Origin of the sequence: Gardnerella massiliensis, assembly GCF_003408845.1 — a bacterium.
Taxonomy (GTDB): domain Bacteria; phylum Actinomycetota; class Actinomycetes; order Actinomycetales; family Bifidobacteriaceae; genus Bifidobacterium; species Bifidobacterium vaginale_H.
Window position 1 is genome coordinate 355,533 of sequence record NZ_LRTV01000001.1, and the last position, 57,671, is coordinate 413,203.

At 44.4% G+C, this 57,671-nt stretch carries 47 protein-coding genes, 1 tRNA gene and 1 pseudogene (1 of these 49 only partly in view); 6 read left to right on the forward strand and 43 right to left on the reverse strand.

From position 1 onward, the window contains the following. The 14 genes from purH to AXE77_RS01435 form a co-directional block, all read right to left on the reverse strand. On the reverse strand, nt 1-1,455 hold a 1,455-nt coding region (gene purH / locus AXE77_RS01370), incomplete at its 3' end, for a bifunctional phosphoribosylaminoimidazolecarboxamide formyltransferase/IMP cyclohydrolase (protein ID WP_165846022.1). Between the two features lie 21 nt (nt 1,456-1,476). Next, nucleotides 1,477-3,588, reverse strand: a complete 2,112-nt coding sequence (locus AXE77_RS01375) for a cell division protein PerM (protein WP_240612613.1) — start codon at nt 3,586-3,588, stop codon at nt 1,477-1,479. Between the two features lie 83 nt (nt 3,589-3,671). Next, nucleotides 3,672-4,253, reverse strand: coding sequence for an adenine phosphoribosyltransferase (locus AXE77_RS01380; RefSeq protein ID WP_116712044.1), 582 nt, complete (start codon nt 4,251-4,253; stop codon nt 3,672-3,674). Between the two features lie 119 nt (nt 4,254-4,372). Further along, nucleotides 4,373-4,840: a preprotein translocase subunit YajC gene (gene yajC, locus AXE77_RS01385; RefSeq protein ID WP_116711777.1), complete on the reverse strand. Its 468-nt coding sequence runs from the start codon at nt 4,838-4,840 to the stop codon at nt 4,373-4,375. A gap of 61 nt (nt 4,841-4,901) precedes the next feature. Continuing rightward, nucleotides 4,902-5,963, reverse strand: coding sequence for a Holliday junction branch migration DNA helicase RuvB (gene ruvB, locus AXE77_RS01390; RefSeq protein WP_116711778.1), 1,062 nt, complete (start codon nt 5,961-5,963; stop codon nt 4,902-4,904). Between the two features lie 44 nt (nt 5,964-6,007). After that, complete coding sequence (ruvA, locus tag AXE77_RS01395) at nt 6,008-6,637, reverse strand: Holliday junction branch migration protein RuvA (protein ID WP_116711779.1); 630 nt, start codon at nt 6,635-6,637, stop codon at nt 6,008-6,010. A 105-nt stretch (nt 6,638-6,742) separates the two neighbouring features. Then, entirely contained in the window at nt 6,743-7,324 is a 582-nt protein-coding gene (gene ruvC, locus AXE77_RS01400) for a crossover junction endodeoxyribonuclease RuvC (RefSeq protein WP_116711780.1), read from the reverse strand. Between the two features lie 6 nt (nt 7,325-7,330). Continuing rightward, the gene (locus tag AXE77_RS01405) at nt 7,331-8,089 is read right to left on the reverse strand and encodes a YebC/PmpR family DNA-binding transcriptional regulator (protein WP_116711781.1); all 759 of its coding nucleotides are present in this window, start codon (nt 8,087-8,089) and stop codon (nt 7,331-7,333) included. A 62-nt stretch (nt 8,090-8,151) separates the two neighbouring features. Continuing rightward, the gene (locus AXE77_RS01410; protein ID WP_116711782.1) at nt 8,152-8,808 is read right to left on the reverse strand and encodes a CDP-alcohol phosphatidyltransferase family protein; all 657 of its coding nucleotides are present in this window, start codon (nt 8,806-8,808) and stop codon (nt 8,152-8,154) included. 193 nt (nt 8,809-9,001) lie between these two features. Then, nucleotides 9,002-11,032: a threonine--tRNA ligase gene (gene thrS, locus AXE77_RS01415; RefSeq protein ID WP_116711783.1), complete on the reverse strand. Its 2,031-nt coding sequence runs from the start codon at nt 11,030-11,032 to the stop codon at nt 9,002-9,004. Nucleotides 11,033-11,206: 174 nt separating this feature from the next. Next, nucleotides 11,207-12,067, reverse strand: coding sequence for a metal ABC transporter permease (locus tag AXE77_RS01420; RefSeq protein WP_116711784.1), 861 nt, complete (start codon nt 12,065-12,067; stop codon nt 11,207-11,209). Continuing rightward, the gene (locus AXE77_RS01425) at nt 12,068-13,036 is read right to left on the reverse strand and encodes a metal ABC transporter permease (RefSeq protein ID WP_116711785.1); all 969 of its coding nucleotides are present in this window, start codon (nt 13,034-13,036) and stop codon (nt 12,068-12,070) included. Next, a complete protein-coding gene (locus tag AXE77_RS01430) occupies nt 13,036-13,827 on the reverse strand; it encodes a metal ABC transporter ATP-binding protein (RefSeq protein ID WP_116712045.1) in 792 nt (263 codons plus the stop codon). The genes AXE77_RS01425 and AXE77_RS01430 overlap by 1 nt, the downstream gene beginning before the upstream one ends. Before the next feature lie 63 nt (nt 13,828-13,890). Continuing rightward, complete coding sequence (locus tag AXE77_RS01435; protein WP_116711786.1) at nt 13,891-15,072, reverse strand: metal ABC transporter substrate-binding protein; 1,182 nt, start codon at nt 15,070-15,072, stop codon at nt 13,891-13,893. A 510-nt stretch (nt 15,073-15,582) separates the two neighbouring features. On the opposite strand from AXE77_RS01435, the gene AXE77_RS01440 reads away from it, so the two are divergent. The 4 genes from AXE77_RS01440 to AXE77_RS01455 all read left to right on the forward strand — a co-directional run bounded on the left by AXE77_RS01440 (nt 15,583) and on the right by AXE77_RS01455 (nt 19,078). Then, the gene (locus AXE77_RS01440) at nt 15,583-16,626 is read left to right on the forward strand and encodes an ADP-dependent NAD(P)H-hydrate dehydratase (RefSeq protein ID WP_116711787.1); all 1,044 of its coding nucleotides are present in this window, start codon (nt 15,583-15,585) and stop codon (nt 16,624-16,626) included. A gap of 90 nt (nt 16,627-16,716) precedes the next feature. Further along, nucleotides 16,717-17,367, forward strand: a complete 651-nt coding sequence (locus AXE77_RS01445; protein ID WP_116711788.1) for an HAD family hydrolase — start codon at nt 16,717-16,719, stop codon at nt 17,365-17,367. A gap of 114 nt (nt 17,368-17,481) precedes the next feature. Then, nucleotides 17,482-18,408 carry a LysR family transcriptional regulator gene (locus AXE77_RS01450; RefSeq protein ID WP_116711789.1) on the forward strand — a complete coding sequence of 309 codons (927 nt, stop codon included), beginning with the start codon at nt 17,482-17,484 and terminating at the stop codon, nt 18,406-18,408. Between the two features lie 220 nt (nt 18,409-18,628). Further along, nucleotides 18,629-19,078 (forward strand): Panacea domain-containing protein, encoded by a 450-nt coding sequence (locus AXE77_RS01455; protein WP_116711790.1) that lies wholly within the window; start codon nt 18,629-18,631, stop codon nt 19,076-19,078. A gap of 265 nt (nt 19,079-19,343) precedes the next feature. Here AXE77_RS01455 and AXE77_RS01460 read toward each other — a convergent pair whose 3' ends face one another. The 6 genes from AXE77_RS01460 to lepA all read right to left on the reverse strand — a co-directional run bounded on the left by AXE77_RS01460 (nt 19,344) and on the right by lepA (nt 26,965). Further along, nucleotides 19,344-19,976 (reverse strand): ABC transporter ATP-binding protein, encoded by a 633-nt coding sequence (locus tag AXE77_RS01460; RefSeq protein ID WP_116711791.1) that lies wholly within the window; start codon nt 19,974-19,976, stop codon nt 19,344-19,346. Nucleotides 19,977-20,074: 98 nt separating this feature from the next. Next, complete coding sequence (locus AXE77_RS01465) at nt 20,075-21,421, reverse strand: ABC transporter permease (RefSeq protein WP_116711792.1); 1,347 nt, start codon at nt 21,419-21,421, stop codon at nt 20,075-20,077. An 84-nt stretch (nt 21,422-21,505) separates the two neighbouring features. Next, nucleotides 21,506-22,876 carry an ABC transporter permease gene (locus AXE77_RS01470; RefSeq protein WP_116711793.1) on the reverse strand — a complete coding sequence of 457 codons (1,371 nt, stop codon included), beginning with the start codon at nt 22,874-22,876 and terminating at the stop codon, nt 21,506-21,508. Nucleotides 22,877-23,264: 388 nt separating this feature from the next. Further along, complete coding sequence (locus AXE77_RS01475; RefSeq protein ID WP_116711794.1) at nt 23,265-23,720, reverse strand: tripartite tricarboxylate transporter TctB family protein; 456 nt, start codon at nt 23,718-23,720, stop codon at nt 23,265-23,267. A 45-nt stretch (nt 23,721-23,765) separates the two neighbouring features. After that, on the reverse strand, nt 23,766-25,031 hold the full coding sequence (hemW, locus tag AXE77_RS01480; protein ID WP_116712046.1) for a radical SAM family heme chaperone HemW: 1,266 nt from the start codon (nt 25,029-25,031) through the stop codon (nt 23,766-23,768). Between the two features lie 53 nt (nt 25,032-25,084). Continuing rightward, nucleotides 25,085-26,965 carry a translation elongation factor 4 gene (gene lepA / locus AXE77_RS01485; protein WP_116711795.1) on the reverse strand — a complete coding sequence of 627 codons (1,881 nt, stop codon included), beginning with the start codon at nt 26,963-26,965 and terminating at the stop codon, nt 25,085-25,087. A gap of 381 nt (nt 26,966-27,346) precedes the next feature. Between lepA and rpsT the strand changes: the two genes are divergently transcribed. Continuing rightward, complete coding sequence (rpsT, locus tag AXE77_RS01495; RefSeq protein ID WP_116711797.1) at nt 27,347-27,607, forward strand: 30S ribosomal protein S20; 261 nt, start codon at nt 27,347-27,349, stop codon at nt 27,605-27,607. A gap of 98 nt (nt 27,608-27,705) precedes the next feature. On the opposite strand, the gene AXE77_RS01500 is transcribed toward rpsT, so the two are convergent. The 3 genes from AXE77_RS01500 to AXE77_RS01510 all read right to left on the reverse strand — a co-directional run bounded on the left by AXE77_RS01500 (nt 27,706) and on the right by AXE77_RS01510 (nt 30,582). Then, nucleotides 27,706-28,419, reverse strand: coding sequence for a trimeric intracellular cation channel family protein (locus AXE77_RS01500; protein WP_116711798.1), 714 nt, complete (start codon nt 28,417-28,419; stop codon nt 27,706-27,708). Between the two features lie 135 nt (nt 28,420-28,554). Beyond that, complete coding sequence (locus tag AXE77_RS01505; protein ID WP_116711799.1) at nt 28,555-29,724, reverse strand: branched-chain amino acid aminotransferase; 1,170 nt, start codon at nt 29,722-29,724, stop codon at nt 28,555-28,557. 249 nt (nt 29,725-29,973) lie between these two features. Next, entirely contained in the window at nt 29,974-30,582 is a 609-nt protein-coding gene (locus AXE77_RS01510) for a 50S ribosomal protein L25/general stress protein Ctc (protein WP_116711800.1), read from the reverse strand. A 335-nt stretch (nt 30,583-30,917) separates the two neighbouring features. On the opposite strand from AXE77_RS01510, the gene AXE77_RS01515 reads away from it, so the two are divergent. Further along, the gene (locus AXE77_RS01515) at nt 30,918-32,969 is read left to right on the forward strand and encodes an AMP-dependent synthetase/ligase (RefSeq protein ID WP_116711801.1); all 2,052 of its coding nucleotides are present in this window, start codon (nt 30,918-30,920) and stop codon (nt 32,967-32,969) included. 212 nt (nt 32,970-33,181) lie between these two features. On the opposite strand, the gene era is transcribed toward AXE77_RS01515, so the two are convergent. The 20 genes and pseudogenes from era to pflB all read right to left on the reverse strand — a co-directional run. Further along, complete coding sequence (gene era / locus AXE77_RS01520; RefSeq protein ID WP_116711802.1) at nt 33,182-34,243, reverse strand: GTPase Era; 1,062 nt, start codon at nt 34,241-34,243, stop codon at nt 33,182-33,184. A gap of 60 nt (nt 34,244-34,303) precedes the next feature. After that, nucleotides 34,304-35,815, reverse strand: a complete 1,512-nt coding sequence (locus AXE77_RS01525) for a hemolysin family protein (protein WP_116711803.1) — start codon at nt 35,813-35,815, stop codon at nt 34,304-34,306. Continuing rightward, nucleotides 35,812-36,369 (reverse strand): rRNA maturation RNase YbeY, encoded by a 558-nt coding sequence (gene ybeY, locus AXE77_RS01530; RefSeq protein ID WP_116711804.1) that lies wholly within the window; start codon nt 36,367-36,369, stop codon nt 35,812-35,814. Before ybeY ends, AXE77_RS01525 begins: the two co-directional genes overlap by 4 nt. 40 nt (nt 36,370-36,409) lie before the next feature. Further along, nucleotides 36,410-37,597, reverse strand: coding sequence for a PhoH family protein (locus AXE77_RS01535; RefSeq protein WP_116711805.1), 1,188 nt, complete (start codon nt 37,595-37,597; stop codon nt 36,410-36,412). Beyond that, nucleotides 37,598-37,972: a histidine triad nucleotide-binding protein gene (locus tag AXE77_RS01540; RefSeq protein ID WP_116711806.1), complete on the reverse strand. Its 375-nt coding sequence runs from the start codon at nt 37,970-37,972 to the stop codon at nt 37,598-37,600. A 113-nt stretch (nt 37,973-38,085) separates the two neighbouring features. After that, nucleotides 38,086-38,883, reverse strand: coding sequence for a 16S rRNA (uracil(1498)-N(3))-methyltransferase (locus AXE77_RS01545; protein ID WP_116711807.1), 798 nt, complete (start codon nt 38,881-38,883; stop codon nt 38,086-38,088). 269 nt (nt 38,884-39,152) lie between these two features. After that, nucleotides 39,153-40,205, reverse strand: a complete 1,053-nt coding sequence (locus AXE77_RS01555; protein ID WP_116711809.1) for a succinate dehydrogenase/fumarate reductase iron-sulfur subunit — start codon at nt 40,203-40,205, stop codon at nt 39,153-39,155. 254 nt (nt 40,206-40,459) lie between these two features. Next, the gene (locus AXE77_RS01560) at nt 40,460-41,263 is read right to left on the reverse strand and encodes an LOG family protein (RefSeq protein ID WP_116711810.1); all 804 of its coding nucleotides are present in this window, start codon (nt 41,261-41,263) and stop codon (nt 40,460-40,462) included. 112 nt (nt 41,264-41,375) lie between these two features. After that, nucleotides 41,376-42,614: pseudogene (locus tag AXE77_RS01565) on the reverse strand (Na+/H+ antiporter NhaA); the annotation flags it as partial. A 384-nt stretch (nt 42,615-42,998) separates the two neighbouring features. After that, a complete protein-coding gene (locus tag AXE77_RS01570; RefSeq protein WP_116711812.1) occupies nt 42,999-44,471 on the reverse strand; it encodes a leucine-rich repeat domain-containing protein in 1,473 nt (490 codons plus the stop codon). 317 nt (nt 44,472-44,788) lie between these two features. After that, nucleotides 44,789-47,404, reverse strand: a complete 2,616-nt coding sequence (locus AXE77_RS01575) for a leucine-rich repeat domain-containing protein (protein ID WP_116711813.1) — start codon at nt 47,402-47,404, stop codon at nt 44,789-44,791. A gap of 380 nt (nt 47,405-47,784) precedes the next feature. Beyond that, nucleotides 47,785-47,858: transfer RNA gene (locus AXE77_RS01580), tRNA-Arg, on the reverse strand. 118 nt (nt 47,859-47,976) lie between these two features. Further along, nucleotides 47,977-48,651, reverse strand: a complete 675-nt coding sequence (locus AXE77_RS01585; RefSeq protein ID WP_116711814.1) for an ATP-dependent Clp protease proteolytic subunit — start codon at nt 48,649-48,651, stop codon at nt 47,977-47,979. 3 nt (nt 48,652-48,654) lie between these two features. Continuing rightward, nucleotides 48,655-49,266 carry an ATP-dependent Clp protease proteolytic subunit gene (locus AXE77_RS01590; protein WP_116711815.1) on the reverse strand — a complete coding sequence of 204 codons (612 nt, stop codon included), beginning with the start codon at nt 49,264-49,266 and terminating at the stop codon, nt 48,655-48,657. A 35-nt stretch (nt 49,267-49,301) separates the two neighbouring features. Further along, complete coding sequence (locus AXE77_RS01595; RefSeq protein ID WP_116711816.1) at nt 49,302-50,735, reverse strand: chloride channel protein; 1,434 nt, start codon at nt 50,733-50,735, stop codon at nt 49,302-49,304. A gap of 708 nt (nt 50,736-51,443) precedes the next feature. Continuing rightward, nucleotides 51,444-52,799 carry a trigger factor gene (gene tig / locus AXE77_RS01600; RefSeq protein WP_116711817.1) on the reverse strand — a complete coding sequence of 452 codons (1,356 nt, stop codon included), beginning with the start codon at nt 52,797-52,799 and terminating at the stop codon, nt 51,444-51,446. 51 nt (nt 52,800-52,850) lie between these two features. Then, a complete protein-coding gene (locus AXE77_RS01605; protein WP_116711818.1) occupies nt 52,851-54,236 on the reverse strand; it encodes an HRDC domain-containing protein in 1,386 nt (461 codons plus the stop codon). Nucleotides 54,237-54,342: 106 nt separating this feature from the next. Next, entirely contained in the window at nt 54,343-55,257 is a 915-nt protein-coding gene (locus AXE77_RS01610; RefSeq protein WP_116711819.1) for a hypothetical protein, read from the reverse strand. 156 nt (nt 55,258-55,413) lie between these two features. Further along, complete coding sequence (gene pflA / locus AXE77_RS01615; protein WP_116711820.1) at nt 55,414-56,295, reverse strand: pyruvate formate-lyase-activating protein; 882 nt, start codon at nt 56,293-56,295, stop codon at nt 55,414-55,416. Nucleotides 56,296-56,386: 91 nt separating this feature from the next. Next, a protein-coding gene (pflB, locus tag AXE77_RS01620) for a formate C-acetyltransferase (protein ID WP_116711821.1) crosses the window boundary here: on the reverse strand, nt 56,387-57,671 show its 3' portion. The gene runs 1,091 nt beyond the window's last position; only the last 1,285 of its 2,376 coding nucleotides appear in the window; the start codon falls outside the window, past its right edge — the gene reads right to left on this strand; the stop codon is at nt 56,387-56,389.

The window sequence follows — 57,671 nt, forward strand, 5'->3', positions numbered from 1 at the left end:
ATTTACCTGGCCCATACCAATGCCAACCGTAGCATTGTCGTGCGCAAGCAAAATAGCGTTAGATTTTACGCAGCGAAGCGAACGCCACGCAAACTGCAAGTCACGCAAAGTTGTTTCGTCAGCAGGATCTCCAGAAACAAGCTTCCAATTTTCAGGATTGTCACCAAAAGCGTCAATCTTATCTGCCGACTGCACTAACGCGCCGCCGTCAATAGGATGCACTTGCAAGTCCAAAACTGGCGGATTTGCAACCTTCAAAATGCGAAGATTCTTCTTCTTAGTGCGAAGCAATTCCAAAGCTTCAGGCTCATAGTCTGGAGCAACAATAACTTCGGTGAAAATTGGGCGAACACTTTCTGCCATTTCCAAAGTCACTGTAGTATTTGCAGCAATCACGCCACCATAAGCACTCACAGAATCGCAAGCATGAGCCTTTTTGTGCGCTTCGGCTGCAGTAGCTCCAATTGCCAAGCCGCAAGGATTATTATGCTTGCAAACAGCAACAGCAATTTGCGGAGCAAAATCCCACACCGCGCGCCAAGCAGCATCCGCATCCACGTAATTGTTGTAGCTCATTGGTTTGCCGCCGAGAAGCTCAGCCTGAGCTAAACCACCCTTGTGCAAAGGATCCACGTAGAGTCCGGCCTCTTGATGAGGATTTTCGCCGTAGCGAAGCTCGTGTTCCAAACGCCAAGTTCGCGTGTACTGAGAAGGAAGCAGAACCTTCTTTCTTTCGTCAGCATTAGCATCCACACTTGTAGACTCATCGACGCAAGCTGCAGAATTGCTCAGCGTCTCTGGTTTTGGCCATGCAGCACTACTCCACTGAGCAATAGCAGCATCGTAAGCAGCAGTGTGCTCAAAAGCTTTCCCTGCAAGATACTCACGCTCTTCTAAGCTAAAACCTTCTCCAGAAGTAATACGATCAGCTAACAATTGATAATCTGCAGGATCGGTAATTACGGCAACAGACTTATGGTTTTTTGCCGCAGCCCTAATCATAGAAGGCCCACCAATATCAATTTTTTCAATAATTGCGTCACTATCTGCGCCACTCATGACTGTGTCCACGAAAGGATACAGATTAACTACTACAGCGTCAAATGGGGCAATATGCAAGTCTTCCAACTGCTTAACATGGTCAGCATTATTCATATCCGCCAAAATTCCAGCATGAATATGCGGATCCAAAGTTTTTACCCTACCATCAAGGCTCTCAGGGAATCCTGTAACGCTAGAAACTTCAACAACATTCACGCCAAGCTCAGCAAGGCGCGCTGCTGTTGAACCAGTTGACACAACTTCCGTGCCAGCTTGTATAAACGCTTTTGCGAGTACCTCAAGTCCTTCCTTGTGAAAAACTGAGACGAGTACTCGGTGAATTGACCTCGTTCCTGTGGTTATCAGCACATCTGCATGTAATTCTTGGCTTTGTGTCTGTTGCACGGCGGTCATCCTTCCTTAATAGTGAGGAATTTATTTTCTTTTGGCCTTTGACGAAACCGTTCTAGGTTTACTAGCTGTTTTCTTCAAAGACAAAGGTGAGATTTTCTGCTCACTGTCACCAACAGCTTTACTTAGACTGTGAGTAGAATCATGAGCAGCGGATTTTAAGGAACGCACTGCTGTTGCAACGCGTTTGGTAGTGTGCGCTGATTTCGTATCGACATGAGATGAAGCACGTCGTACAGTAGCGTTATGCGACACTGTATCTGATTGCTTAGTTGCTTTGGTAGTGTTGGAGGCCGCAACATTTTTCACAGCTTGAACACTCGCTTTAAGGCCGTTGGTAAAGCCATGCGCAATGGTACGAGTCATCTCATTTGCCTTGCGGTAAACGCGCTTAGCCGCAGGCTTGCAATTATCAGTAAGTGTCGATAACGTTTCCAAAGCTGCAGCAGACTGTTTACGTAGCGCTTCAAATTTTTGAGTGCGCGAGTTAGGCTGCGTTGGCAAATCGTGCGAAGTTGAAGAAGCAGGCGTAGCTGAAACATGAGAATCAGTTGCTGGAATAGCCTTACTCTGGCGGGTAAGAGTTTCCTTACTATCATCGCTAGGTTGAGTAGCAACATTAGTAGCAACACTAGTAGCAATGTTAGTATCGGTAATAATTTCAGCCGTAGTTGTATTTACGGGAGAATGTGAGGCAATTGGTGGAAGTTCCTGAATTTCGTCGAGGACAGATTTCGAATGTGAGACAGATTTCGAGCGCGCGGCAGATTGATTACGCTCGATTTTTGTTCCAGCTTCCTTCGTTTCCTTCTGCAAAGTGCGTTCAGAAGATTGCTCACTTAAAGAAGACTTGTTATTCTGCGGATCTTCATCTTTGTGCGAAGATTTTCCGTACGGCAACAAACCAATAAGATAACGCACTCCGCATGCAAAAAAGCTGCCTATAATAGCCAATCCCCAGGCTATGCCAACGGCGTACAAAGTGAGATGTCCAACGGCGCGCGTGCTCTCAATAATGTCAACACCTATGTGCGCAAGCCTATATTCTCCCAAAGAACCATTAGCGAAGGAAAACACTACGGAGCATACCACCGTAATAATTGCTGCAATACCAATACAATCTCCTGCAGACTGCGCGGCATTCACCATAAACGTTTTACGATCAGTGCTGTCTTTTATGTTATGCAATTGCAGAGCACAACCGCGTTTATGCAGAATAATAATCAAAACGACTACAGCACAAACAGTAGGAATTAGCGAGTTGAAAAGAATGCGGTATACGCAATCATTAATCGACTCAGGGAAAATGCCAAAGACTGGCACAGGCGGTAATGCTTTATATTGTGCTGCACTTAAGGAAAAATAAGCAACTTTGCCAATAGCAAATCCTGCTCCACAAATCCAAGACAATGCCCAAATTGCCACGTTTGGCAACCATACTAAGCAAGCAATGGTAGTAAGTATTCGCGAACCGTTTTGCATTCCTAACTTCAAGAAAAACGAGTTAACGGATCCAATATGTGTGAAGGACCACACTACAACGGTGACGATTGCAACAACAGCATACAGAGAAAATACTATTATAGCTGCGCGAACCGTAATACGAATATTTTTCTGCGCCCATGAAGGAAATATTTGTTGATACCGCTTCTTACAAACCTCACTAAACCTGCTTTTAGGAAGCAATGCAATAGCTAATGCAATCACATATATGCAAGCACATTTGACAATAATAACAAGCAGTGAATCAACCAACGTAACATGCGTATTTTGAGAAAGAACAGCATTCGCTGCAACCCAAACAGCAAATCCCGTACTATAGGCTAAAATGCCGCCTTTAATACGACGAATCAAAGCAACAAGCACTGATAGAAGAAGCAGTGTTAAGCCTAACGGAATAATAGTGAGAACACAGTTGCCAAAAGTGATTCCAACCCCTTGAGCAAACATGAGTACAGCCCAAGTCATAGACATGGCTGAATCAGAAAGATTACCCGTGCCCTCTTCAATAGAAACCACAAGAAGCGTTAACGATAAAAACAGGCCTATGGTAAGCGAAAATGCGAAAAGCGTAATGCAAGGCGCAATAACACCCTTAAGCATGCAAAGTAAGGAAGACTTGATTTTTTCAATCATAACAGCTCCTTTCAATGCCACTAAACACGAGTAAAACGTGTTATTATTTTCAGCGCTTTACAAAGTTTCAATATTAAGCTTATTTATGCCGGCATGGTTATTAAGCTGCTGCACGAAAACTTATGCAAATCACTCATTCCACTAATGCCGTTGAGTTCAATGACGAAGCTAAAACCTGCTACGACTCCTTGTGCGCGTTCAACAAGGCGCGCAGCAGCCTTAGCAGTACCGCCAGTCGCAATCAGATCATCAACAATAAGCACATGCTGACCAGGCTTTATAGCACCACGCTCAATCTCGATGCTCGCTTGACCATATTCGAGCATATAGGACTCAGTAATCACAGGAGGAGGAAGTTTACCCGCCTTACGAACAGCAAGAAAACCTTTGCCTAAACGAGCTGCGAGTAAAGGACCAAACAAAAATCCACGCGCTTCAAGTCCAGCAATGAGGTCGATGGAATCAGCTGGCACCGGCAGTGCATCAACAAGAGCGTCGATTAAAATGCGCATACCACGCGCATCCGCAAAAATAGGAAGAAAATCACGGAAAGTGATACGAGGATTTGGGAATCCCGGAATGGTACGGATCAGCGAAGCAAAATAAGCTGCATCTTCTTCGCTTACTGTCTTCAATGATTTCACTACAATATCCGTTGTTGTCATAATCCTAACGTTCTTTTCGTTGCAACCTGTTTTTAAGAATATGAGGAAAGTATACGCATGTTCGCGTGATGTGCGAAGCATGAACCGCATCACACATCACAACTTCAAGTATTACATAATTAATTTGCAGCAGTCGTCACGAGAAGCGCTATTGCACTGTCTTCTTCAGTGGACTCGGCAGTGGACTCGGCAGTTGGCTCAGCAGTTGGCTCAGCAGTTGGCTCAGAAACATCTTGTTTATCAGTTTCTTCGATATCAGCTTTGGCTTCCATTTTTTCGTTTGCTTCAGCTTCTTCGTCACTAATAAACGCTGGTCGCACGTACACTCTGTTTACAGCGCGGAATGATACCCTAAGCAAGCTACCCTGAGAATCGAGAACAATTTCTTCATACTGAGTATCGACGCTCACAATCTTGCCGATAATCCCGCCAATGGTAATAACTTCAGTACCTGGTTCCAAAGAATCGTGGAAGGAACGCATTTCAGCCTGACGCTTCTTTGCATTACGAGATTGGAACCACATCATGGCAACCATTGCTACGATAAGCACGATAAGCATGCCATATTGCTGGAAAAATTGAGGCACAGTAAAAACTCCTTAAGTGTCCAACCCTAAGACGGTCGAAATGCCGTCCAAATCAAATATTTTAGGCTAGCTCGCTGACATTACGAGGCGGTTCTAAGCCTACATGACGCCACGCTTTTTCGGTTGCAACACGTCCTTTAGGTGTTCGTATGAGGAATCCTTCACGAACTAAATACGGTTCGCAAACTGTTTCAACAGTTTCAGATTCCTCACCAACCATTGCAGCTAAATTATTAAGACCAACCGGCCCACCATTGAATTGGCAAACCATCGCCTTCAAAACTGCCATATCAAGCCGATCGAGACCCTGCGTATCGATTTGGTATAAAGCCAACGCCTCAGTAACAGCCTGACGATTTATGTCGGATAAGTCGTGCACAATAGCCCAGTCTCGCACACGCCTCAGTAAACGATTTGCAATACGAGGAGTGCCACGCGATCGCAACGACAATTCCTTTGCAGCTTGGTCAACAAGTTTAATACCAAGCACCTGAGCTGAACGTTCAATAAGCTTTTCAAGCTCCTCCTGCGGATAAAAATCAAGATGAGCCGTAAAACCAAAACGAGCACGCAGCGGAGAAGGAAGCATGCCTTCACGAGTTGTAGCACCAACCACAGTAAAACGAGGCAATGTTAACGGTATCGACGAAGCACCAGGCCCCTTACCTACCATGACGTCAACACGAAAATCTTCCATCGCAATATAAAGCAGCTCTTCTGCAGCACGCGGCAAACGATGGATTTCGTCAATAAACAACACTTCACCAGTGTCTAAAGCGCTTAATATAGATGCAAGATCGCCTGCATGCTGAATAGCAGGACCGGAGGTGATACGAATAGGCACTTGAAGCTCATTAGCAACAATCATTGCGAGAGTGGTTTTACCCAAACCCGGAGGACCAGCCAAAAGCATGTGATCAGGAGGTACTTCGCGTTTTTTAGCAGCGTCTAAGAAGAGCTGTAGCTGCGCTTTCAACACCGGCTGACCAATAAAACCTTCCAAAGCTCGCGGTCGAAGCTCCTCATCGCTCAACTGCTCATTTGCCAAAGGTGCAGAAGAAACCATACGCAATGATGCCTCGGCAACACCCGTATTTACAGCAGTAGTATGTTCATCGCTCATCGCACACCATCCAACGATTCATCCCTACACAAATATGACACATCTCACCTGCCCCTATCGAGTGAAACCAATGCCTTACGCAGAATGTCAGACATATCTGAATCAGATAACGGCATTGAAAAATTACACTTTTCACAAACATACTCAACAGCACGCTGAGCATCAGCTTGCTTCCAACCTAACGAAACAAGACCCTCAACTACAGATTGCACACTAGTATCAGAAATCTTCTGCTGCGATTTAACAGAACTGCTATCAGTATTTGTCAATATTTCAGAATCGAGAGAACCCTTAAGTTCCAAAATAATTTTTTGAGCACCCTTCTTCCCCAATCCTGGTGCGGAAGAAAGAGTTGTTACATCACCTTCTGAAATAGCCTGCAAAAGACGATCGACGTTCAGTGTAGAAAGTAAAGAAAGGGCAACTTTAGGACCAATGCCACTAACTTTTTGAACTTGCAAAAACATTTTTTTCGCCGACTGACTGGTAAAGCCATACAGAGTTAGAGCATCTTGCGAAACTTGCATAGACGTATACACACGAACTTCCTGCCCCTCGCGTAACGTAGCTAAATCCGCAGTTGGCATATATGTTTCGTAACCAACCCCCGAAACAAGAATAAGCGCAGTGCGAGCGTCAACCGACTCCACCTGTCCAACCAACATTCCAATCATAAGCGCTTACCTCTTAGCCGTACGTAACTTGACGAAATCGTGTTCTTATACAAGCTGGCAGCAATAAACGCAACCAAGCAATAGAACAGATGTTCTATAAATATCCTACATGTCTCGAACGACAGAAGAACCACTACGCGCCACACGTTGAGCCAAAGCCCACTGTTTTTGAGCCGGCGTCAAATGTTGCTCACGCTCCCCTCCCTGCAAAGCACCGGCAGGGCGAAGAGCATGACAGATAGCTTGCGCTAAAGCGTCGGCAGCATCAGCCGGCTTTGGAAGTATATTAAGACCTAATAGGCGCGCTACCATGCGCTCAACCTGCGGTTTTTGTGCTTTACCATCCCCAGCAACCGCAAGTTTCACTTCCGTCGGCGTATGTAATGCTACAGGAATATTGCGCTGGGCAGCCGCAAGCATAGCAAGACCAGCAACCTGTGCAGTACCGAGCACAGTATTGCGATTTTCTTGAGCAAAAACACGTTCAATAGACACAGCATCCGGAGAAAAACGCTCAATTTTTTCAACTAAACCGTTATAAATCTTAAGCAATCTCAAATCTTGAGAAAGTTCAGGATCAGACCGTAACACATCGACGTGAATAAAAGAAAGCCGACGCGAAACGCCGGCTTCAATCACGCCGACCCCGCAGCGAGTAAGCCCGGGGTCAACGCCCAAAATCATCATAGGAAACTATTCTGCTTCCTCAAGCTGAGCCATAACCTCATCAGAGGCAGTCCAGTTGCTGTAAATATTCTGCACATCATCGAGGTCGTCGAGATTATCAATCAAACGAGAAACCTTCTGAGCATCTTCCAAGCTCAACTCAACTTCGTTATTTGGATGCATGATAATATCTGCAGAATCGTAGTCGAAACCAGCCTCCTGCAAAGCCTTACGAACGGTGACCAAATCGCTGGAACCAGTGTAAACAGAGTACACATCACCGTCGTCGGCCACATCCTCAGCACCAGCTTCAGCTGCAACTTCAAAGAGCTTATCGTAATCGACACCTTCGGAAGGAACCTCAATCAAGCCCTTACGCTCGAAGTTGAAGCTCACAGAACCGCTTGTTGCCAAGGAACCGTTACCCTTAGTAAGCGTGGAACGCACGTCAGCAGCAGCACGATTACGGTTATCGGTAAGGCATTCAATAATCAAACCAACACCTGCAGGAGCGTAACCTTCGTAAACAATCTCCTCATAGTTGGCACCGCCAGCTTCTTCACCAGAACCACGCTTTACAGCGCGCTTGATGTTATCGGCAGGCATAGAAGCCTTCTTAGCTTTAACGATGGCATCATACAAAGTAGGGTTACCATCAGGATCACCGCCGCCCAAACGTGCAGCAATTTCAATGTTCTTAATAAGCTTCGCAAAGAGCTTTCCACGCTTTGCGTCGATAGCGGCCTTCTTGTGCTTGGTAGTCGCCCACTTGGAATGACCTGACATGATACTCCTAAAACGTACAGTTAATCAAACGAAACGATTTTATTGCGCTTTCGCGACAAATTTTATTTAGCTTTTTGTTGAAGACCTTGCTTTACTTCAAGAATACGTTGAACAACAGTTACAATACCGCCGATTGATAGCGATATCATCGCGCAACTTAACCAGAAAAGTTGATTAGTAATTCCAGATAATCCCATAGCAATAAGTAGTAGCGCAACGCGATCCGCCCTAGTAATCAATCCACTTTTAGGATCAACCGAAACCGACTGCCCGCGAGCGCGAGTGTACGACGTTACAAAAGCAGCCATAAGCGCAATCATGCAAGTAAATAATCCAGCGTATTTCAACGACATTCCAATAAAGGACGGCATCCAAATGCACACATTTTTATTATTTGCTCGCCATAAGCAAATGAACACTGCCATAAAAAGCGACCAGTCTGCAATACGATCAAGAGTAGAATCAAGAAACGCGCCAAAGCGAGTGCCACCAGTAGTTAGTGCAGCAACTGAACCATCTAACCCATCTGCAAGTACGAAAATTGTAAGCAATATAGTTCCTGCAACAAGTTGGCCTGTAAAAGCCGTTACGAAAGCTGTAACAACTACTGCTAATGTGCCAACAATTGTTACCGCATCAGCACTTACGCCTAGTCGAACTAGCAATTTTGCAATCGGGGCAATAACGCGCTTAAAACCACTGCGTAACGATTCCAGCATCGAATCAACCTTCCTAGCGCAATCAAGCAAGTAAAACTCGGGTTCAATAACACTTTTATAGTAGCTGTGCGACTGTAAGAAGATAGTAAGAAGATAATAAAAAGCCCACACAACGTTAAGAAGTGTGGGCTTTTGTTAGTTAAGATTCAGCTTACATAGCTTAGCTTACTTAAGTTAGGTTACCTAAATTAAGTTACTTAGTGTAGCGCTCGAAATCTTCAGCAGTATTCACCTGAACGCGCTGCTTAATAATGGAAAGAATCCACTCTTTAGCTTGCTGGACAGGAACACCGTTCAACTGGCTACCGTCGCGGAAGCGGAAGCTCACAGCATTGTTGTTCACATCCTCTTCGCCAGCAATCAAAGTGAACGGCACCTTAGACTTGGAAGCGTTACGAATCTTCTTACCAAAGCGATCGTCAGAACTGTCCATTTCGCAACGAACCATGTTCTCTTCCAAATCGCTAATAATCTTTTGCAAATGCGGAGCGAATTCGTCTGCAACAGGAACGCCAGTCACCTGAACTGGAGCCAACCATGCTGGGAACGCGCCTGCGTAATGCTCAAGCAAAATAGCGAAGAAGCGCTCAATAGATCCGAAGAGTGCGCGGTGAATCATCACCGGACGCTGGTGACTACCGTCGGCTGCAATATACTCCAACTTAAAACGCTCAGGCAAGTTGAAGTCGAGCTGAATGGTAGAAACCTGCCAAGTGCGGCCGATTGCGTCGCGCGCTTGCACAGAAATCTTCGGGCCGTAGAATGCAGCTCCACCTGGATCGTCCACGAGTTCCAAGCCAGAATCTTTAGCAACCTCTGCCAAAGTGTTCGTTGCTTCTTCCCAAATCTCGTCGGAACCAACGAACTTGTGCTCATCCTTAGTGGAAAGCTCCAAGTAGAAGTCGTTCAAACCAAAATCTTTAAGAAGACCAAGCACGAAGTTAAGCAAGCTCTTCAATTCGTCGCGCATCTGCTCGCGAGTGCAGTAAATATGCGAATCGTCCTGAGTTAAGCCGCGCACACGAGTAAGACCGTGAACAACGCCAGACTTTTCGTAACGATACACGGTACCAAACTCGAACAAGCGCAAAGGAAGCTCACGATAAGAACGCTGGCGAGACTTGAAGATCAAGTTATGCATTGGGCAGTTCATTGGCTTCAAATAGTAGTCAGCACCTTGGCGAGTTACGTTACCGTTTTCGTCGCGCTCTTCGTCAAGCTTCATTGGAGGATACATGCCATCCTTGTACCACTGCAAGTGGCCGGAAGTCTCATACAATCCGCCCTTAGTGATGTGCGGAGTTTGCACGAAGCTGTAGTGATGCTTGCGATGCTGCTCGCGGGAATAATCTTCCATTGCGTTAATAATTGCAGCACCCTTTGGATGGAACACAGCCAAACCTGGTCCAATCTCGTCTGGGAAGGAGAACAAATCCATCTCTTGGCCAAGCTTGCGGTGATCTCGCTTAGCAGCTTCTTCCATGCGAGTTGTATAAGCCTTAAGCTCTTCCTTGCTAGGCCATGCAGTGCCGTAAATGCGCTGAAGCATAGGGTTCTGCTCCGAACCACGCCAGTAAGCTGCAGCAACTCGTTCAAGCTTAAAAGCCTTAATATAGCGCGTATTTGGAAGGTGAGGTCCACGGCACAAATCGCTCCAAACTTTATTGCCTTCGCGATCCACATTGTCGTACATGCTAAGCTCATGCTTGCTGATCTCGCCAGATGCAGCTGGATCAAGAGCCGCTTCTTTATCACCAATCAACTCCAACTTATAAGGTTGGTTTGCTTCCTCAGCTCGCGCTTCTTCTTCTGTTACAACGCGACGGCGGAAGGATTGCGACTCTTTAATAATGCGCTGCATATGCTTTTCGATTTGCTTCAAATCGTCCGGCGTAAACGGAGTATCAACATCAAAATCGTAGTAGAAGCCGTCTTTAATCACAGGGCCAACGCCTAACTTTGCGTCTGGTCGAATTTCTTGAACAGCCTGAGCCATCACGTGAGTAGCGGAATGACGCATGATTGCGATGCCATCTTCACTATCAAGGGCTACTGATTCCACGGTATCGCCGTCATGAAGAGGCGTGTACAAATCACGCAACTCGCCATTTAAACGCACGGCAATAATATTTTTATCTTCCGCGAAAAGTTCAACGCCAGTGAAGCTTGCATCCACCTCCTTGCGTTCCTCGTTTACGGTGATGGAGATGGTATTTTCAGCCATAATTGTCCTTTTCTATCGGGGTCTTGCGTTACTAATGTGCAGACCTGGACTTGCGTGGCGTCGATAAAACTTACGCGATTAAACAATTAATAAAAACGCGCAAAAAACGACGTCAATCGCGCGCATTTTTCACGCGCAATTCATTGATACTTTAGGACACGAGTAAGACTTCAACTATGCTGCAACAGATTTGCACTTGCGTAAATTAAAAATAAGCCACTCACTAAATTTGACGATTAAGAAGAAAGCTCCAGCACAAATAGCAATAGTGCCTCCTGCCGAAAGCTTGAGTATTACAGCAAGCGCTAATCCAGTAAGCGCTATTAAAACAGAAGATACTACGCAAGCAAGCACAAACTTATTAATGGACGCAATTCTTCCTTTTAACGCTGCTGCAGGAGCCGCGATAAGAGATACGGAAACAACGGTTCCGACTGCCGGAATAATAACCGAAACCGTAACAATAATCAGAGCCAGAACCATGCCCTGTATAAATCCAGCTTTTCCGCCGGAAGCACGGTAATTAATCGGATCAAATGAACAGTGCACTAAATTCGCTGCACCAGCAATCCAAATACCTGCAACCAGCAAGAACGCTACTGCCGCTGACGCAACGTCTGCAGGAGTGCAATTAAGCAAAGATCCGGTTAAAAATCCTTCAATACGAAGTGGCAGAGGCGCAAACCACTTATTCAAAAAGTATCCGCTAGCGAAACCTACAGTAAGCGTAATTCCTGCTGACGCCTGCGAAGAAATACCTTTAAGATGCGAAAGCGCGTACATTACGAAAGAAAGCACAACACACGCCACTGCAGCGCCTATAAACAATCCAAGCGACAGCACATTCTGGTCTATTGTGTACATAGAAGTTAAAACTACGCCAAGAACAGCTCCAGGAAAAGCTGCGTGCGTAATGGATTCTGTAAAGAATATGCGTTGATTGAGAAGAGCCAGGGAGCCTACAAAACCGCATAATGCGCCGACTACAATCGCTTCAACAATAGGGAGCGCAATAATTTGCCAAATACTTACCATTTAAGCCCCCTGCTGTTCTGAGATTGCTGAAAACTTTGCGCAGTGAATATTATTAGCGATTGTGCTATTGGATTTATGCGAGGAAACCATTGAGGACACAAAGCGGAAAGCCCAACGCAATACGAGCACAACCACAAACATTGCGCACATACTTAAAGCAATTGCAGCTTGCGGCGAAACGGGATGATCCAGTTCAAGATTCATAACATACATTCCCAGCACAACTCCCGCAATGCCGACGGCGACACCAACCGCAACCATACGAGCAGCCGTGCGAGCAACTAAACGCGCACTAGCTCCAGGAATAATCAAATACCCAATAACTAGCAGCACGCCAACCGCAGAAGATGCAGAAACCACCACTGCCGCTATACCAACGTTGAGCACAATATCGATAAACAGCGTATGAACGCCCATAAGAGGGGCACTTGCGCGATCGAAAGCAACAATAATCTGCTGCTTCCACGTGGCAAGAAGTACCACAATCGCAAACAAGCAAATCCACATAGCCTGCGTCATACGCTCGTCGGTAACGTCGAGAAGCCTACCAAACATAAGCGCTTCAAGCTGTCCTGACATATCGCCTTTTTTAAGGGAAATTACTACGCCGAGAGCGAAGAAAGTTGTAAGAACCGTAGCAATAACAGATTCGTTAATTCGAGCTGAACGCGAAGCCCACACCAACGCCGCAACCAAAAATACTGCGCAAATTGCAGCACCCGGAATAATGCGATCGATACCGCCGTATAATGCGCCGACCACAATGCCTGGAAAAATGCCGTGAACAATGGCTTCCGCATTAAATTCCGCACAACGCAAATTTACACATACGCCAACGATTCCGCTAGCTATAGAAAGTACTATAAGAAGGCAAAATGGGCGAAAAATATAAGGTGCCGACGCAATAAAGTCAAAACCTGGAATTGGTTCTAACGCCTGCCTTAGTGATTCAACTATTTGAGCCAGCATTATTTTTGACTTTCTTTTTCTTGAACGTCACCTTGAGTGCACTGAGCGTCGTCTTGAGTGCCTTGAGCATCATCCTGAGCCATTTTAGAAAGCGTAATACCAGCAGTAGCAGCCGGCATACTACCGCCGTAAGCACGTGTAATATTCTCTTTCGTCATTACTTCATGAAGCTCACCAAACGCAACCTGCTTTCCAGCCAAAAGTAGCGCTTTTTCGCAAATAGCATCCGCAATAACTAAGTCGTGAGTAGAAACAACAAAAGCAATACCTTCTTGCTTTGCGGAGTTCATAATATTAAGAAGTTCACGACGATTTGGCTCATCCAAACCGTTAAATGGTTCGTCAAGAAGAATCAAAGTTGGCTTGGCAACGATAGCGCGCGCAAGCAAAATACGTTGGCGCTGCCCGCCCGAAAGATCGCCAAAACGAACATCCGCACGATTGAGTAAACCAACATGATTAAGAGCGTCCTCAACGGCTTTTTTCTGAGCTTTATTCAGCAAACCAAGAAATCCTGTCTGCCTACTCAAGCCCATAGCCACAACCTGCCTAGCAGTGATTGGGAACGTCAGGTCTAAATCAACCTGTTGTGGTACGTAGCCGATAGAAAGAGATTTTGGCATGCGCAACTCACCATGGCTTACACGCACGATGCCAATAATGGCTTGTAAAAACGTTGTTTTACCCGAACCATTTGGACCGATTAAAGCCAACGCCTCCCCAGCTTCTACACTACCGTTAAGTCCCGTAACTACGGTTTTATAACCGTAAGCTAGATTGCAATCTTTCATTGCAAGGACGCTCTTATTCACAATATTTCCAGTCTTTTCAACTTATATTTCGTTTTCGCGAAACTACTTCTTCAGTGCAGCTTGTACCGTAGCTGGAAGCGCTGGAACCTTGCCATCCCAAGCTTTCACTAAGGTTTTAACATTGTGCACAATGGAGCCAATATACGTTTCGCCATCAGACTCAACTGGTCCTAAAGAGTCACCATACAGCGCATCGTCGCCAATAATAGCCTTCACGCCTGCAGCGGCAGCCACAGCCTTAATGGACTTGGAATTATTGGAGTTTTCAGCGAATATTGCTACAGCACCAGACTTCTTCACATCTTCTGCAGCATCCTTAATGTGGTCGGCAGTAGCGTCCTGCTGGCTGTTAAAGTCAGAAAGCGCAGCGCCGATAAACTTAACGTTGTAGTCGCGCGAGAAGTAGCCGAAAGCGTCGTGAGAAGTGAAGAGTACGCGATGCTCCTGTGGCACGCTGTTCAAAGCTTCGGTTGCCCACGCGTCCAAATCTGTCAAAGCTTTGACAAATTTCTCAACATGCTCGTCAAAAATAGACTTGCTTTTAGGAAGAGCTTTGCCAAGGAATGCACCAATATTCTTCACCTGAATCATGGTGTTCTTAGTACTAGTCCAAATGTGTGGATCGTACTGGAATTCAGGTTCTTTCTCACCTTCTTCCGGAGGGAAAGGCCACTTTTCGGCATGAACCTTGGCAATACCGCGGTCAACTTTGTAAGGAAGATTCTTTTCCTTAGCAGCTTCTGCCTTTGGATCTTTAATTTCGTCGGCTGTGAGAATACCGGAGGTAACACCCATAGTTCCTTTGAAGCCAGTTGCCTTTACTGCTTCGTCTAGGAAGTGTTCAAGATCTACACCGGAGACCAGCATTAAATTAGCTTTGGAAAGCGCCTTGGACTGACCTGGAGTCATTTCGTGTTCGTGAGCAGAAGCATTTGGAGCAAGCAAGCAAGTCAGATTAATTGTTGACTTTGCTTTGTCTTGAGGAGCACCAATTACCGACTTCTTGCCTTGGGAATCGGTTTTGTTGAGAGTTAAACCAGATTTTGCATCAGCAGTAGAAGCAATTTGAGTTACGTAATCGCAAATCTGAGTGGTAGTAGCTACTACATTTACTTGGTTATTTTGCGTCTTGTTTTCTGCGGTTTTAGCAGAGCCGCAAGCGCTCATAGAAGTTGCTAATAATGCAACCGCAGCCGCAGTTGCGAACATTCGTGAAGTTTTCACACTTGTTCCTTTCAGGAATCTTTGCCGTTATTGCATGGGTTTGATTGTGAGAGGTTACTCATGAAAGTTGTTCATGAAAAAAATAATCATTCGCAATAACGTTTATAGCATAAGAAAAATAAGTGAGCTGGTCAATTAAAATTACAAAAAAATACGATTATTTTTTAAAAAGCGCGTTTCGCTAATTTTTTGTCTGATATAATGCGAAATTTAAAAATCTAATTTAATAATTTCTAACTTAACCATGAATAAAAAGTGGCAGTATAGCAACAAAAAATAGAACAGATTATAACATATATACAAATCAGTAAAGCAGATATTTTCTCGATTTTTCAGCAAAAAATAAACGCAACACGCCGCAACACTCCCGACACGCAGCGTAACAAAAAATTACAAATAATTTCAAAATACTTACAGATTGAAACAATACATAAGTTTATCTAACAGAACAAAAGTTTAGATAAAAATATCTTCAATACATATTCTTAACAACGATTACACTTAAATACTATGTTCGGCAGTACTTCTAACAAAAATTACGACTCGCTAGCCTCTACCCCTTCAAATGTCACTAACGAAGTTTCAGTTGATTTACATCTTGCTTCAACTTGTCTTAGGACAGCACTTGAAAGCGATAACAAATATTCCAGAGGCGTTCTGGGAGTAATTACCGGATCAAACAGCTACCCCGGAGCCGCAATATTAAGCACACGCGCAGGAGCGCAAAGCAATATTGGCATGGTTCGCTACGCTGGCCCTTTGCGAGCGCAAAACTTAGTATTACAAGCATCGCCAGAAGTAGTTGCATCAGAGCAGTTAAGCGGAAAAATCGACGCAATAACAGTAGGCTCCGGAATACCAGACCACGAACATTGCAACGACGAAAGCGCCGAAAATCAAAGAAAATACATTGAAAGCATACTCGCACAATACTCAAACGAAAACTACAATGCCGAAACGCAGACAAGCAACAATCTACCGCCAATATGCGTAGACGCAGGCGCATTAGACTTACTGCCTAAACACGTTTTTGAAAAGGTAGTACTAACTCCTCATGCAGGAGAGTTAAGCTCACTTTTTGCTAGATACGACTTGGAAATAAGCGCTCAGCAGATTCTTAAAAATCCGGTCAACTACGCTCAGAAAGCAGCAAATCTTACGGGAGCAACCATGCTTGTTAAGGGTTCCACAACTGCAGTCGCCTCTCCGAATAATCTGCGTAAACCTATATATATTGCGCAATACGGCCCAACTTGGCTTGCAACCGCAGGATCTGGAGATGTTTTAGCTGGAATTCTCGGAGCGCTACTTGCGCAACGCGAAAAAAATAGCGAAAGTCGCACAGACTACGGGCTTATTGCAGCAAGCGCAGCGATAATACACGGGATTTCGGCAGTATTCGCATCTCGCAGCAGTGGCGGAAACAACTACACTCAACTAGTGCAAGATATGTTAAAAGCAAAACATCCTTTAACTTTGGAGCACCCGATTGTGGCAAGCGACATAATTACCGCACTTCCCCACGTTCTTGGGATTCTTATAAATATGAAGTAGCGAAAGTAGAAATAACGAAAGTAAAAGTAGCGCTAGTAAAAATAGCGCAAAATAACATAAGTAACGAAAATAAATAAAAGGACAGAATAAATGACTGATGCAAAAAATTTTGAAATATACGACGTTATGTTCGATTACTGCCGAGTGCTACTCGAGTGGAATTGCCGTAACTGCTTACAGAAACAGTTCCCACATTTAGTTGATACCATTTGTCCTAACGGCACTTTCGGCAAGGATGATTTGGCAGGATTCTACGAATTTGAAGACCGTATGGATGGCGGCGAACTTTTGAAAGATCTTATGCCGGAATACGAGCGACGATTTGGTAGCGAACTTGCTGAAGCTTTCCGCTGGTATTGTGCTCATTACGATCAGGTTCTTACCCGTATGATGCCCGGCATGGTTGAGTTGTTGAACGATTTGCGCAGTGCCGGTTACGGCGTGTGGGGGTTGACGAATTGGTCGAGGGAAACGTTCCCTCTTGCTTTGCGTAAATTCCCGGAACTTTCCACGCTTTTGCAGGGAACCATAATTTCCGGCGTCGAACATTTGCATAAACCAGAGCCTGAAATTTTTGAACTTGCTATGAGTCGCTTTGGACTTCAAGCAGAGCATACCGTGTTTTTCGACGATAAGCCTGCGAATATTGATGGTGCGCACGCCGTAGGTATGCACGGTTTTGTTTTTACTACAGCCGATCAAGCCCGTAAGGATTTAGCTTCAATTGGCGTTGAGCTTTAACATAAATTATTTGTGCGTTATGCCGATACCTTTTGCTAAATTCGTTAAGGTTTGTTTTATGTAATTTTTACCCATTGAGTGCTACTTTTGTTAGTGCGTAAAGGAAGCTTTAACATGACTTTATTACAGTTGAAATATATTGTGAAAATCGTTGACTGCGGTTCTATGAACGAGGCAGCTCGAGCATTATATATTTCACAACCTGCATTAAGTTCATCGGTTAAAGAGCTGGAGCGCGAACTCAATATTGAGATTTTTACTCGTTCCACGCAGGGAATTGCGTTAACTGCTGACGGAGCTGAGTTTTTAACGTATGCTCGCCAAGTAATTGAGCAAGCAGATTTGCTCGAGGAACGTTACAAAAGTACGAAACCGCGTCCGCAATTGTGCAGCGTGGCAACGCAACATTATATGTTTGCAGTTGAAGCTTTCGTTGAGATGATTCGTAGTATTCATTCAGACGAATACGAGTTTTCTATTCGTGAAACGCGCACCAAAAATATTATTAAACAAGTTAGCGATATGCGTGCAGACCTTGGAATTCTTTATCTTTCTGACTATAACAAAGACGTAATTGGCAAGTTACTTCGCGAAAAACATTTGGAATTCCATCCGCTTTTCCGCGCGAAATTGCACGTTTTTCTTTCTAGGAACAATCCTCTTGCTGTACGTAAAAGCTTAAGTTTGGAAGATTTGAAACCATACCCGTTTATTCAGTACGAACAGGGAGAGGAAGGAAGTTTCTTCTTTGCGGAAGAAGCAGTATGGCCTACTCGCCCACCTAAAAAAATCAACGTTTCCGACCGCGCTACTATTTTGAATTTTATTATTGGATTGAATGGTTACACGGTTTGCACCGGCATCGATAATGGCGACCTAAACAACGAAAAAATCGTTACTATTCCTTTGGAATGTGACGACACTATGCTCGTAGGCTGGATTACCAACGAACGCACGAAACTTTCAAAAGCTTCACTCGCCTATCTTGCGCAACTTAAATCAGTACTCACTAAACATGGTTACAGTCTTATTGACGCCTAAAAAAGATAGCGCGTTACCTTGGTAAATTAGTATCTCGTAGCTTATTTTGATAGCTTATTTTGATAGCTTATTTTGATAACTTATTTTGATAACTTATTTTGATAACTTATTTTGATAACTTAGCGAGAAAGTTATCCACATTTTTCTGTTTGTGTTGACGCGTATTTTTGCCTCTCATAGAATCACAATTGTTTCGTAATTTTCAAGGGAGGTGTATACCATGACTATCATTAATGTGGCGGCAAAAATATTGGAAATCCAAGGAAGTATGACCACTATGAAACTGCAGAAGCTCGCCTATTATTCGCAAGCTCATAGCCTGGCCACTACAGGATTATCCCTATTCCCCGAAGATTTTGAAGCATGGCGTAATGGTCCAGTTTCGTTGGAATTGTTCAATCGTCATCGTGGAAGATTTATGATTCACCATAAGGAGCTGCTGTTCACTCGTTACGAAAACGGGATTATTTTAGACCAAGAACAAGTCGATATTATCAACGCTGTATGCAATAAGCTCGGAAAACTTACTGGCAACGAATTAAGTGAAAGAACGCACCAAGAGGCGCCGTGGATCCAAGCAAGAATTGGCATACCAGAACACATGGGAAGCGAAGAAATTATTTCCAAACAATCCATGCGCGACTACTACATGAAGCATCCTATTGTGTAATAGTGCGAAAGTATTGTCAATATCGTACCGCTATAACCTGCGCAACAACGCATAGGAAGCAATACATAAACGCATAGGCGACAATAATAGGGCGACAATAAAATAGGCGACAATATAAAACGTATGGGCGAAATCTTTACTAATACCGTTAAAAAATTACACCCATACGTTTTACACATTAAACGAATATGTGTTAGTTACAAATATGACTAACACTATTTTTTTACGTTTTACTGATATTTTTTTACTGCTACTTTTTAAGTTGCTACTTTTTAAGCTGCTTATTTTTTAGTACGTATTTTATATCGGCTTGAGCCGCAACATAAGAATCATGCGTAACAACAATCACACATTTACCGTGTTCATGCGCAACATTCTTCAATATTGCAATAACTTCTTTAGTAGTTGCAGGATCAAGACTTCCAGTAGGCTCATCAGCCAAAATTACCGGAGCCGAAGATACTAAAGCTCGCCCAATTGCCACACGCTGTTGTTGGCCACCAGAAAGTTGCGTCACATTACGATTCACTTCTTCTTCAGTCAACCCAAGATCTATTAGCACTTGAGCGTCCGCGCGCCGATTTACTAAACGCAAATTTTCTAATGGCGTCAAATAATCTATAAGATTGAAATTTTGGAAAACAAGCGAAATATGCTTTTTGCGATGCTCAACATATCCTGTTTTCGCAATATTTTCACCGTCAAAAAGCACCTCGCCACTATACGGAGTATCCAATCCAGCCAATAATGAAAGCATGGTAGACTTTCCAGCTCCCGACGCTCCCGTAATACTGTACATTTTCCCAGTTTCAAACTCAACATTCACATCGTTCAATACCACAATGTTTGCAGGGCCATACGTATACTTGACATTTTTTAATTGCAACAAAGCCGACATAATAAGCTCCTTATTTTTACATAATTTAAATACGATTTGTACGATTTATAGGGTTGCGCTTTTAGTAGAAACTGCACATACGCAACTACATTTATTTGCTAGCTCATAGCGCTCAGTATTTGCCGAGGCTTCTTTATTAATATTGGCAGCACTGCAACTATCAACGCCACTGCAGAAATAAATAAGCCCATAGCAAAAGCCGCAAACGTCTGCAAAAATGGCAATACTGGCGCGTCGCCCACAACAATCGATGAATCTGCACTATGCAAAATCGCGGAACCAATAATACCTGAAAAAGCAGCACCCAAGCCCAGCGAAATTACAAATGACACAAGATTAAGTATCACTATTTCAACAAGCAATTGGCTAACTATTATTGCTCTCGACAATCCAAGCGACATGAGTACGCCAATTTCATGCATACGCGATCTAACCCAGAACACTAATACAAGTCCAAGCACTAAAATGCCTACCAAACTTAGCGCAACGAAAATCATTAGCACAAGTTGCTGCACAGAATTAACCGAGCTTATTACACCAGACAATTGCGAAGCGTTCTGCTCTACATCTGCCCACTTTCCGGCAATACTTTTAGCATGACGCATTGCGCTATCCAATAGATCAGAACGTTCAACCATGCACCGCAAAACACCTCGCTTAGAAGAGCCAGCTAAAGACAAAGCCGAACTTAAGTCAGTAAATATGCGATTTTCTGACGCATCCGAAGGAAGCGCCCCTTTAGTTTGCAACTTACCAGCAAAAATTCCAACAACGCGAACTTTTACATTAAACCCCTGCTTAAGAGTTATAGTAGAACCAATCTTAAGATTATTCTTTTTAGCAAAATCACGATGCACTATTGCTCTACCAGAAGAACGATCAGTAATATGCTCACCCTGCTCTAAATGGTACAATCCTTCTTGAAAACCCTGAGACAATCGAGAATCTGTTGTGCCAGTAATTCCAGCAGCATGAGCCAAAACATCATCGTCTAGTCTAGGACCCTGCGTAGGAAGCACAAGTTGCTTCCCAACAGGCGTAGCTAAAACATCGCGCTCTTCCACTACAGTTTTTACGCCCGCAATTGCAGCAAATTTACGAATTTGGCTAGAGTCAATTCCTTCATTTGCGCCCAAATCTTGAGGAATTGGGGAATCAGATACTTTAGTATCAGAATTAGCCTCGGAATTAGTATCGGAATTAGAATTTGCATTACTTTGCTCTGGAAGAGTTTCACCACGAGTCTTTGCCTGTACAGTAAAACCTAAACCAATGCTGGATTGAATGTGATCTCTAGCACTCTCAGCAGAAGCGCTAATACCAGCTTGCGAAACTAGCGCGCTTAAAACAAGAGTCATAATCAGCACAATTATTGCGTTGCGTCGAGGCTTGCGCACTATTGCAAGCCAAGCTCTGGCACATATAGAAGTTATATCATCACACATAGTGATACTCCATTAACATTTCGTATAAATTTTCACACAATTGACGTATGTAACAAAGATATCCTGTTACTTCTTTACAAATTGTTACTGCTGCAATCCAAGCAATTCTCGAGGAGATTTGCACATCATTGGCAAATACGACAACACTACAGCAATAACGATTACTACACATACCATTGCCGAAACTCCAGCGAGACATGATATGTCTACGTGTACTGTAAGTTTTTCTAGTGTTCTCGTTGCCAAAGTTGATTCAAGATTTCCACCAGCTTGACCCATGGTGCTCAAATCGCGAGCAGCGGAAGAATTAACCGATCCGAGAGCAGCATTACCCATCCACGGCGCTACAACGTTAGCAAAAAGATAGCCTACGACCAACGAAGGTATAGAAATCAACACAATCTCAGTGAGATACTGACCAGCGATAGATAACTTTCCTGTACCAATCGCAGCAAATATTCCAATTTCGCGACGTCGCTCATTCATCCACAACAAAAGCACCAATCCAAGCGCAATAATAGCGAAAGATATTACGGCAATCGTAGTAACATTCATCATAGAATTCACGCCTTGCGAAGCTTTCAATAAGCCTGTAACAAACTGGTCATCGCGAGTTAGCTGATAACTTTGCAAATCAATAGGCAATTTAGTAGCTTGTGCCATAATCTGATCCGCATCCATACCTCGCTGCACACGGAAGCTTGCATCCTGATATATTTCTTTTCCCGGCTTATATTTATACAATTCGCGCGTAGTTTGCAAATCCGTATACACCATATTGGCAGTCAGTTCCGCACGAGTTGCAACCTGGCGCTTATTTGCTCCCGCATAAATTCCAACAATACGAGTTTTCACAGTTGCGGTTGATTGGTTAATATTGTCAGCATCGTAAGGATTAGCGCGAAGTACGAGAGTATCCCCTACATGAAGACCGTTAGCTTTGGCAAGATCTTCATGAATAAGTGATGCGTGAACATTACCAGTGAGCAAATGCTTACCTTTAGATATGGTTATTGCTTTTGTTTTAAACGCGTTAAGACCTGCTGAATCATTAGTTCCTTCGAGATTAACAGCATTACCAAACTGCTTTTCGCGACGCTCATCATAATCTTGTACGCCTGGAATACGCGCAGCTTTTGCATTGACCAAATCCGCTGTCACGTTTTGCCGTACTACATATGACGATACTCCTGGCAACTTCGCGATTGCTTTCACATCCTTAGGTTTTACCGTTCCGGCACCTCGAGGAGTTCCAGGATTTACTTGTGGATTGTTTGCAAGCACAAAACTAGATTCTGCTTGCGATTCAACTTTTTCTCTTTCTTTCTCAGCAGCAGCAGAAACCGCAGAAGTTGCGCACAGTAATGTTGAAATAAGCGCAACAATAACGAATACTATTGCCGTTTTTATTCGTTTTCTCAGAATGTAGCGTATTGCACGAGAGATAAACGTCATCGACTACCTTTCCTCACTGAAATATGACACATACCTTCAATCTTGGAAGATACACGATAAGTAGCCTAACGTACCTAGCCTGAAAAAACGCTTTGAAAAAACTGCTGATTAACTTGAAAGCTACAGAAAATTTTGGGAAATATCTTACTTTTCCTTACAACAAATTAAGACATTATAACGATTTTACAAAAGATATTACACAAATATCGTGCACAATCAACAAAATAACAGACAACACGCAAACAACACGCAAACAACGCAATGCTAATTAGCGAACAAAGCACAGCACACTACCCCAAATAAAGGTAGAGCATATGCAAAAATAGCGTAGTGCTTTACTATTACTAAAGCACTACGAAAACACTACTAAAACACTACTAAATCGCTACTAAATCGCAGTACCGTGCTCGTCAAGGTGCGGATTACGCTTCGCATTACCCATTGCAAAGAACAATCCAAACACACCCAAAGCAAACAGTACAGCAATAGTAATAACCAGCACCATTGGCTGACTTGGGAACCACATAATAATCAAAAATGCGAGCGCCGAAAGTAAAAGCACAGCCCAAGAGCATACGCCAATAACCTTGCGGACCGCATTCCAAGTGTCATCCCCAGCTTCAGCACGATGTATATTACGCTCAAGCTGCTCCGCTTCGGCAGTAACATTAGACGTTGGCTTCCAAGGGCCTGCACCACGCTCCTTCAGCCTAAGTGAACGCTCTTGTAACGCATATTCGTCAATCATGCCGCCTCGCGCGCGGCCTTTTGTTTCATCATATTGAGAAGGAATCCCCCTGCGACGCTGCTTTTCCTTCGCACGACGTTCTTTTCGATTCGCCATGGCCGTTCCTTTCTGCACTGAATTTTTCACACAATACGCAACATTTTAGCGCAAGTCTAACCCATTTTGACAAGAGTCAACAATTCTTTCTATAAGTAAATCATTAAGTAATCTGCCTTTACGCGTAGCTACTGCCCGCCCACACTTAAGCGAAATAAGTGATTCTTCCTTAGCTTCCTGTAGCACACGCCTCAAATCAGCATCGTCAAATTGAGCATGATTTTCTCGCATTTTGCAACACAATTGCGCAATATCAAGTCCTTCTTTAATACGCAACCCAAGCATTACTTCTTCAACAAGCGCATCTTCTTTATTAATACACTCGTAGTTTTGCCACGGCACATTTCCAGCGTGTATTGCCTGTGCCCAACGTTTTGGATGCAAAATATCCCACGCGCGAAGATTGTAAAAGTTGCTGACTTCCGCTGAAGAAGCGTCAGCATCCATACCTTGCTTAGTGAGCCGACTTACAGCATTGTAATGAGAGTGCGCTCCCGGGCCAATTCCAGCCCAATCAATATTTCGCCAGTAGCCAAGATTGTGCTGAGACTCAAATCCAGGCCTCGCCCAATTAGAAATTTCGTACCATTGTAAGCCGGCAGCACTAAAAAGTTCGTCTGCTATCTCATATTTTGCGGCTTCATCGTCATCATCAGGGGCTTGAATTGTGCCGGAAGCAATCTGGCGTCCCATTTTGGTGCGCGGTTCAACGGTTAGAGCATACGCAGAAATATGATTTACACCCAGGTTCAAAGCCATGTCTACTGACTTTTGCCAATCGTCCAAACTTTCGCCAGGAGCACCATAAATTAAGTCAACACTAGAGCGCAAACCGCAAGCGTTTGCCGCTTTTATTCCGCGCGTTACATTTTCTGGCGTATGAGTGCGGTCCAAGGTTTTTAGCACATGTGGCACAGCCGACTGCATTCCGAAAGATATACGCGTAAATCCGCCTGCAGCAAGTTCCGCAATATACGCTTCGTCAGCAGTGTCCGGATTTGCTTCCGTAGTAATTTCGGCTCCAGGCTGCAACCCCCATAAGTTGCGTATTTCTTGCAACATTCGCACTAAATCGCACGCTTTAAGAACAGTTGGAGTTCCTCCGCCGAAGAAAACAGATTGCGCTTCAGGCTCGCAAATCCTGTGAAATTCCTGCCACTGTTTCACAAGCTGCATTTCTCGAATAGCAACATCCGCATAGCCTTCGCGACTTGCGCCTTCACCTAAGTCGCGCGCCGTGTACGTATTAAAATCGCAATATCCGCAGCGACGCAAGCAAAACGGCACGTGCACGTAGACTTCAAAAGGCATGTTTGAATACGAATCTTCACTTAATTCGTTCGATTCAGAATTCAATATGCGCCTCAGCCTTCAGACTTTTGTGCAGCGCGAATCTTATCTTTAGTATCGCGATCGTTTGCACCCTCATCCGTAGCCAAAGCCGCAACGAAGGCCTCTTGAGGAACTTCCACATGCCCAAGCATCTTCATACGCTTCTTACCAGCCTTCTGTTTTTCAAGAAGCTTACGTTTACGAGTGATATCGCCGCCGTAGCATTTTGCGAGAACGTCTTTTCGAAGTGCACTAATGGTTTCGCGAGCAATAATTCGAGAACCAATTGCAGCTTGAATTGGAATTTCAAACTGTTGACGAGGAATAAGTCCGCGAAGTTTTTTCGTCATCATAACGCCGTAAGAGTAAGCCTTATCGCGGTGCACAATTGCACTAAAGGCGTCGACCTTATCTCCCTGAATAAGAATATCAACCTTCACAAGGTCAGCAGACTGCTCACCGTCCTCATGGTAGTCGAGAGAAGCGTAACCTTTTGTGCGACTTTTAAGCTGATCGAAGAAATCAAAAACGATTTCTGCAAGTGGAATTCTGTAGTGCATTTCCACGCGGTCGGCACTGATGTATTCCATGGTGCCCATTTCGCCGCGATGCTCCTGGCACAAATCCATTACGGCACCAATAAACTCTTTCGGAGTAATAATATCGGCCGCAACCATTGGCTCAATAATGCGCTTGATTTTGCCTTCTGGAAACTCGCTAGGATTTGTCACATGATGCTGGCTGCCATCTTCGCTAGTAACGTCATAAGTTACGTTTGGAGCAGTTGAGATAAGATCCAGGCCAAATTCGCGGCTTAAACGCTCGGAAACAATCTCCATGTGAAGAAGACCTAAGAATCCGCAACGGAATCCGAATCCCAACGCAACCGACGTTTCCGGCTCGTAAAGCAAAGCGGCATCGTTAAGTTTGAGCTTGTCAAGTGCGTCTCGAAGCTCCGGGAATTGGGCGTTGTCTATTGGGAACAAGCCCGCATACACCATAGGCTTTGGGTCGCGGTAGCCTTCCAAAGGCTCAGATGCAGGGTTCGCAGCAGAAGTAATCGTGTCGCCAACTTTAGATTGACTTACGTCTTTAGCTCCCGTAATTACGTAGCCAACTTCGCCAGCACCAAGCGCTTTAGTAGGGGTCATGTCTGGGCTAATAACGCCGATTTCGATAGGATCGTGCGTCATGCCGATTCCCATCATGTGCAATTTTTCGCGAGACTTAAGTTCGCCATCAACCATACGAATATAGGTGACGATTCCGCGATACGAATCGTATACTGAGTCGAAAATAAGCGCGCGAGCAGGAGCGTTAGGCTCTCCGGTTGGAGCTGGGACTTCAAGCACAATTTGGTCGAGCAAGTCTTTAACACCTTCGCCGGTTTTGCCGGAAACGCGCAATACATCCTCCGGCTTGCAACCAATCAAACCTGCTATTTCTTCAGCATGCTTATCTGGCTCAGCACTTGGCAAATCAATCTTATTAAGCACAGGAATAATCGTTAAATTATGGTCGATTGCCATATAAAGATTAGAAAGCGTCTGCGCTTCAATACCCTGCGTCGCATCAACTAGTAAAACCGCACCCTCGCATGCCGCCAGCGCACGCGAAACCTCGTAAGTAAAGTCGACGTGACCAGGAGTATCAATCATGCCGAGCGAATACTCGGTGCCTTCGAAGGTCCACGGCACGCGCACGGCCTGCGATTTGATGGTAATTCCGCGCTCTTGCTCAATATCCATGCGGTCAAGGAAGCGGTCGCGCATCTCGCGTTCTGGCACGATTCCAGAAAGTTGTAGAATACGATCCGCTACCGTAGACTTGCCGTGATCGATGTGCGCAATAATGCAGAAATTGCGTATCAGCGATTGATCCGTAAATCCTGGCTGGTTATGCGGTGTAATCAAGGCAAATATCTCCTTATTTAAATACGCGGATAGTATTAAATTGCGTAAGCTACGCAAGTAATCAATCCTACCAACTCTACTACCCTATTCTACTAAAACAAACGCCGGAGGAAAATCTCCGGCAAATGTTTCAAAAAACGTCCAAAACGCTCGCGCGGATTGCGACGCGCTCGCTACGAAACTCGCGTTGGAAGTCCCCCGGACTTCCAACTTAAGCGAGTTCCCGCTCCGAATTGCCTTCGCGCGCTACGCTTTAAGCGCGAAAGCAGGTCGTCGCGCAAACCCCGGAGAAAAACACCAGCAACTAGTAAAGTTATCCGAGAATCATGATATGCTTACTCTTTGTATGTCCTTATATAGCAAACGTCGTTTGGAGTAACAGTGGCAAACATTAAGTCGCAGAAGAAGCGCGTTCTCACCAACGAGAAAGCACATAAGCGTAACGTAGCAGTAAAGTCTGCTTTGAAGACCGCTATTCGTGCTACTCGCGAAGCCATCACCGCTGGTGATAAGGCTGCAGCTGAGGCCGCTTTCGCAGTAGCCGCTAAGAAGCTTGACAAGGCTGCAGGCCGTGGCGTGATTCACAAGAATCAGGCTGCAAACCGCAAGTCCGGTCTCGCTGTAGCGATTAACGCTCTGTGAAGTTTGTGCAGGTAACTGCATAACACAGCATGTAAGGAAAATCCCCAGTACCAATTGGCACTGGGGATTATTTTTTAGCTAATAGCAGTCTTCAGCATTTAGCGACGCTTGCGATTATTTAAATGGTGAATGTGTGGGCGACGCATCTTAATCGGCTCCGTGCGATTCATTGCTCCAAATAAAGTCAAGTCAAATTTTACAGATAGCAAGCGCATTGCCACTACTAAAACAACAATAAGCACTTCCAGAAGAATCTCAACAGTTACGCCAAAGCAGCCAGCATGCTTTGCTTTAACTACAAAAACCGTAAGAACACAACCAATTGCTGCCGGAAGTGCATACCAGTGCTTATCTCGCACAATAACTGGCACCTGGTTCAAAATCATGTCGCGAATCAAACCGCCTCCCAACGCAGTTGCCATTCCCAAAAATACTGAAGTCGTGCCAGACATATGAAAATCTAAACCTTTTGCAGTGCCGTTCACCGCAAATAATCCCAACGCGAGCGCGTCAATCGTAAGCATAAACCAACGCCACTTATCAATCTCCGGATGTGCAACTGCAACAATTATGCCGGAAAGTAAACCAGCAATCACAAAACCACGATCTGCAATTCCAACTGGCGGTAGCGCTCCAAGTAAAACATCGCGCACAATTCCGCCACCCAACGCAGTAATCCAAGAAGTGGTAATAATGGCAAAAACATCGTACTTTTTACGAATGGCCCACAAGCCGCCAACCATTCCGCAACAGCCAACAGCAACGTATTCAACTATTAGAAAGAAGATGTTATCCCCTAATGCGCCTTCCACAGAATATCCCTTCAAGTATTCACATAACTCAAGCGCGCAAGTTGCAAAATATAACGCGCCGCACCCTCTATACGATATCTACATACATAGAGTACGACGCGCCATAAGCAACGTGTAATTAACTAGTGTAATTAACTAGTCGCAAACCTTCCACATCCAGTTGTGCTTGTCTTCAACATCACCAAGCTGAATGCCGAGAAGTTCGTCGCGCAAAGCCTGAGTCAATTCACCAACGCCACCATCAGAAACCTTAAGATCGAAGTCGTCGGACTTAAAGCGACCAATTGGCGTGATAATTGCAGCAGTACCGCAAGCGAAGACTTCCGTAACCTCGCCAGAACGAATGTCGTCGAGCAATCCCTGAAGCGGAATCATAGTTTCAACAACATCATGACCAGCTTCTTTAGCAAGCTGAATCAAAGAACGGCGCGTAACGCCCGGAAGAATGCTACCGGTAAGAGATGGAGTTTCCAAATGACCATCCTTGTGAAGTGCGAACATGTTCATGCCGCCAAGCTCTTCCAAATAAGTCTTAGTCGCAGCATCCACGAAGCACACCTGCTCGCAACCATGCTCAATACCCTTGTACTCACCGAGCAAGGAAGCAGCGTAATTACCGCCGCACTTAGCGAAACCAGTACCACCAGGGCCGGTGCGGAACCACTGATCTTCAACCCAAATGCTAACAGGCTTCAAACCACCCTTGAAGTATGGGCCAGATGGAGAAGCAATCACACAATATTCAACTTCGTGAGCTTCACGCACACCAAGGAATGGCTCGGAAGCAAACATGAACGGGCGCATGTAAAGAGTGTACTCGCGGCGGCTTGGCACCCACTCTTTGTCGCGCTTAACCAACGCAGCTACAGAACCAATAAAGTCGTCAATAGAGAGATCTGGCAAATACAAACGCTTAGCAGAATTCTGGAAACGTGCAGCGTTAATATCTGGACGGAACAGCCAAACTGAACCGTCGGCGCGCTTGTATGCCTTCAAACCTTCGAAGCATTCCTGCGCATAATGCAAAACGGATGCGCCTGGATCCATCTTCAGCGGGCCGTAAGGCTCTACACGACGATCCGACCAGCCTTCGCCCTTAGTCCAAGACATGTGAACCATATTGTCGGAGAAAATCTGACCAAAAGCAGGCTTATCAATAAGTTCGTTACGCTTGGCATCCGAAACTGGATTATCATTCGGCAGCACTTCAAAGTTGCCAGCTAATTTATTCAACAGAGCCGGATCACTATGATCGTACGATTCATAAGCGTTCGCAAAATCTGGAGCTACTTCTAAATCAGCCATTATGTCTCTTTTCTTAAGTGTATTATTTACGATTGCCTTTTACCGCAATTAATCGTATAGAATAATACGTTTATCGTATTTAGCAAAACAAAAAAACGAAATTATTTCAAAAAAATCTTTAATAAGAAAAAATTTTATCGCTTATACAGTCGAGACTTATAGCAGAAAAACCGCATAATCACTACGACTATGCGGTTTTCAGAGCTATTAAAAAATATTTTTAATAAATATTAATTACGCGCGTTTTGCTTACTTTTCTTCAGCAGCAGGAGCTGCAGCAGCAGGGGCAGCAGCATCAGCATCGGCAGGAGCAGCAGCATCCTCAGGAACGGTAACGCTCACAACAGACTCTTCGCCATCCATATCGAGTTCAGCACCCTCAGGAAGCTTCACATCCTTAGCGAACACCTTAGTGCCGTCAGTCAAGCCGTCAACATTAACCACCAAACGCTCTGGCAAATTGGCAACGTCAGCACGAACCTTAAGTTCCTGAACGTCAACAAAGGCCACAGCAGCGCCCTTTGGAGTACCTTCAACGAACACTGGCACTTCGACGTCAATCTTTTCGCCAGCCTTAACTTCGTAGAAATCAATGTGCTCTACGATACGCTTCACAGGGTTGCGCTGCACATCCTTAACAACGGCGATACGAGTTTCGTTACCGAACTTGATAGTGAACAAAGCGTTGGCGTGACGCAAAGCCAACGTGGTCTCACGCATTGGAAGGGTAACGTGTACTGGCTCAGCACCACCAGCGTAAAGGCTTGCTGGAATTAACTGAGCAACGCGCAAACGGCGGGCAACACCCTTACCAAATTCAGTACGCAATTCGCCTTCGAGAGTAATCTTTGTAGCCATATCGGTCTCCTTATGGTCTGGTTTTATATCCAGCTTCAGGCGCACCGACGCGCCGAACAACCATAAGTGGCCATCAGCCCAGTCGATAACGGAACTTTACCAACTATTACCAGCGGTACGTTCCCTCGCCAAAGCAACTTTTCTAGTTTAACTACAAGCTTCGACTTGTAATGTGCGCGTAATTACACACTCCTAATATTTGTTGCAATATTGGTAAAAAATAAACACAACGGTGACTTGGGGCGCGTGAACGATTATCATAGATAACAGCACGTAACGCATAAATCACCTATGCGTTGCAATAGAGCCGTTTTCGACACGACGAAGGAGCAGATGTGTCCGTATTTAATGTACTCCAGCAGCAAGCCTTCAATATTGCTCGTAAAGCATTACGCATTGGAAGCAATTTCGCACACCCAGTCAGCGATGACCGCACAAACGAAATAGATTTTATAAACGAAGAGCAAGATTCAGCATCAAATACTCTACTTTCGCAAAAGCCGCATCTTCCACGCGTAGATGAGTGGGGCGCTCAAATGCCAACAACCACGTTTATTGATCCGGAAACCGGTTTACTTACTACTAAAACAGAAAGCGGCGCACCTTTAGACGAAGGCACAAGCATTTACGACTTGTATGCAGATCGCGCAGCAAGAATGGGCGACGATCCTCTTTACACTTACAAAGAGAATAATGAGTGGGTAACGAAAACCGCAAACCAGTTCCTTAAAGAAGTGCGAGATACAGCAAAAGGCTTAATGCACTACGGCTTAAATAAGGGAGATTCCGTAGCACTTATGTGCAAAACATCCTACGAATGGGATGTTGCAGACGCTGCGGTTATGGCTTGCGGCGGTGTGCTTGCTACTATTTACGACACTGATTCAGCAGAGCAAATTCGAAATATTGTTAATAATTCCGATTCCAGATTCCTTATTGTTGGCACTACCGACATGCGAGACAAAGCAGAAGGTGCTATTGAAGAATGCCCAAGCTTGGAACGAATTATTTGCATCGAAACCGGCGGCTTGGCTGAACTTCAAGCATTCGGATACTCAGTGAGCGACGACGACTTGGACGCTCGAATCGATTCTGTAAAGAAAACCGATTTGTGCTCTATTGTGTACACTTCCGGATCTACTGCCGCACCAAAAGGCGTGGAAATGACGCACGAACACTATTGCACTACAGCATTAAATCTTCCAATTTATTTGCCAGATTTGCTTAGTGAAAAAGATGGTTCCGTGCTTTTGTTCCTTCCTCAAGCACACTCTTTTGCTCGCGCAATCAACTACATTGTTGTTGCAAGTAATTTGCGAATTTACATTGCTCAAGGCATTTCTACATTGATTTCCGATTTGCAAATTGCAAAACCTACGGTTATGATCGTGGTTCCTCGCGTGCTTGAAAAAGTTTATAATGCTGCTTCACAAAAAGCAGGACATGGCGCTAAAGGCTTAGCATTCCAAGGCGCTGTGGTTACAGCACAGCAGTACATGAAAGAAGTTCAAGATTTTGGCGACGCAAAAGCGCTTACAAAAGCTCGTCGCACAGCTTACGATCCTCTTGTCTACCGTCCTCTTCGCCAAGCTTTGGGCGGCCGCGCACGTTGGATTGTTGCGGGCGGAGCTCCGCTTGATCCAGAACTTCTTGCATTCTTCCGCGGCGCAGGCGTACCGGTTTATGAAGGCTACGGTCTTACAGAAACCACTGCCCCATGCGCATTCACTCCTATTGGAGTTCCTTTCCGCGAAGGTTCTGTTGGTATTGCATTCCCAGCTTTTACATTGCGAATTGCAGACGACGGCGAAGTGCAAATTAAAGGTAATTGCGTATTTAAAAAATATCATAAGAATGATGAAGCAACAGAAACTTCGTTCACGGAAGATGGATGGTATGCTACTGGCGATTTAGGCCGAATTGACGACGAAGGCATGCTTTATATTACCGGTCGTAAGAAAGATTTGATTATTACAGCTGGCGGAAAGAATGTTGCGCCTGGTCCTATTGAGGAGATTATTAAGCGTTGCGAAATAGTGTCTCAAGCGCTTGTGCTTGGAGATAAGCGTCCGTTTATTTCCGCACTTATTACTTTAGACGAAGAAACCTTACGTAACTGGTTTAAAGTAAAGGGATTAGACGCAAATATGAGCATGGAAGAAGCTGCTAGTAACGCGGTAGTGCGCGCCGAAGTACAAAAGTTTGTTGATATTGCTAATGAGGGCGTGTCTCGCGCTGAATCTGTGCGAAAATTCATTATTTTGCCAGAAGAGTTTACTCAAGAAAATGGCTTAATGACAGCGTCTATGAAAATTATTCGACCGCGAGTTATTAAGCGTTACGCGACGCTTCTGAATACGCAAATGTACACAACTCGTAAAAAATAGTTGAACTAAACTTTAGTTGAACTAAACTTTAGTTGAACTAAACTTTAGTTGAACTAACTTTTAGTTATTTCTAATAATGATATTATTTAAGACCATTATTAGAATACAAAAGTGGCGTAATAGTAGTTTTTACTGTTGCGCCACTTTTTTGTATTCAATATGGATATAAAAATAAAGTTAGAATCAATCTAAAATAAAGCTAAAACAAAACTTTAGAAACCAAGCCGCTCTAGCTTCTTAGGGTCACTCTGCCAACCTTTAGCGACTTTCACATGCAGCTCCAGCACAGCTTTAGAACCCGTAATACGGTTTATCGCAGTGCGCAGGCGTTTCTTCACGCGCACCAAATGTTCAGCTTTGTGGCCTATAATAATTGGTTTTTGAGAATCGCGCTCCACATATACTGATACCAGTACATGCGCTTTATTGTCGTCGTACTGCGTTTCCTCATTTTCACCCGGGTACACGATATCGTCAACAACTACTGCCAAGGAATGTGGCAGCTCGTCATCCAACTCTTCCAAAAATGCGCCGCGAATTAGCTCCGCAATCATATCTGAAGGGCTTTCCTCGCTCAGCTGGTCTTCGGGATACATTTGCGGACCTTCGGGAAGATTATCAATCAAAACCTTTTTAACTTCGTCTACATTATCTCGCTCGAGTGCGCTCACCGGCACGATATCCGTAAAATCAGCAAACTGCTGAATTTCAAGCAAATGATGAACCAACTCGTCACGACCAAGCGTATCAATTTTCGTCACAATACCAATAAGCGGAACTTTCCAAGACCAGTTGCCCTGGTCATCTTTTTTCGCAAAATCGGAACGTAATCTACTTAAAATACGTCGATCTCCAGGACCAATTTCCTGATCTGCAGGAAGCAAAAACGCAACTACGTCAACGTCCGAAAGTGACTCGTCAACAATATCGTTCAAACGCTGACCAAGCAGAGTTCGCGGTCGGTGAATTCCAGGCGTATCAACCAACACCATTTGCGCATTTTCTGTAGTAACGATTCCACGAATTGCCTTGCGAGTAGTTTCTGGACGCGAAGACGCAATAGCAATCTGAGTACCAATAAGTGCATTCATCAACGTTGACTTACCAACGTTTGGCCTACCTACTACAGCCACGAAACCGGAACGATACCCGTGAAAATCTGGAGTTTCAAACGTTACGCGCGTTGAGGAATCGAGATTGGCAAATGTCTCGTCTTCAAAGTCATCCAAATCGTTCGTATTGTCAGTATTGTTCGCATTTTCTATATTATTCACGTTTTACCGTCCAGTTATTTATTTTATATTACTTATTTTAGATTATTTATTTAAAATTACTTACTTAAGTAAATTCGTTTGTTTCATAGTACTTGCTTGCTTAAGCGCGTTAGTTTGTTTACTTTCAAGCACTTTTTCCGAAAGTTTCTCCGAACTACTACTTTCAGTTTGCTCATCTTGAGGCTCTTCCAAACCCTTAACATCGCGTTCAACCAAAATAGTAGAAACTTTCTTACGCCTGCCAGCCGAGTCCACAGCTATTAGTTTCAGCCCACGCGTAACCGCACTAGAACCAACAATCGGCACGTTACCAAGCAACTTGGTGAGCAAACCAAATACCGTGTCCACATCGTCTTCGTCTATGTGAACTTCAAAAATATCTTCCAATTCTGCAATAGGAGTGCGAGCAGGCATACGCCACACACCCTCGCTTACTTCTTCCGGATCCGCATGCTGTGTGCGATCGTGCTCATCTTCCAACTCACCCACAATCTGCTCAATAGCATCCTCAATCGTCACCAAACCTGCAATACCACCGTATTCGTCAACAACTACAGCAACATGCTGACGGATTCGCTGCATTTCATGGAATAAATCATCGACTGGCTTCGATTCCGGTACAAGCATAGGATCACGACTAATAGTGGAAACCGCTCGAACTGAAGCCGCAGGATTAAATACGGTAGCGCGCACAGCATCCTTCAAATACGCAACACCAACTAAATCGTCAACGGAATCGCCAATAACCGGCACGCGAGAAAATCCGGAACGAGAGCATAATTTCAGGAAATTTTCCAGCGTTTCGTCACTTTTTACGCAAATCATATCGGTTCTAGGAACCATAATTTCGCGGGTTAAAGTGTCTGAAAGCGTGAGCACATTGCGCATCATTTCCGAAACTTCCGGATCAAAGTCGTTCGCTTCCACAAGCCTGTCAATACTCGCCTTCGCTTGGTCGAGCTGAATATCTTCCAAAGCTTCATCGTCAGAAAGATCGACATGCTTCTTTCTCGAAGTCACATCAACATCCGAAGCAAGATGCGCGAAAGGAGTAAGTATTACGGCAAACGAAACAATACGAGATAATCGCATCAACTTAGCAACTGGCTGTGCTGCACCTGCCGACCGCGGACGAACAAGAACAGAAATCACCGCAACAACAATTGATACAACAACGCCAATAACAAGCGTAAGCCACAAAGGTGAATCAAAGCAGTGCGCCAGCACCGCAACCAACACACCGTCAAGAACATTACACAATACGCGCACAAAAGCGCATGCTCCAGACGTTGCGTATCTGTCTGCAATCAACTTTTTCACTCTGTGGATTCGAGAAATGCGACGCATACGAACTATTGCGCTTCCCTCGTCGTCGCGCGTCTGAGCCTCAATCATAAGATTATTGAGACTTGCACGAGTCACCCGAGGAATTGCACCTTCTGCAGCAGCCATGGCAAGAGACAACCATACCAACAATATTGCCAATATCACGAGCGCTGCTAAGCCAAACCACACGTGTACAGGCCAATCTGGAAACGACATACTTGCTAACATTTTTATAATATCGTTCATGACTTATTGCTCTTATTATTCTTATTATTCGAATCATGCTCAGCGTCGTAACGTCCCAGTTCGTTTATAGCACCTTCAGGAAGCGTTGCATCGAATAATTCGCCCGAACGCGCGGCAAAGAAAGTGAGCAGCAACTGTCGTTGCAAACCAAACATTTGACGTTCCTCATCAGCAGTGGTGTGATCGTATCCTAGCAAATGTAGTATGCCGTGAATAGTTAACAGCAACATTTCTTCCATAGTGCTGTGACCCGCCGCGAGCGCCTGCTGCTGAGCAACCCACGGGCAAATTACTAAATCACCGAGCATACCTTCAGAAACTTTGTCGTCACTTCCTGGCGTCAGCTCATCCATAGGGAAACTCATAACATCGGTTGGGCCTTCTAAGTTCATCCAACGTTCGTGGAGGCAAGCAATTGGCTCTGGATCGACGAAAGTAATGGATAAATCTGAGTGTGTGCTCACTTTCATTTGTTGCAACACCCACATGCCAAGATCGGAGAAAATTTTGGCATCGATATTCCATACCGTTTCGTTCATGACTTCAATGCTCATGATTATTCATTATTCCTCTCGCAGAATGTTCTGATACATTCTAAGCTTGCGTTTGTTGCGTTTGTCGTTTGTGCTCTTTAGCGTTTCGCGCAAGCATCGCATCATATTGTTCATAAGCTTCCACAATGCGACCAACTAACGCATGCCGAACCACATCTTGTGCCTGTAAATGAACAAACGCAATATCTCGCACATCGCCCAAAATCCGCTCAATTGAGACTAAACCGGAACGCGGTACCGCCAAATCAACTTGTGTACTATCTCCCGTAATCACCATGGTGGTATTAAAACCAAGGCGCGTGAGAAACATTTTTAACTGCTGAACGGTAGCGTTTTGGGCCTCATCTAATATGACGAAAGCGTCGTTTAGCGTGCGGCCACGCATATAGGCAAGCGGAGCAACTTCTACCACGTTTTCATCTAAATAACGTTTAAGTTGCGTAGCTCCAAGCATGTCGGACAACGCATCGTATAACGGACGCAAATAAGGGTCGACTTTATCGTTCAAAGTACCAGGCAGGAAGCCAAGATTTTCTCCAGCTTCTACGGCAGGACGTGTAAGTACAATCCTACGCACTCGCCCATCTTCCAAAGCTCGCACTGCTTTAGCAACAGCCAAATACGTTTTTCCCGTACCAGCAGGACCAATTCCGAAAGTTACAATATGTGAATCCATAGCCTGCACATAGGCCGTTTGACCAGCTGTTTTTGCTCGTACCGGATTGCCACCAGCAAAAGTAATAACTCCTTTGCTTGCACGCGCTCTTCTGCTCATTGCGCGACGGTGCGCTTCCTCACTAGAAGGTAGTAAATCACTTTCGTTTCGCGAAAATTCACTCTCTGAACTTGAGCCAGTACTGCTCATACTATACGTGCCACTCAGACTGTTAGCCAATACTCCGCCACCATGTCCTATGCGGTCTACTCGCACATTATGCTCATTGTTGTGCAATATATCGCGTTCAAGCATACGCCTGACCTCATGCGCATCCATAGGCTGTTCGTACGCAGCATCAATCATGCGACGAAGCGCATACTCGGCCTTTGCAGCGTCTTCGTCAGCTCTTGCAGAACGAGCCACTATTTGCACACAGTTACCTCGAACGGTAATATCCGCCTCGGGAAAAGCGTGTTCGACTTCCCTTAGCCCCAAATCAGCCGCCCCCAATACCGCGACTGAGCTTAATTCGCTTGGGATTTGCACACAACGAGTAGTACTTGCCACGATTTACAAGCTACCTTCTACCAATTTTTCACCAGTTAACACGTGAGCGTGCACGTGAAACACCGTTTGACCAGCATCAAGACCAGTGTTGAACACAAGTCGGTAATCACCATTAAAAGCATCGTCCGCAATATGCTGAGCGATTTGTGCAATATGAGCCAAAGTCTCAGGCGCCTCTTTTGCAAGCTCAGCAACGTTCTTGTAGTGGTTGCGAGGGACGATAAGCACATGAACCTTTGCTTGCGGATTGATATCCTTAAACGCTACAACAGTTTCGTCTTCGTAAACGCGGCTGCTTGGAATTTCTCCCGCAATAATCTTGCAAAAAATGCAGTCTGGTTCAGTATGATATGCGGTATTGCATGAATTATTGCTCATGGTCTCCCCTTGCTATTATTCAAATCACAAATACGTGCTTAATACTTGCGTAATTCTGCACACTACACACTATTTTACACAAACTTAAGGCATTTTTATTTATGATTTTTGCACTATTCGTAGCGCCCTAACGTGCGAGAAAGTAGCGAAAGTGCCACTGGCCCTGCGGTTGACGCACGTAAAATATTATTTCCTAACACGCAACTGTGCGCACCTGCTTCAACAAACATGGATACTTCATTATCGCTAATACCACCTTCAGGACCAACGAGCACGTATATAGTTCGTTCTTTCCCATCGTCCAAGCAACGCTCAGTAAGAGTATTTACAGCACTCTCAATTTGACTCCAGCAGTCAGTTGCATCTTGATGCAACACAATTACAAGATTGCCGTGCACGCAAGCTCTGCGGCATATTGCCACAATTTGTTTACTCGAAACGCAGTCTTGAAGTTCCGGCATCCATGCGCGACGAGACTGTTCAGTTGCCGCCTGCAAAACTTGTTTCCAGCGTTTATCGCTACGCCCTGGCTTCCACTTTGCAATCGAGCGATCCGCACACCACGGGATTATTTCATCAACCCCAATTTGTGTTGCCATGTCAATAGCCTGCTCATCATGCCCTGTTTTTGCTAACGCTTGAACCAAAGCAAGCCTTGTAGTTTGTTTTGCTTCCCTACTAAACGCATCCACATGCACCAGGCCATTGTCAGCATCGGTAACTGTGGCGTGAATACGAAGACCCTTGCCGTCAGCAAGCTGCAAAGCATCACCATTTGTCAGACGCATAGCGGATAGGGCGTGACGTTTCACATTGGAAGGAAGAGTAAGAGTCCACCCTTCTTCAATACCGTCAGCTAAAACTGGAGCATCATCATGGTCAGTGTCTAACAAAAATAAAGCGTCGGTCATAGTTCAAGCCTAACGTGAGGATGCGCCAAGTTTTATATGAGCGCGCAACAACAAAGCGACAACAAACGCGAGAACAATCGCGCACGTTTGGAGCGACACACAACCCCAAACCCTCCAAACGCGAGAACAATCGCGCACGTTTGGAGCGCCACACAACCCCAAACCCTCCAAACGCGGGGAAAGTCGCGCACGTTTGGAGCGATACGCCACACCAAACACTCCAAACGCAAGAGAAATTACCGGCAAATGTGGTAAAAACAATAATCAAGCTACAAGTTTTTGCGCTCGTTCACGAGTGTTGTAAGCTGCCAAATTTCTTCTCCGACGTCAATTCCGCGCGGGCACTGCCTTGAGCACGCACGAACCGACTGACACGCACTGATACCGTCGCTACTATCTACTAAATCAAGACGATGCTCAGTTTCACTATCCCTGGAATCGTAAATAAAACGAGCAGCGTTAATCAAAGCAGCAGGTCCAATAAAAGCCTCGCCACCGGCGTAAATTGGGCATATTCCTTCGCACGCACCGCACATAATGCAGTTACTTAAAAGCTCAAACTTTTGTAACTCTTCAGGATGCTGCAAAAACTCAATAAGCTTAAGTTTTCCTTCGGCATTTCGCACAGAAACGTCCGCTGCTTGTAAGTAAGGCTCTAAACGTTTTATTTGCGAAACCATAGGCGAAAGGTCGCAAATAAGATCGCGCTGAACTGCAAATCCCGCAAGAGGAGCAAGCTCAATAATACCGAAACTTCCATTTTTTTGAGCTACAGTCTGCGTAGATTCTTTTTGTAGAATTGGCGATTTTGCTGAGCTTTCGCCACTACTTGCAGTTCCGGTTTTTCTAAATCCGCGAGATTGCACGTTATTTATGATTTCTGGACGAGCGTTCGCGCCTATTGTTGCGCTGCAAAGTAAAGTTGGCATGCCGTTTACATTTGCAGCATCCGATCCGCAAACTCCGTGGCCACAAGAGTAGCGAAAAGCCAAAGTCGGGTCGATTGTGCGCTTAATAGTTAGCAAGCAGCTAAGAATAGTATCCGTGGAACGAACGCGTAAACTGTAATCTTGAACCCAATGCTTGCCTTGAATACGTTTCATAGAAGGAACGGAAGATTCAGCAGCGCTATCTTCTTTTTGTGCAGAATCTACTTTTGCAAAAGGATTGCTACGCTTTTTTCGAGCAAATGGACTTTCGTGACGTTTTCGCACGAGTTTAGTAGCGTCTTCATCTTCAGGATTTTGCGTTTCTTCACACGGCACAAAGCGCGAAATACGCAAAGTAACAAGCGCAGTGTTATCACCAAGCTCATTACTCATTGCAACCTCCAGTACGTACTGTTCTAGTTTGCCACAATACTTGCACAGGACTGAACCGATTGCGTCTTGCAATTTAGAGATTTCGTTATTCCCTATACGTAACTGTAAAGAAAATGTCGTTTCCCAGCGCAATTTCGTTATTTTTTATACACGACTGTAAAGGAATAGTCGAAATTTAGCGCAATTTCGTTATTTTTTATACACAACTGTAAAGAAAATGTCACTTTCGCTTAAAATGCGGCTCGGCTAACAACTTAATTAGTACCAGACGCAATGCGCACTGCTTCCAGAGGGTCGTCCGTAATAGCGAAAAGATGCGGGTCAAAGGAGGAAATCAATCCACGATCCGTTACCGTGGATTGAAGCCAGTCAATAAGCCCTTTCCAATATTGAGTTCCAAACAATACTACCGGCACTTTCGCAACTTTATGCGTTTGCACCAAAGTAAGAGCCTCAAACATTTCGTCCATAGTGCCAAAACCGCCAGGGCACACAATAATTCCTGAAGAATATTTCATAAACATTGTTTTACGAACGAAAAAGTAACGGAATTGCATTCCTAAATTAATCCACTGGTTCAAACCTTGTTCGTGTGGAAGTTCAATGCCGAGACCAACTGAGGTGCCACCAGCCTCAGCAGCGCCACGATTCGCAGCCTCCATGATTCCTGGACCACCGCCGGTAATCACAGCAAAACCGAGTTTTACAAGTTCCGCTCCCATAGTGCGTGCGGCAGCATATTCTGGCTCATTTTCTCGTATGCGTGCAGAACCAAAAATAGTTACCGCCTTACCAAGCTGTGATAACGCATCAAAACCGTCAACAAATTCAGCCTGAATCCGCAGCGCACGCCATGGGTCGGCACTGCGCCAATCCCAATTTTTATCTACTTCCACGCCAACACCCGAAGCAATCTGCTGACTATTATTGTTACGAAGTAATGTTTCTGTAGTACTTTCCTTAGGAATCATGGATCCTCTCATAACTACCGATCCGCAATGATAGGTTTTATGCCACGGAGGAACTTCGGCAGAGTAGTCCTGGCACTTGTCGTCCATACTTTACTCCTTATAACTATCGTTATACGTAACGTTATGCTTAACAATCTCGTTGTATAATATTACACAACTTACCAAAATAAACGCTTAATTAATCGTCTACGTCGTCCAATTCTTCTTCCATATGCTTAGATTGGCGAGCAAGCAGGAAACCTGCGACGCCAGCTGCCACAATCGACGCAACAAGCACACCAAAACGAGCCTCAGCAGACAAATCCGCATCAGAGTACGAAAGAGAAGCAATAAGAAGCGAAACCGTAAAACCAATACCACAAGCACATGCAGTAGGTAGCAAATCACGAACTCGCAAACCGGACGGCACGCGCAAACCGATGCACTTTCGAGCAAACCAAGCAGTTAACATAATGCCAAGCGGCTTACCCACTACCAAAGCAATAGTAATAGCAATCAAAATTGGCGAAAGGAACAGCTCCCACGTAAGCGTCTCGAAATGAACACCAGTAGCAAACAACGCAAAAATTGGCAAAGCAACTAATGCAGATACTGGCTGAATTTTTTCACGATAACGTTCAGCTCGAAGCGACTTTTCACCATGCACTAAATGAGCAGGAGTAAGCAACCCTACCATTACACCGGCCAACGTCGGATGCACGCCAGCCTCATACATCATTACCCAAGCCATAATGCCAACTATCGCTACCAGAGGCCATGGCACACGCTTTAACCGCACTAAAGTAGTCCAAATTAAACCACATACCACTACCCCAGCAAACCAATACCAGGCATTGAGAGAGGAGAAGAATACTGCGATAAGCGCTATGCCAAGGAGATCGTCAACAGTGGCGAGAGTCATTAAAAATGCTCGCAACGCAGAAGGCAACGTTTTAGCAAATAACGCAAGAACAGCTAGAGAAAAAGCAATATCCGTTGCTGTTGGAATAGCCCAACCGCCACGAACCATATCTAACGTAGGCAATGCGCCTGAAGTAAGACGCATAATCTCCTGGCCAGCATGAAGTTCAGAAAATATGGTTACTGTTGCCACAAAAAGTAACGGTGGAACGATCATGCCTCCAACTGCGCAAATCATAGGCATGGCTGCAGCACGAGGATCGGAAAGAGAACCGGCAATAAGCTCATGCTTTAAATCCAATCCAACCGAAAGGAAGAATATGGTAAGCACACCATCTTGAACCCAATGACCAAGCGACATGTGTATATTTGTCCACGGAATACCAATCTGAGTATGCGAGATAGCTTCAAAAACGGGCGCAGTTACGGGAATATTGGCAAGCAATAAGCCAGTAAGAGCAAAACCAAGCATAATCAAACCAGAAATACGCTCGTTATTGGCAATATTGCGAGCTATTCTCCAACTGCGTCTTATCATAATTGTAAAAAACTCCCAACTGCATTATTACGGGCAATGTAACCCATAATCTGCTCAACGTGTTGCCTCTCCCCAGTATACCCAGGGGGCCTCAACCATATATAACGGATCTATTTACAGGCAATGGCATCAGCCATTCATTGTGCACTTAATGGTGCGCGAAGAATAATAAAAGGCGGCAGAGTAGGACGCTCTACCGCCTGACGTAAATCTAGCTGCGAAACTAGCTGCAAAACTAGCTGCAAGTTTAGCTGCGAGTTTAGATGTGCGTTTAGATGTGAACCCGGCTTTATAACAGAGTAAGCCTGCTGAAATTTGCCAGCTAACTTTTACCTGTTAGAACATACAAGCCGCAACTCACAAGCGCAACTCACAAGCCAAAACTCACACACCGAGATTTGCATCGTCCAAATCTAAACCTTCAAAATCAAAGTCATCGAAGTTGAAATCGAAATCATCCATGTTGAAATCGAAATCATTGATGTTATCGGTTCCAACCGTCTCACTTGCCTGAACATTTTCTACGTTCGAATTCAGCCAATCTTCGATATTAAAATCATCAAATTCAATATCATCTATGTTGAAATCATCGAAATTAAATTCATCGAGATTTGCATCATCTTCTGGCTTATTCTTTTCAGCTTCAGCGGCAACTTCAGCTTCAGCGGCAACTTCGGCTTCATTCTCAACATCCGCCTCAGCCTTATCTGCTGCTGGCTTCTCTGCTGCTGGCTTATCAGCAACAGCTGGCTTCTCAGCGTCGCCACCTGCCTTAGCGTTATTATCCTCTACCGGCTTTTCAGAATCTGCTGGTTTCTCGGAATTTGCTGGTTTCCCGGAATTTGCTGGCACTACAGGAGCCGAAGGAGCTGCTGGAGCGACTGGAGCAGAATCCGCAGGATTAGAAGCTGGAGGCACTGCTGGCGCAGGCTGCACATCATTAGGCTTATTTTCTCCCTCTACATTATCGAGAGCAGGATTAGGAGCAGCAGGATTAGGAGCTTCAGAAGCAGATTCACTTGCCTTGCCTGAATTTTCATCGACTTTTAATTTCGCATTATTAGGCAAAACCTTCTGCAAAGCTTTCTTATCTTCTTCGCTTATATTACCGGCGATATCAAGTTTGCCTAGTTTATTTAAGCCTTTTAACGCCTCAGCAGATTCTTTCGAATAATTTACACTCACCCATTCCAAGTTAGTATTGTTTTTCAACAAAGCGGAAGCGTCAGTGACTTTTGTACCACCAAGACCTAGTGCCACAAGATTACTCAAGTTAGAAAGAGAAGAAACATCAGAAATGCCTGGATTATTATCAAGGTGCAAACGTTCTAAGTTGGTCAAACCAGCAAGTGGAGAAACGTCAGAAACTTTCGTGCTGATAAGATCTAATACTTTCAAGTTTGTTAAGTTTTTCAATGCATTAACGTCAGAAACTTTCGTGAAATCCAAGTGCAAATTCGTTAGATTCGTCAGCTTGCTTAAAACAGATATGTCAGATACGTTAGTGTTACCAAGCTTAAGAATGCGAAGATTGGTAAAATACTTAAGCTCGCTGATATCAGTTATATCAATACCCTCTTCTGCATTATTATATAAACCCAAATCGTCAATTGTTGACGCCTTGGCAGGGTTGATTTCAGTAATTTTTTCCCCAGATTTGACATATTGATTCAGATGCTTAAGTATTGCTTTTTCTAATGCTTTGTTAGTAAATTGAATAGGCGTATTAGGATTTTCAGTAGTTTCAGCAACCTCAGTTTGCTCCGCATAAGCGGTAGTTGGCATTGCTAGTAATGTAAATCCGCCAAGCAGCGTAGCGGTAGCTGTTAAGGTCGCTATAAACTTCTTATTCATCATATACACCTTCTTTTTAATTCCCAAAATATTATTGTTACTTCGCAGAGCGCAGCGCTTACAGATTATTCCATTTTTATCCGTCAAAGCAGCTATCTATAAGCATAGGCCCTACGGGTATAGATTACAGGATAAACAGGAACAACACGCCCGAATTCACACAAATATTTATAAGTCGTTTGACACGACAAGCAAGCACGCATCCCGCAATAACAATAGGCGGCGAGGATGTAATCCCCACCGCCTTACTGAATCGTTTTATTTAGTTATATGTAATCACTCCACTGCAATAATCAGCAGAACAATAAACCGTTCGTTGATTATTCAGCAACAGCCGGAGCAGCCACATCAGCCTGGGCAGCAGGAGCAGCCTCGGTCTTAGCAGAGTCAGCATCAGACTTAGCATCAGACTTAGCATCAGAATTTTCAGACGAAACAGGCGCAGCCTCGGCAGGAGCAGCCTCAGCATTAGACTTAGCATCAGACTTAGCATCAGAATTTTCAGACGAAACAGGAGCAGCCTCGGTCTTAGCAGAGTCAGCAGGAGCAGCCTCGGAATCATCCACGCCAAAGTCACCCAAATCTAAATCATCCAAATCCAAGTCGCTCAAATCGATGTCATCGAAATCAAAATCATCAACACTGAAATCATCAGTGTCACTTACATCAGAAACATCTGGTGTATCTGAATCATCTGACACATCCGGCATATCACTCAAATCAAGATCACTTAAATCGATGTCATCGAGATTAAAATTATCGAAATCAAAATCGACACCTGGATCTACTGAAGGATCTACCTCTGGATCTACTGAAGGCTTAATCGGAGGATGATCAATCGTAATATCAGGATGTATATCATTGTCGACAAAAACAAACACTTCTGGGAAATTCTTAGATAAAGTATTTACTGTATCATCATCAATCGCAGGATTAACATTAATCAACCACAAGTTACTGAAGCGGGAAAGAACAGAGTCACTAGGAACTTCAATATTGTGTACTTCCATTTCCTTCACTAAATCTGCAATAGTATCTATATTCTGTGACCTAGCTTGCGAGTCATCGATTGTCAAATCATCGACTAACAAATCCTTTAATATCGAGAAATCTTGATTCCTGGTACGAGCAATATTAAGTGTTAAATGACAATCTAATCCAACAAATGGTTTCAAACTTGAAACAGGCATATGAGATACATTAGCAGATTTCAAGTTAGGCAAATCTGATAATGGTGACAATTTACTGATAGTAGAATTAGTGAGACTTAAGAAAGATAAACTCTTAGATCCATTCAATTGCGATAAATCAGAAATTGTAGAATTTTCTATATGTATATCTTGCAGATTTTTTAGCCTAGACAACGGCGACAAATCAGAAACATCACTATCATCAATAGTCAAATGCCCAAGGTTCTTCAAATTGCTCAACGCAGACAAATCAGAAACCTTATCAGCCTTAATAGTCAAGGTTTGCAGTTTCGTCAAATTACTCAACGCGGACAAATCAGAAACCTTATCAGCCTTAATAGTCAAATTCATAAGATTCGTCAAATTACTCAACGCGGACAAATCAGAAACCTTATCAGCATCAATAGTCAAATTCCAAAGGTTCTTCAAATTGCTCAACGCAGATAAATCAGAAACCTTATCAGCCTTAATAGTCAAGGTTTGCAGTTTCTTCAAATTACTCAACAAAGACAAATCAGAAACCTTATCAGCCTTAATAGTCAAATTCACAAGGTTCGTCAAATTACTCAATGCGGATAAATCAGAAACCTTATCAGCCTTAATAGTCAAATAATCAAGGTTCTTCAAAGCAGACAACGGAGACAAATCAGAAACATCACTAGCATCAATATCCAAACCCCTGATTTTCTTCAAAGCAGACAACGCAGACAAATCAGAAACCTTGTAAGAATTAATAGTCAAGCTACTAAGGTTCTTCAGAGCAGACAACGGAGACAAATCAGAAGCATCACTAGCATCAATAGTCAAACTACTAAGGTTCGTCAAAGCAGACAACGGAGACAAATCAGAAACCATACCAGCCTTAATAGTCAAACTATCAAGATTCTTTAAACCAGACAAATCAGGCAACTTAGAAGCCCTACTAGCATCAATGTTCAAATACTTCAAATTCTTCAAACCAGACAAATCAGGCAAATCAGAAACCTTATCAGCCTTAATATTCAAATACTTCAAATTCTTCAAAGCAGACAAATCAGGCAAATCAGGCAACTGAGAAACCTTATCGGCACTAATATACAAACCCTCGAGATTATTTAACCCAGTCAACGGCAACAACTCAGAAGCGTCATCAATACAAATATTCAAATTCTTTAATTTCGACAATCCGGCTAACGGCGACAAATCACGAGCGTTACTAAGATCAATACTTAAATTCTCAAGATTTGCTAAACCAGCCAACGGTGACAAATCAGAAACCTTACTACCATTAAAATCTATTTTCTTCAAATTCTTCAGACCGGCTAACGGTGACAAATCAGAAATGTTAGGAGCTGACAATTGCAACTCTCTCAAATGTGTTAAATTAGCTAATGGAGACAAATCAGAAGCGTTAACACCTTCAAGCCAGATATGTTCAACGTTAGGGAAATAACGTAAATCTGAAAGATCGTTGATACGCAGCCTTTTCACAGACTCGATTGGGTTCTTGCTAAAAACATTGCTTATATTATTAATCTCTTTAGCTTGAGCCTTAGTAATCTCATCGTTATCAGGCTGATTGTTATACATTACAATTGCACGCTTCAGCACAGGATCTTTGAACTTAATAGGCTGATTATCTTCGTCTGTAGTCTGAGTGCTAGTAGCCTCATCCGCGTAGGCAGTTGCCGGAGCGACAGCAAAAACAACGCCGCTCATAAGCGTGGCCGTAGCAGTCAAAGTTGCAATGAACTTTTTATTCAACATATGTACCTTCTTTAACTCGTATGCAAAACTGGGTCACGCCCAAAACTCTTTGCACTTGGTATCAGTGGCCCATAACCATAGATAATCAAAACGGTGCTACCCAAGTGGTTATCAATAAGCCCAAACGCGCCACCAAGGTCAGAGTACTCAGAACAAGAGAAAACGACATGCGAAACCAATACGCGCAACCAGTGTAGCGCTAGCATACAAGCTAGCTAAACCCCAGAGCAGCTCCCGTTTTTGGCTCCATCTTCAACGCAACTGCGACTTATGTTATCTCGTACTTTAATCACGGCATATTATTCGATTTGACAACGCGCATTGAGCTGTAAAAAAAAACATACAAAAAAAGCGCGGAACCGATGCTCCGCGCTTGCCTGTGCGCCAGACAGGATTCGAACCTGCAACCTTCTGATCCGTAGTCAGATGCTCTAATCCGTTGGGCTACTGGCGCATGTTTTCCGACTCCAAGAACCAAGCTCTTGTTTCCGGCAACTTGACTAATATACAACCATCCGCAGTAAAACACAAACCCCGGCGTGTCGACCGGGGTTTGCTGCATATTCTACGCGTTACGCTCTATGCTCAAGCACTTCATCAACCATGCCATAAGCCTTCGCTTCTGGCGCGGTTAAAATAGTATCAACCTCAATATCTTTGCGAATACGCTCAATATTTTGACCAGTATGCTTAGCCAACGTTGCTTCCAACCACTCTCGCAAACGCAACATTTCCTTAGCTTGAAGCTCAATCTCAGTAGCCTTGCCAAAATCTTGACCCATTGAAGGCTGGTGAATGAGCACGCGAGCATTAGGCAAAATCATGCGCTTACCTCTAGCACCTGCAGCAAGTAAAATGGCAGCAGCAGAAGCAGCCTGACCTAAGCAAACCGTTTGAACATCCGGCTTAATATACTGCATAGTATCGTAAATTGCAGTCATAGCAGTCATGGAACCGCCTGGAGAATTAATATACATCATCACATCGCGATCGGCGTCCATACTCTCCAACACCAAAAGCTGAGCCATAATATCGTCAGCAGAAGTGTCATCAACCTGAACGCCCATGAAAATAATGCGATCCTCAAACAGTTTCGTATACGGATCTTGCGTTTTCATGCCGTACGGTGTCTGCTCCCCAAACTGTGGAAGCACATAACGATTAGTAAAACGTTGCGCAGAAGTAACACCGCCAAAACCAGCTAAGCGCTCCGCGCGCGCCACAAATTTCGCTTCTTCACTTGCCATAAATTACTCCTCACCGCGCATAGAAGCAGGAGTGGTCACAATCTTGTCTACGAAACCATACTCCAACGCTTGCTGCGCCGTAAACCAGTGATCATATTCGTTATCTCGGTAAATTTCCTCAACCGTATGACCAGTCTGCTTTGCAGTCAATTCAGAAAGCGTTTTCTTCATATCCATAATCAGTTCAGCATTAATGCGAACATCCGTAGCAGTACCACCAACACCGCCGGAAGGCTGATGCATAAGCACACGGGCGTGCGAGGTAATAAAACGCTTACCAGGAGTGCCAGAACTGAGCAAGAACTGACCCATAGAAGCAGCCATGCCAACAGCAATAGTTGCAACATCCGGTTCAATCAACTGCATAGTATCGTAAATCGCCATGCCTGCCGTAATAGAACCGCCAGGTGAATTAATATACAGCCAAATATCCTTCTTAGGATCTTCTGCGGCAAGCATCAACATTTGCGCACAAATAACATTGGCATTCTCATCTTTTACTTCAGATCCCAACCAAATAATGCGATCTTTTAATAACCGATTAAAAATAGAATCAGTTGGGGACGGTGCTTCAGCCTGTTCCATAACAGGAGAAGCTGTAAAAAGCTCAGTCACCTTATCTCCTTACCATAAACTTAAGTATTCCTAGATTATCGTGTGTGCGTGACTGTAAAGCAAAAATGCGAAATAAAGTACTCAATACAATTAGATACGCAACTAGATACAATCACAGCAAATAGCATAAGAAAAAGTAACTCAAACTGTGCGTTTACTAATTCAGCAACTAAAAGCCACGCCATAATCGGAGCTTTTCTGGAAGACGCAAGTAAAGAAGCAGCACCAATAATAGCTACAGAAATTGCAGAAACTTGCGAAATTGCAAAGGTTGATGAGAAAGCAGTGTATAAAATCGCGCCAAAGCAAGCGCCAGTTGAAATACTCGGCTGCAGAACGCCGCCGGAAGCACCATAGCGCAAAACAAGCAAAGTAACAACCATTTTCATTATTGCAAGAATCAGCAGAATTTTCATAATATTCGGAACAGCTGCCACAAATGGAAAACTAGATACAGAAAACGCAAGCTGAGAAAGCGACCTACCATTCCCCATGATATGCGGAAACCAGCAAGCTGCAATACCAATAATTAAGCCTGCTACAGGCATCAAACAAAGCATTTGCATGCCACGCAAAGCATGAGTGCGGCACCAAATAATACCCAAGCGAAAAACGTAACCAATTAAGCCGCACACTGCACCAACAGCAACAGCTAAAGCACAAATTTGCCAAGAAATAGCGCAAGAAAATTGCGGAATATTGTAGTAGCTAGAATGATGCAGTAAAAATTCAACAACAAACGCCGAAATATAATTCATAACAAGAGCAAAAGGCAAGCAATACAAACGCTCAGAACGCGCAATATTTTTAACTACATTAGCTACTACAGAACCATTTTCGCGATTTAGCCACGCGTAAAAACCAACGCCCTGAGTTTTATTAAGCAAGCCTAACGAAAGCACGGTGCCAGCTAAAGGCGCGTGATACACTGCAGCCAAACCAGCACCTGCAGCAGACGCAACTAGTATGCGCTGTGTTTTATCAGACAAGTGAAAAATACTGCTGTAATGCTGAGCAATCATTGCAGCTAATTCTCGCGGAGCTACTTCCCTGCCGATTGAAATTCCAGAACCAACAATGCCGATTTGCAGCAAAACGTGTGCGATAGTAGAAAAAATTGGCATGCTATTTCCGTTAACAGCTTGCGGAATGGTGAGGATTCGAGGAGGATTCTCTCTTTTACGCAACAAATACCACGCTACTGCAGCAATAGTCATAGCGATTGTGCAAGATAGCACGTAGCGATACCACGGGAGAGAAGAAAAAACAGTTTTTTTAGCAGATTCGATTGAGCCAAAAGCAAGATATTGTACTGCGTAAAAAGTAAGCGTAAGAACTGTTGCGCCTAAGCCGGTAAGAAGTCCAAGAACCACAGAAGCTGCAGCAAAACGCGCTACTCGAATTGCGAAATTAAGTAACCTGCCAAATCTGTAACAAGATTCAGCCTTCGTTTCATCGCTACTATCCATAACTTCTCGCAATTCTTAATATTTTCGACAATTAGTTAAGTTCTTGTTTGGTGTGGCGCGAGTTTTGTGGGATTTCTCTCCTCGAATGCGCGACGACCTGCTTTCGCGCAGCATTCGCGTGCGAAAGCAATTCGGAGCGTGAGCTTGCTCAAAGTTGAAAGCACGGTGTGCTTTCAACGCAAGCTCAGTAGCGAACGCGTTACCCGCGCGAGCGTTCCTTCGTCGCTCTGTTCTTAAGCGTTCGTAATGAGACGCTCGCGTTTTACTACGCTCGCTTGAGAAACTCGCGTTGGAAGTCCCCCGGACTTCCAACTTAAGCGAGTTTCCGCATTGAAGTGCCTACGCGCGCTACGCTTTAAGCGCTCCGGCAAGTCAATGCGCCTCAGTCCTCTTTTAGTTTTCGTAGAGAAATCCCCCAAACTCTGCGTGCTAATCGTTAATAACCGTGTCTATCGCCGAGATTTTTCGATTTTTCTTCTTCGCTCGACTTGTCAGTAGCCTACGGCTCTGACGTCCGTCTTCACTCAGTGCAAAAAATCTCAAATCTCTACCACACTAATATCCCTACAAATTAATTTGCGCAGCCAACCGTAAGATAAATATAATTAAGACCCAGCAGAATAGAATAATTCCGCCAGGTCTTACTTAAAGTCATTACGATTAAATTCGTAACGATTACAATCGTTACGAAATAAACGCAGCTATCACTTACTTGTTAGCAAGCTCGTCAGCAACGGCAGCAGCCTTAGAAGCAGCCTCGACGCTTTCGTCCTCAGACTCGTCTTCGTCGCTCAAGAAAGCACTCAAGTCGACAGGCTCACCGTCAGAAACAAACTTAACAGCACGCATACCGGCGAGAAGACCCTTAGAACGAGCAACTTCCTGAACAGCAGAACCAAGCTGACCATTGTTGATAATTGCACTGATGAACTGGTTTGGATTCATACCGTACTGCTGAGCAACAGAAACTAAGAAGTTGCTTACGTCTTCCTGAGAAACGGAGACATCAAGGCTCTCAGCCAAAGCATCAAGCACCATCTGATCGCGAAGCTCCTTCTCAGCAGACTTCTCGGCTTCTTCCTTCTGTTCCTTCGTAGCCTTCTCAGGATCTGGAGTCATACCCTTCAAATGCTCGGCAACAGCCTTTTCAAAAACACCCTTTGGAACTGGAATCTCAACATCTTCCTGAAGCTTAGCAATGAAAGCATCACGAGCGTTAGTAGCCTGACGACCTTCGGCAGCCTGCTCGCAAGCCTTGCGAACATCAGCTTTAAGCTCATCCAAAGTATCAAACTCAGAGGCTTCCTGAGCGAAATCGTCGTTAAGTTCCGGCAATTCCTGAGTCTTTACGGAATTAACCTTAACCTTAATCTGAGCCTTCTCACCCTTATGCTTGCCGGATTCGAGAGTACCTTCAAAAGTAGTCTCTTCGCCTGCAGAAAGGCTATCCAAAGCCTCATCCAAGCCATCGAGCAACACGCCAGAACCGATTTCATAGCTTACGCCTTCTTGTGCGTCAACCACTTCATCGTTAATGCGGGCTTCCAAATCAATGTTGGTGTAATCACCCTTGGCAGCTGGACGATCAACGCCAACTAAGGTAGCAAAACGCTGACGAAGATTCTCCAAACGGGCTTCCACGTCCTTGTCAGAAACTTCTGGCTTCGCGACCTCAATTTCAACGCCCTTGAACTTGTTCAGCTTGAACTCTGGACGACGCTCAACGGTGACAACAAACTTAAGCTTGGCGTCTTCGTCAGTTGACGTTGGCACTTCCTGCACGTCAAATTCTGGCTGATCCATTGGGCGAATCTTCTTTTCTTCCAAAGCCTTTGAATAGAACTCTGGTACAGCGGAATTGACGGCTTCACCGGCAACAGCTGCAAAACCGACGCGCTGATCTACAATCTTGCCTGGCACATGACCCTTACGGAAACCTGGCACATTAATTTGCTTTGCAATCTCTTTACGAGCCTCGTCCAAGAATGGGTTGAACTCTTCGAGATCTGCGGTAATGGTGAGCTTAACCTTAGTTGGCTCAAGATTCCTGACGCTGATTTTCACGCTTGCGCTCCTGAAATTACGTTTTCTACCTTCTGCCGTATGGCACAACCGTTACATGATAGCGCGAGTTACGGACTCAGCTATAAGCGACGCCTGCCACGGACGCGCACCCTGCTCTAATAGAAACTCAGAAATATCAACTTCACGAATATTCTCAATCCAACATAAATTGCGAATAATCTGTGGTTTAATAATCACTTCTACCGGCGTACGCGTATCTTCAGCAATCTTGGCAAGAGTAGAACGAACACGCTGCAACTGTTCATAACGAGTAGGATGATGCTCTTTCCAATAGCGCATGGAACGCGGCGCAGTTTGCGCATCCTGTAGGTTCTGTACGTCATCAGATTCGCAGCTAAGAGTCTTATTTGACCGGTGCGATTCGTGCGATTCTCGCGCACCAGCACACACTGTGCCATTTGGAAGCACCGTCGTTACATCACTCATAGCAGTTTCGCCAGTTTGAGCATAGTCGAGCGCTTTTTCAATAACATTTTTCCAAAGAGACGGCTTAATTTTACGCTGAATTGGAGCGTAGCGTTCGAACATTTTGTCTTGTTCACTGCCGGTATGTATACGCACTCGCTCATTCAACACGCGAATTGCACGAAACGCACGAGCATTGCGCGGCTTGCGTTTTCCAGCTTCAATAATTGCAGCGTCAGAAAGTAGCAGTGTAGGCGCAATATCGTATTGGCGAGCTAAAGCGTCACGCTCTTGCCACAATGCTTTTGCAATAATTAAACCAACGCGATCGTGCATAAGAACGCTTATATGAGATATTCTCAGCCACGGACGCGGATGCGGTGCTTTCTTTTGCGCTCCCTTGTTAAGTAAGTGCGCAAATTCTTCCTCCGCCCAAGAAAGTTTACCTTGTTTCTTTAGTTCCGCACGCATGACTTCTTCTAATTCGATAAGTAATTCAACATCTAAAGCCGCGTAATTTCGCCAATCTCTAGGAAGTGGACGATAAGACCAGTCCGCTGCGGAATGTTCTTTTGCGAGGGTAAGCCCTAAATAATATTCAGTTACCGAACTTAAACCGAATCGTTTTCTTCCAAGCAGTTTAGCCGCAATCTCGGTATCAAATAAAGCACGCGGGCGCAAACCAATATCGAAAAATCCTGGCAAATCCTGCATCGAATCGTGAATAATCCAAGGCGCATCCCCTACAGCATCGTTAAACTCATGCCAATCAACACCAAGCTTTGCAAGCGCTACAGGGTCGAGCAGACCAATACCAGCACCTTTGCGCTTAAATTGAATCAGCCAATCTTCATGACTATAACGAAAACCGGAAGCTCGCTCAGCGTCCGCAGCCAAAGGTCCCGTTCCTGCTGCTAGTAAACTGCAATATTCTTTGTATGCTTCAAGCGTGTCAATGACTTCTGGAACTCCTTCTCGCGGCTCTTTTAAAAGCTTTGGTTCCTCGTTCAAGAAAGCCTCCTGATTGTACGCTTAGCAAACACATGCACTTAAAACTATACGTAATATTACACACATAGTTTGCACATTGCTACAGCGAGTAACGCAACCGGATATTCTAATTACGAGATTTACGCAACAATAGTATTCCTCGAGTAATCGCAAAACCTAATACGCTTATAACTAAGGTTGGAAGCATTGCAGTAAGGAAATATGATGCGTCCAAATAGAAGAATCTTAACGATATTGAGCCAAGACTAAAGCACACATTCTCGGCTACATTTTTAGAACCACAAGGCAAACCGAGCAAATGCAGAGGTACTGCAAAATACACTAAAAACGCGTCGTAAATAATGCCTACAAGCACCACAATCCATCCGCCTTTGCCAGCCATGGCAGCGCACACGGACACTCCAGCCATAAGCAAGAATGGGAATATCATAAGCGAAATCATAATGCCAATGCCTTCGCTCAATAGCACGAGTACTGTAGAAGCAATATAACCAATAACTAAAGTAAACCAGCAACCAGCAAGAATATTATGCTTAGAAATCCAACTATCTTCTTTCATAAAATCTGTTTTACGCAAACAATACTCTTTAACAGCATCCAACACGTAATATCCAAAAGCGTAACCAACCAAGGTACCAATAATTCCGCCAAAAGCAATAATTAGAAGCGCAAGTATTAACAAGCCGAAAGAAATCTTACTGCCTACATAAGGATAAGAAGCAAGAAAAATGTCGAAAAGTATGCCACATAACACGCTTAATATCGATGTGATTATCGGCAACGTTAAGCTTCTGGAACGCATCATAGCAAATAACGATTGAATAACAAAAAATATTACAACAAGTAAAACTGCTGGACCACACGCAACTGAAACACTTAAATGACCACTATGCACTAATGCGTAAGGAGCGGAAGCAAGAACAGTCACATAAAAAATAAGCGAAACAATCACAGCAACCAAAGCCACAGTATGCGCACGATTCCAAGTACAATATTTCTTCAATTCCTTCAACTTCTTCATGATAAGCTCCTTTGCCTATGCAATATTGAATATTGATGAGATTCTATCATAAACAAAAAAAATGTAAATATAAAAAATACGCTCTTAACAGGATTATTACAACTTACAGAGCGATATAATTTAAGCACTTCGACAATTCAATGCGCATATTTAGATTTAATACACTACAAAACCGTGGTCTTTGAACTGATTTACAACTCTCTCTTTAAGCGCTTTAGAAGGTCCTTTTTGATTCTCAAGAGGGTACGGAATCCTAAGCTCATGCCACTTTGGGCGGCCTAGTTGATGGAAGCCAAGCACGTCAATATGCTCAACAGCATCCCCAAACGAATCGCAAATCTCAGCAACTTTTTCAACGTTTTCTTCGCTGTCAGTCAAACCTGGAACAAGCACAAAACGCACCCAAATCTTCTTACCAGCCTTCGCCAATCGCTGACCAAAGTCAATAGTTGGCTGCAGCAAGCCGCCGGTAACTTTTTTATATGTTTCTTCAGTGCCGGATTTAACGTCTAGCAAGCAAAGATCAATATCGTCAATCATTTCATCCGTATAATTGCGATTCAAAAAGCCGGAAGTGTCTAGGCACGTGTGCACGCCCATTTCCTTAGCTGCACGAAACACTCGCGACACAAAAGCCGGCTGCATCATGGACTCGCCGCCAGAAAAAGTGATTCCACCGCCTGTTGCTTTGAACAGACTTTGGTAACGATCAACTTTTTTAATCATCGCATCCAAGTAGACCGGCTTACCGTCGCGCATTTTCCAAGTATCAGGATTCTGGCAGTACTGGCAGCGAAGCGGGCAACCGCTCATAAACACTGTCATACGAGTTCCCGGACCGTCGACAGAAGTATTAATATCCCATGAATGCACAAAGCCAATATCGCCTGTTTTAAGCGCTATTAGGCGATCTTTGCGATCCAATCCAATTGGGGATTCAAAACCAGAAAGACCACCCATTAATGTTTGACGGGCATACTCTTTCGACTCCTTCAACATGTGCTGTGTTGTAGTGCGAAACGCTGTATTTTCAACCATTGAGCTGCCCTCCAAACTACTGTATGAATAATGAGCAAAGCCGGGAGCGAAACTAATACTCGCTCCCGGCGATGTCTAACAATCAACCAAATCAGTCAGATACTGAACCCTGGTGGAATGTACGAGAAATAACGTCGAGCTGCTGCTCCTTAGTGAGCTTTACGAAGTTCACTGCGTAGCCGGAAACTCGGACCGTCAAATGCGGGTACTTTTCTGGGTGCTCAACAGCATCTTCAAGCTGTTCCTTGCGCAAAACGTTGATGTTTGCGTGGTACAAGCCATGGCCGTTGCCAGCATCCAAAATACCAACCAAGTTGTTAATGCGCTCGTCTTCGTCACGACCCAAACCATCAGGAGTAATGGTGTTCGTAAGCGAAATGCCGTCGAGAGCATCGTCGTAATCAATCTTGCCAACAGAGAACATGGATGGAAGCATGCCGTGAGAATCCATACCGTTTTCTGGGTTAGCGCCTGGAGCGTAAGGAGTGCCCTTCTTGTGTCCGGATGGGAAGGAACCAGTGTTCTTGCCATACTCAACGTTAGAAGTGATGGTCAAGATGGACTGCGTTGGAACAGCATTACGGTACACAGGCAAACGCTTTACCTGACCCATAACCGTGCTTACAACCCACTTAGCCAAGTCGTCGGCGCGATCGTCGTCGTTACCATAAATTGGGAACTCGCCAACCGTCTTGTAGCCAACTACCAAATCGTCATCTGCGCCCTCAATGTACTCGTACTCGTGGCCTTCGGTGGTCTTAGCATCCTTGTTGTAGATTGGATAAACCTTCGCATACTTCAAAGCAGCTAAGGAATCTGCAGCAATAGACAAGCCAGACATGCCGCAACCAAGCGTACGATAAACTTCCCTATCATGCAAAGCCATTTCAATGGACTCGTAAGCGTACTTATCGTGCATGTAGTGGATGATATTCAAAGCTTCAATATAGGTTTCGGAAAGCCATTCCAAAGCCTTCTCGTAGTTAGCCTTAACCTTCTCGTAATCGAGAGTACCGTCAGCTTCTGGACGAACCGGCTCAATAACGCCCTTATCGATAACCTGCATGCCGGTCATCTCGTCGCGACCACCGTTAATAGCGTAAAGCAAAGCCTTTGCGGAGTTCACACGAGCAGCAAAGAACTGCATTTGTTTACCGACGCGCATTGGGGAAACGCAGCAAGCAATAGCAGCGTCATCACCCCAGTGCTCACGAATGTCTTTATCGGACTCGTACTGGATTGCAGAAGTGTCGATAGAAATACGGGAGCAGAAACGCTTGTAGGCTTCTGGAAGCTTTGGATCCCAGAAAATGGTGATATTTGGTTCAGGACCCGGTCCAAGATGTTCAAGAGTCAAAGTGTTGAGCAAGCGGAAG

Excerpts from the sequence above, each read along its gene's own strand:
- AXE77_RS01375 (WP_240612613.1), bottom strand. The coding sequence starts at position 3,588 with ATGATTGAAAAAATCAAGTCTTCCTTACTTTGCATGCTTAAGGGTGTT.
- AXE77_RS01380 (WP_116712044.1), bottom strand. The coding sequence starts at position 4,253 with ATGACAACAACGGATATTGTAGTGAAATCATTGAAGACAGTAAGCGAA.
- ruvB (WP_116711778.1), bottom strand. The coding sequence starts at position 5,963 with ATGAGCGATGAACATACTACTGCTGTAAATACGGGTGTTGCCGAGGCA.
- ruvA (WP_116711779.1), bottom strand. The coding sequence starts at position 6,637 with ATGATTGGAATGTTGGTTGGACAGGTGGAGTCGGTTGACGCTCGCACT.
- ruvC (WP_116711780.1), bottom strand. The coding sequence starts at position 7,324 with ATGATGATTTTGGGCGTTGACCCCGGGCTTACTCGCTGCGGGGTCGGC.
- AXE77_RS01405 (WP_116711781.1), bottom strand. The coding sequence starts at position 8,089 with ATGTCAGGTCATTCCAAGTGGGCGACTACCAAGCACAAGAAGGCCGCT.
- AXE77_RS01410 (WP_116711782.1), bottom strand. The coding sequence starts at position 8,808 with ATGCTGGAATCGTTACGCAGTGGTTTTAAGCGCGTTATTGCCCCGATT.
- thrS (WP_116711783.1), bottom strand. The coding sequence starts at position 11,032 with ATGGCTGAAAATACCATCTCCATCACCGTAAACGAGGAACGCAAGGAG.
- AXE77_RS01420 (WP_116711784.1), bottom strand. The coding sequence starts at position 12,067 with ATGGTAAGTATTTGGCAAATTATTGCGCTCCCTATTGTTGAAGCGATT.
- AXE77_RS01425 (WP_116711785.1), bottom strand. The coding sequence starts at position 13,036 with ATGCTGGCTCAAATAGTTGAATCACTAAGGCAGGCGTTAGAACCAATT.
- AXE77_RS01430 (WP_116712045.1), bottom strand. The coding sequence starts at position 13,827 with ATGAAAGATTGCAATCTAGCTTACGGTTATAAAACCGTAGTTACGGGA.
- AXE77_RS01440 (WP_116711787.1), top strand. The coding sequence starts at position 15,583 with ATGTTCGGCAGTACTTCTAACAAAAATTACGACTCGCTAGCCTCTACC.
- AXE77_RS01445 (WP_116711788.1), top strand. The coding sequence starts at position 16,717 with ATGACTGATGCAAAAAATTTTGAAATATACGACGTTATGTTCGATTAC.
- AXE77_RS01450 (WP_116711789.1), top strand. The coding sequence starts at position 17,482 with ATGACTTTATTACAGTTGAAATATATTGTGAAAATCGTTGACTGCGGT.
- AXE77_RS01455 (WP_116711790.1), top strand. The coding sequence starts at position 18,629 with ATGACTATCATTAATGTGGCGGCAAAAATATTGGAAATCCAAGGAAGT.
- AXE77_RS01460 (WP_116711791.1), bottom strand. The coding sequence starts at position 19,976 with ATGTCGGCTTTGTTGCAATTAAAAAATGTCAAGTATACGTATGGCCCT.
- AXE77_RS01465 (WP_116711792.1), bottom strand. The coding sequence starts at position 21,421 with ATGTGTGATGATATAACTTCTATATGTGCCAGAGCTTGGCTTGCAATA.
- AXE77_RS01470 (WP_116711793.1), bottom strand. The coding sequence starts at position 22,876 with ATGACGTTTATCTCTCGTGCAATACGCTACATTCTGAGAAAACGAATA.
- AXE77_RS01475 (WP_116711794.1), bottom strand. The coding sequence starts at position 23,720 with ATGGCGAATCGAAAAGAACGTCGTGCGAAGGAAAAGCAGCGTCGCAGG.
- hemW (WP_116712046.1), bottom strand. The coding sequence starts at position 25,031 with ATGCCTTTTGAAGTCTACGTGCACGTGCCGTTTTGCTTGCGTCGCTGC.
- AXE77_RS01505 (WP_116711799.1), bottom strand. The coding sequence starts at position 29,724 with ATGGCTGATTTAGAAGTAGCTCCAGATTTTGCGAACGCTTATGAATCG.
- AXE77_RS01510 (WP_116711800.1), bottom strand. The coding sequence starts at position 30,582 with ATGGCTACAAAGATTACTCTCGAAGGCGAATTGCGTACTGAATTTGGT.
- AXE77_RS01525 (WP_116711803.1), bottom strand. The coding sequence starts at position 35,815 with ATGAACGATATTATAAAAATGTTAGCAAGTATGTCGTTTCCAGATTGG.
- ybeY (WP_116711804.1), bottom strand. The coding sequence starts at position 36,369 with ATGAGCATTGAAGTCATGAACGAAACGGTATGGAATATCGATGCCAAA.
- AXE77_RS01540 (WP_116711806.1), bottom strand. The coding sequence starts at position 37,972 with ATGAGCAATAATTCATGCAATACCGCATATCATACTGAACCAGACTGC.
- AXE77_RS01545 (WP_116711807.1), bottom strand. The coding sequence starts at position 38,883 with ATGACCGACGCTTTATTTTTGTTAGACACTGACCATGATGATGCTCCA.
- AXE77_RS01555 (WP_116711809.1), bottom strand. The coding sequence starts at position 40,205 with ATGAGTAATGAGCTTGGTGATAACACTGCGCTTGTTACTTTGCGTATT.
- AXE77_RS01560 (WP_116711810.1), bottom strand. The coding sequence starts at position 41,263 with ATGGACGACAAGTGCCAGGACTACTCTGCCGAAGTTCCTCCGTGGCAT.
- AXE77_RS01570 (WP_116711812.1), bottom strand. The coding sequence starts at position 44,471 with ATGATGAATAAGAAGTTTATAGCGACCTTAACAGCTACCGCTACGCTG.
- AXE77_RS01575 (WP_116711813.1), bottom strand. The coding sequence starts at position 47,404 with ATGTTGAATAAAAAGTTCATTGCAACTTTGACTGCTACGGCCACGCTT.
- AXE77_RS01585 (WP_116711814.1), bottom strand. The coding sequence starts at position 48,651 with ATGGCAAGTGAAGAAGCGAAATTTGTGGCGCGCGCGGAGCGCTTAGCT.
- AXE77_RS01595 (WP_116711816.1), bottom strand. The coding sequence starts at position 50,735 with ATGGATAGTAGCGATGAAACGAAGGCTGAATCTTGTTACAGATTTGGC.
- AXE77_RS01610 (WP_116711819.1), bottom strand. The coding sequence starts at position 55,257 with ATGAAGAAGTTGAAGGAATTGAAGAAATATTGTACTTGGAATCGTGCG.
- pflA (WP_116711820.1), bottom strand. The coding sequence starts at position 56,295 with ATGGTTGAAAATACAGCGTTTCGCACTACAACACAGCACATGTTGAAG.